Genomic DNA, 55,579 nt, shown 5'->3' on the forward strand with positions numbered 1-55,579 from the left:
CGAGGCAAACTACTATCGGCAACTCGCCAGTCAGAACTCCGCCGTAATGGCCTGACTTAAACCAAACAGCCTCCGCGGAAACCGGGTTGATTCAGGGTGGTTGTTGTCCAGCGCGGTGGCGCCGTTCTCAAGCTCCCTCGTCAGCGCGGTCCAGTGCCCCAGTGACCCTAGACCGGAGCCGAATGCCCGAAAGACTCGTGCTCCGCATGTTTCGATTTCTACAACTTGGATTGCCGATCACTGGCACCGACATGCGAATGAAGAAATCCTGTCGTTCCAAGCGTCACCCACATACTCGGCGTCGCTATTGAAGGTGATTTGCGCACCCTTCTGGTCGCGATGTTCCCAGGCAACGATCTTGCATCCCGGCGAGACCCTGAAAGACGAGATCTTGTCGTTGAACTTGCCGCCGACATAGTTGGCAATCCTCTTTCGCTTCAACGTGTATCGGTCGCCATCAAATCCGCGGTGCTCGTAGGCGTAGCAGGCACCGTCGCGACCAGTGAACTGGCCCGTCTCATGAGGGTCTTGAACAACGTTCCCCTTCTCGTCAACACCGATCCCCACGACGTCATTACAAGCTCCTGGCGGCGTCGATGCGGTGCACTGCGCCGCTGCGCCAACACAAAACGTGCACATCACAACGGACACGCCTGCGAAAAACACCGATTTCAGCCAGCGGCTCAGGCTCAAATTGGAGAAACGTTGATCACTGGATACGTCAGCCACAGAAATCTCCTCAGGTTGCGGTCTGGAAGATCTTCAACTTCGTTCCCCTGATGCTCAACCCTTCGGAGTAGGGGGGGCGGCTCGACCAACTCAATGACAGCTCCGCCCATCAGCTGGGCCAAGAGCGGGGCTCCCCGGACCTTCAGTGATTGCTACTGTGCAGTTCTGACAAGTTCAACGCCATCGACAACCATCTTCCACTTGTCGCCGTCTTGATGGGGCGGCGTGCTGACAACAAAAGTTGTGGCCATCGGGCCAATCCCGACCTCGAAGTTGTCCCCTACAAAGCCTTTCAGTGGCCCCTCAATCGAGGTGGATGCGCCACTCTTCAGTCTCTTGTACCTGACTGAACCGTCCTGGGTGATGAGCAGGTACATGGTCGTTTGCTGCCACTCTCCAACATACGCCGCCTTCTCCGGAGGAACGGGCTTCCCGCATCCGAACAGCGATGCCAGGAGAGTCAATGCAAACAGCAGCTTCAGGAGTTTCATATGAGATCTTCAGTGTGACTTTTTCGTTGTTCGCAAAAACGGCGCCAGCATTGCAGCGCTCATCCAGATGGGCAACTTCTTGACATCATTGATCGTCGGCAGACCCGCGCCTCCCGCTCACGACCCGCAATGCCGCCGATGCAGCGCTACCGTCGGCCCATCCGGATCCGGCTGCCCATACACGCTCAGCTTCACTCCCTCAAAACGAGCCCAGCGCGCCAGCCATGAAGGACCAAACTTGCCGCTGGCGGCCACTGGCCGTTGGTAGGCCTGATCCTTCACAGCTTCGTCCAAGGTAATGAACCGGTAGCCCATGGCCCTCAGCGTGCTCAGCGAGCGATCCAGCGTATCGGCATTCAACCGATTGGCATGAATCAGCAGGATCTGCGGAATCTGCCGCCCAAACAGCTGTGCCGACATCGATTCGAAAACACCGATCGACCGACGCAAATGAGCGTCGTAGTCGTCCTCGACAACTTGTCGATCCGCTGCGGCCTCGGTGCCGTCCAGGTGGTCATAGACGCAGGCGAACCAGTAGTCGTCATGGTCCACGGTGAAAGGCGCCAGGGTGTAGCCATGCGCCTGCAGAAACCGCTCGAAGGCTTCGCGGTCCGCTTCGTTTCGTCCTGTCTGGGTGAAAGGCGGGCGGTAGTAACGCAAGGGGACGCCGCGTTGCGTGGTCAGCCAGCGGGTGATGACCTCGCCCTTGAGTACGGCGGCCTGCACCTGCTCCACGCTGGTGTCCCACAGTCCCACGTGGCCGAAGTTGTGATTGCCCAGTGCCATGCCCGCATCCAGCCACGCTTCCAGGATGGCGGCACCACGATCGATCTGGCCGGCCACCAGCAGCCGGTCCTCATTGACGAAGCCGATGGCGGGCGCCTCATGACGGCGCAACGCTCGAAGCAGCGAATCGTTCAGACGGGACGCTTCCATCACGCTCATCGGCGTGGCGGAGGCAAAGGGCAGGTCGTCGATGGTGATGGCGATGCGCTTGTCTTCTATCGTCGCGCCGACAGCCCGCGGCGGCAACGCTGCTATCGCCATCGTCACCGCCAGCGCGAGCATCGCAGCGCGCCATGGGCGGATCGCGACAGGAGGCCAAGGGCGGCACTGCGCAGGCCCAGGCTCGGGGTTAGGCCCCCGCGCGACCCAGCGACGAAACAAGCTGGCCGCAATCAGCCGGTGACACACAAGCACACTCCACCCGCGCTTCATCCGGTCACCCCGCCGTCAGCGATGTCAACACCACCAGCACCGCCACGCCCACGCTGAGCAGAGGTAGATAGAGCACAGTCAGCAGACCTTCACGCCACACACCGCCCCACCAACTCACGCCGTAGACCTTGCGCAGCGCCATCACGCCATAGACCACGGCCCAGGGCCAGACCAGATAGGACAGCCAGCCCGCCGCCAATGTCACCAGCGCCGCCAGAAACCAGAACGCATGCAGATGCAGCGCGAAGACAAAATGCTCCGCGTACTTCAAATGTCGCCGAAAGAACACGAGCGCCAGTAGCGCGGCAAAGGCCGGCTGCATCAGCAGCAGGGCGTAGGGCGAGTAGCGGTCGATGCGGGACTGCAAGGCGTCTGGCTTCGCGGCCACGAGTCGGTTGCCGACATTGATCAATTGCCGCTCCACCCAGCCGCACTGTGTCTGACCAGCAGCTGTGGGGGCATCGCTCTGGCAGCTGTCATGCTGCACCTTCACCGGCTGCGCGAAATTGATGCGGAACTCGGCGGCGCCCACCAGGTGCATGACGATGAAGAACACGAAGCTCAGACTCAGATACAGCCGCAGCGGCTGCACATAACGGCGTCGCCGTCCGAGGAAGTATTCGCGGGTCAATCGGCCTGGCAGGACCGCCAGCGCACCCAGGGAGCGCCACAGCGGGCCTTCAAGCGCCACATAGTGGCCAATGAACTCATGGATGAATTCCCGCATCGAAGCCGGATGCAGTGGCGTTTCCTGGCCGCAACCAGGGCAGAACCGGGCTGTCCCGGGCAAGGCGACCTGGCAATTGGGACAGCTCGCAGGGTTGGAGTCGTGCGTCATCAAGCGAACGATGAGTTGGCAAGGCGGTCGTCAGGGGGCGTGGTATTGCCGCTAAGGGCCTCGATGCGCGGCATCTGAAGCTGGGCACGATGATAGGAAGCGAGCGCTACGCCGTCCCTGCGGGAAAGCGCGCAGCGCGCCATAACAACACCTGGCCCGGGCCGGCCCGGCGCCCGTCAAATGTCCATGTCCCGGTCGGAGCGAACGCGGGCAGTGGCTGGGTCAGCGCACAGCATCGTGCGAATCGCTTTCGCCGTTCGGGCCGAGACGGCCGCTCAGTTCTGACGCGAAGAACTCCGTCACCTGGCGCACCCGGACCGGAATGAACTTGCGGCTTGGCCAGATCAGGCAGACGTCTCGAGTCTGACCGATGAACGCTTCCAGAACGCGACAGACGTCAGATTCCAAGCGCTCGCCCGCCAATGAGGCACTGTTGAACATGCCGATGCCCACGCCCGCATGAACGGCCGACAGGATGGTCTCCACCGTGTTCGACGCCAGGTTCCCGCTGACGGTCACACTTCGCCGACCTCTCGGGCCATTGAACACCCATTGATTGATGCCGTTGAAGATCAGGCAGTTGTGGTGGACCAGATCCTCCGGCGTCTTGGGAAAGCCATGCAGAGCGAAGTATTGACGCGACGCCACGCAGACCATGGCGGTGGTTGCCACCCGTCGCACCACCGCATCCGGGCTGACGGTCGGGCTGATCCGGATGGCGATATCGATCCCTTCAGCCAGAAGGTCCTGCACGCCGTCCGTCAATTGCAGATCCAGTTTCAGCTTGGGATGCAATGCAAGCAGCTTCGGAACGAGCGGCAAGACGTGCAGTCGTCCGAACGTGGCAGACGCTGCAATGCGCACCAGACCGGACAGTTCCCCGGTGCTGCCCATCAATTCACTGTCGGCATGCGCCACCTCATCAAGCAGCGGCTTCATCCGCTGGAAGTAGGTGCGACCTGCGTCTGTCAGATTCACGACGCGTGTGCTTCGCTGCAGCAGCTGCGCGCCCAGTCGTCGCTCCAGCGCACCCACGGCCTTGCTGACGCCGGACTGTGATTCCCCCAGACGTCTCGCAGCGGCGGAAAAGCCGCCGGTCTCCACGACGGCAATGAAAGCGGTGAGTTCCTGAAATTTGTCCATGGCTCTACGGGGTCGGCCGGATGGTCAGCCCGGGGTGAGGTCGGCGCGCGCTTATTCCTTCTGGGAATTGGTGTGATTCATGTCGCGCAGATTATCAACGGTTGATGATAAATCTAGGATGACTTCCATGCCGCACCCGAGGCACTGTGCCCGGCGATGCCGTTTCACGGCACAGGGATGGCGGCTTCAGCTGGACCGAGCGCCTTGACGGCGCCCGGAGTTCCAGGAATCCACCTTCAAGGAAGTTCACTATGTCTGCATCTACGAGCGATTCGACCCACCAACATTCCGCATCCGCATCCGCATCCGCATCCGCATCCGCATCCGCATCCGCATCCGCATCCGCACCCGCGCCCGCGCCCGCGCTTCCGCTCGATGGCAAGCGCGTCGTGGTGATCGGCGGCAAAACCGGCATCGGGCTGGGTGTTGCTGAGGCCGCTCGCGCGTCCGGTGCATCGGTCATCGTTGCCAGCCGCCGAACCGAAACCGCGGAAACACGGCCCGACCTCGTCCCATTCACTCAGGTCGAGTTGGACCTGCGCGACGAGTCCTCGGTCCGCGCCGCCTTCCAAACCATCGGTGCCTTGGACCACCTCGTTGTGACGGCCTCACCAGACCTGGGCAGTTGGGGAACCTTCATGGACGACGACATGCGAGGCGTACGCGGCTACATGGAGGGCAAGTTCCTCGGCAGCTGGGCCAGTGCTCGCCATGCTGCGCCGTTGCTGCGCGCCGGCGGCTCCATCACCTTCCTGACCGGCGGACTGGCGGTTCGGCCCAAGGCGGGTTTTGCCGCAGCGACGTCAGCCTTTGCAGCCGTTGAGGCCCTGTCTGCCTCGCTGGCGCTGGAGCTGGCGCCGACGCGGGTCAACACCATCCGGCCAGGGTTCATCGACACGGACATGTGGCGTTTCCTGCCGACCGAACAGCGGGAAGGATTGCGCCAGAAGATCGCTGCCGCATTCCCCGTGCGGCGTATCGGGCAGGCGGCAGACATCGGGCATGCGGCCCTGTTCCTCATGACGAATCCGTATGTCACCGGGACAGTGGTCGAGGTATCCGGCGGCGAGACACTGGTCCCAAGCGTGTCCTGAACGGAGACCGTAGCCGCGCGGTCACGTCGCTCGAATCGATGGAACGATCCAGACGATTCGGACCATTCAAGCGAACGATTCAATCGAACGATTGACGCTGGCCGCGCATCCCGGCAGACTCGCCACCTTCAACCCGCCTCACAGGAGAAGACCATGACCCAAGTACATCGTGTCGCCCTTCTCATGTCCGGCCGCGTGAGCGTCCCGCGCTCCTGACCTTGCGACTTTCTCGCGCGACCCCCGTCGCGATCCCCGCAGGTCCATTGATCGCCGCGACTGCCGCGGCCGGCACCCCCGCCTTCAGCCCGTGCGCCCTCGCGCATGGAAACGTCCGCGCCTGCGCGGACGACGACTGACATCAATGGACTTCCATGATTGACATCCATTTCGAGCCGCTGCAGGCGTTCGGCCTGACGCCGTCCATCGCGCAAGCCGCCGCTCAACTCACCACGCCGGAGCCTGCTCTGCGTCTGGCGCGCGTCGTCGAGACCCAACGCGACCGCGTCGTGCTGCATGACGGCGCGCTCGAGCATCAGGCCCGAATCAGCGCAAGGCTCCTCAAACAACTCAATTCCGCTTTCCAGGCGCTCACCATTGGCGACTGGGTCGCGATGCAATTGGACGAGCATCACCAGGCTTGGGTCATGGAGCGGGTGCCGCCCCTCACGCAGATTGCACGTCGCGCCGGGGACGGACGACGTCAGCCCCTCGCGAGCAATGTGGACACCGCCTTGCTCGTGATGGGACTGGACGCGGACTTCAACGCCCGCCGCATGGAACGATACCTTGCGATGGTGCGCGCCTGTGAGGTGCTGCCCGTGGTCGTTCTGACGAAGCGGGACATCGCCCCGGAGGCCGAGGCCCGTATCGCGGAGATGTACGCACGTCTGCCGGCCACCGTCCCGGTGCTGCCGGTCAATGCCTTGTCGCCAGAGACGCGCCAGGACCTTGGCCCCTGGGTGCACGGCGCCACCACCCTGGTGGTGCTGGGATCCTCCGGCGCCGGCAAGTCCACGCTGATCAACACCCTGACCGGCGCCGACCAGGCGACCGGCGGCGTGCGCAGCAGTGACGGCCGTGGCCGCCACACCACCACTGCGCGGTCACTGCATCGCTGCGCCTCGGGCGGTTGCATCATCGATACGCCGGGATTGCGGACCTTCCGCCCGGACGCAGACGCTCGGCGCCTGGCATCTGCCTTTGAGGATGTGCAGTCCCTCGCCCAGCAATGCCGCTTCCGCGATTGCAGCCACTCGGGCGAGCCGGGCTGCGCCGTACGCGAGCACGTCAGTGCGGACCGTCTGGCCAACTATCAGAAGCTGTTGCGGGATGCACAGCGCAGCGAAATGTCGGCGCTGGACCGGATTGCGCTCAGGGGCAAATGGAAGGCGATCCAAAAGGCAGGGAGCCGGAGAGCGCAGGAGAAGCGGTAGCGGCCGACAGCGACAGCGACACCGCTGCCGCCCGCTCCATGGCTCAAGGATTGCCCTTGCCCCCGGAAGCTCCATACACCTGACCGGTGATGTAGCTGGCCTCCGTGGAGGCCAGCAGCACGTACACCGGCGCCAGTTCGGCGGGTTGTCCGGGGCGCTGCATCGGCGTGTCTCCGCCGAACTTCTGCAGCTTCTCCTGGGTCTGTCCGCCGCAGACCTGCAAGGGGGTCCAGAAGGGTCCCGGTGCCACGGCATTCACCCGGATTCCCTGCTTGGTCAGCTGTTTCGCCAGACCTTTGGTGAAGATCATGATGGCGCCCTTGGTGGAGGCGTAATCGAGCAGGTTCTCGCCCGGGTCATACGCATTGACCGACGCTGTATTGATGATGGCGCTGCCCGGCGGCATGTGAGGAATCGCCGCCTTGCACAGCCAGAACGGCGCGTAGATGTTGGTCTTGAACGTCCAGTCAAACTGTTCCGTCGAGATGTCCAGAATCGATTCGTGGCTCTGCTGACGTGCTGCGTTGTTCACCAGGATGTCCAGCCCACCCAGCTGACGCACGGCGTCCGCAATCAGTCGCTGGCAGAAGCGCTCGTCGCGCAGGTCGCCGGGAATGGCCACTGCTTTGCGTCCCGCATCGCGAATGAGCTTCACCACTTCCTGTGCATCCGGCTCTTCATCCGGCAGGTAATTGATGGCGACGTCAGCCCCCTCGCGCGCATAAGCAATGGCGGCAGCGCGTCCGATGCCGCTGTCGCCGCCGGTGATGAGCGCCCGTCGGCCGGTGAGACGTCCGCGTCCCACATAGCTCGATTCACCATGGTCCGGTCTGGGCGTCATCTTGCCGGCCAGGCCCGGCCAGGGTTGCTCCTGCTTCGGGAAAGGGGGCTTCGGGAACAGGTCACCCGGGTGGCGCAGTGGCGCCGCGGGCGGTGTGCCCGCCGAACCCGCAGCCTGACCCGACGATACGCCGGGCATGACCATCGCGGCCGCTGCAACGCCTGACACCACGCCGCTCATTGCATGGCGTCGGGTCAACGCACCGCCGCCGGTGGGGGCGGCGTCATTGGACGGACCGGACGACGGCCGGTCGGACCGACTGGCGGACGGATCAGCGTTCGAATCCTTCGGGCGATTGGGAGAGGTCATGAAGAGAACTCCTTGAGTGAGGGCGGCGGCCCATGGGGTGACGATGTGGGTGCCTGCATCCCCGGCAACTCCGCCTCCCACGACCCTCGCCATACGCGCTCGCACGCCTGCAGACAAAGGTCTCCGCGCCAACTCCTGCAAGCCGTCATCCTCGCTAAGGGACGGGGTCAACCAGAATCGAATCTGGCATCATCAGGGCCGCCATGAAGCACGCTCTCGCCCGCGCGGCCGCTGCCGCCCTGTCCGTGGTCATCACGCCCCCTCTCCTGGCCGCGCCCCAGGGCGTACCCGGTGCCCTGCTGCGTTTAGGCAACTGGAATCAGGATGTCGGCTCGTACGGCGTGCCGCAGGCCTGGGAGAAGCTCCCAGCTCGGCAGTGGCCGATGGATGGCTGGGCCACGCTCCTCTTCAACGACACCGATGCCACGCTGAAGCTGCAGCCGCTGTCCAAGGCGGAAGCCACGCAGGCGCTCAAGCCCATCGTCGATCAGCTGGAAGCGGTGGCCGCCCGTGCGAGCCAGGAACCGGCGGCCCCAGGCGAGGTACCTGAGGGCGACGCCGACGGCCGCTCACCCGCGTACGTCCGCATCCCCGGCGTCATCTGGCAGGTGCGTACCGTGCCGCTTTATCGCTTCAAGAATGGCACCCCGCGATTGACACCGGAACTCGGCTACCGCTATGAGCTGTCGCTGAACGGGCGCCCCTTTGCGTTCACTCTGCAGAACGGATTCCGCACGGCGGACGGCCGTCCCTATGGCGAAGGCACGCAGTTCTACCTGGAGTTGGGCGGCCAGAAGTTCCACTACGACCTGGGGGGCTATGGCTGGGATGTGCGTATCAAAGGCATCGGTGACCTCGATGGTGACGGTCAGCCGGATTTCATCTTCGATGTCGGCGGGAGCAACAGCGGCTATGAAGCGCTGATCCTCTCCAGCCAGGCGCGCCCCGGAACGAATCCGCCGACGGCGTATCTGAGTTCCTGGGGCTGTTGACCTGCTGACCTGCTGACCTGCTGATCGGCGGCAGGTTTTTTGCACCGTGCTCAAAATTGAAGCAGGAGGATCTTTCCCGCTTCAAATCAAAGACTTACGACACTCCTGCTCAGGCAACGAACAGACTTGTCCACAGTGGGCGGGGATAGTCGGGGCAGTCCCCTGCGCCGCGTACCGCCCCGTGTGTCTTCAGTACTTGCCGCCGCCGTAGCCGCCGGTGCCGTAGCCCACGTCCGTACGACGGGTGGCACGGAACTCACCGGGCGCGCCGCGGTTGTCGTCACGCTTTTCGCTGCTGTCACGCGGGCGGGCCAGGCTGACCACGATCGAGCGGCCTTCCACCGACACGCCATGCAAACCGGCGATCGCCGCTTCAGCCATCTCGGCGGACGCCATTTCCACGAAGCCGAAGCCCTTGGAGATGCCGGTGTCGCGGTCCATCATCACCCGCGCGGTGGCCACGCTGCCGAATTCGGAGAAGTTGCTGCGCAGCAGGGCGTCGGTCACGGAGTAGGGCAGGTTGCCCACATACAGTTTGGTCTTCATGCAATTACCTTTCTTGGGAGGGCGGCTTCGAAGCGCTCCTTAGGGGAGCCAGCCGTCCTGGAGTTGCCGCGGGTCGAGCTCATCGCGAATGCGCGCCACGGTGCTCAACTCGGGGCTGACGGGGAGTTCAATGAACAGAGCCCGTCGGGGTGGGGTGTGGCGGCGGCGGAAGATCAGCGTACCGGCTTCCGAGCGATGGGGGCAGATGTAGATCACGTCGAATGACGCGAGGTCTACACCGCGGATGGTGGCAAGATTTGCCTTGACGTACATGTCGCGTCCTCCGGTCAAGCTCCTTGAGGGAGCGATGGGTCGCGAGGAACGACCCGGCGTGCTCGCTGACGCGAAGGTCGGACTACCGAGGGGCGCGAATGTCAGTACCTGATATTGGAGCACGGATCCGCAGTCGGCCGGATTTATCTTTTGATTGGCCCTGCTGCTGTCATATTCCGCCCCTAGGCTGCCCCTATCCGAAAGCCAGGGGTGGGGTGCGATGTACCGCGGAGAACGCCTGAATGCTGCCACGCACCTGGCCGGCCTGCTGCTGGCCGTGCCAGCAACCGGCTGGCTGGTGACGCAGGCCATCGGGACCGGCAGTCTCCGCCGTGTGGCTGCCGCCGCCGTGTTCGGTGCGGCGCTGATCGCCGTATTTACGGCCTCCACGCTCTGCCACTCCACTCGCGGGCGCGCCCAGGACTGGTGGGCCCGCGCCGACCACTGCGCCATCTTCCTGCTGATTGCCGGCACCGCCACACCCTTTGCGCTCCTGACCGGCAGCGGCTGGTGGGGATGGGCCGTGCTGCTGGGGGTGTGGGCCGTGGCCCTCTTCGGGGCTGCTCGCGCGCTGTTCGGTTCGCAGGGACGCCCGATGCTCGGCCTGTACCTGACCACCGGCTGGATGGCCACGCTGGCCTGCGCACCGGCGCTCGCGCAGGTGTCGGGCGGGTCGCTGCGCCTGTTCCTCGCAGGGGCGGCGTTCTACACCGCTGGCACCTATTTCTTTGCCAACCCTTCGGGGCGCCGGCATGCCCACGGCATCTGGCACCTCTTCGTGGTGGCTGGCAGCGGGGTGCACTTCGGCGCCGTCACCCACTGCGTGCTGACGTGAGGACGGATTTCTTCACCGTGCCAAAAATTGAGGCAGAAGAACATTTCCTGAATCCAATCAACCACTTGTGAAAGTGCTGCTCAGGCAACGAACAGAGTTGTCCACAGTGCGCGGGGATAGGTGCTCATGGGGATAACGCCTTGGCGATCTGCCCCAGCGTCTTCAGGGACGCCTCCACCTTGGGATGATCCGGATGTCCAAAGTTCACCCGCAGGTGGTGGCTGAAACGATGGTCGGCGGAAAACAGATGCCCCGGGGCGATGCTGATGTCGTGCGACAGCGCCAGGCGGTGCAGTTCCAGGGCATCGATCTGCGACGGCAGTTCCACCCACACAAAGTAGCCACCTTCGGGCTGCGTCACCCGCGTGCCGGCCGGGAAGTGTCTGGCAATGCCGCGCAGCACCTGCTGCTGATGCTGCGCGAGCGTCTGGCGTAATTGCCGCAGATGGCGGTCATAGCCGCCGCGCTGCAGATATTCGCTGAGCCCCTCCTGGATGGGCACGGGAGTGGCCAGCGTGCTCATGAGCTTGCGCCGTCCCACCTCCTGAGCGAATTTGCCGGCCGCCGCCCAGCCCAATCGGAAGCCCGGCGCCAATGACTTCGAAAACGAGCTGCAATGCAGCACCAGTCCGGAACGGTCCCAGGCTTTGGCCGGACGCGGGCGGCGGCTGAAGTACAGCTCGCCATACACATCGTCTTCAATCAGCGGCACCCGATGGGATTCGAGCAAGGCCACGAGCCGCGCCTTGGCCTCGTCCGGCATCAGGCTTCCAAGGGGATTCTGGAAGTTGGGCATCAGCCAGCAGGCCTTCACTGGGTGCTTCTCCAGCACGCTGGCGAGTGCGTCGACGTCCAGACCCGTCCGCGGATTGGTCGCCACTTCGACGGCCTTGAGGCCGCGTCGCTCCAGGGCCTGTAGCGCGCCATAGAAGGTGGGCGACTCGATGGCGACGAGATCGCCGGGTTGTGTCACCACTTCGAGACAGAGATTCAGCGCTTCCATCGCCCCATTGGTGATGACGACTTCGTCGGCATCGACCCGGCATCCGGAGGTGAGATAACGCAGCGCAAGTTGCCTGCGCAATTCTGGGCTGCCGGGGGACAGGTCTTCAATCGTGCGCCAGGGGTCGAGATGCCGGGTGGCGCGCCCCAGCGCCAGGGCCAGTTTGGGCAGCGGGAACAGGGCAGGGCTCGGGAAGGCAGACCCCAGCGGCGTGAGGGCGCGGTTGCGGGCGAGGCCCAGCACCTGGAACACCAGCTCGGACACCTCCACCTGCCGCTCGCGGGATTCGGGCGAGGACGCCGAAGGTTCCGGCTGCGGCGCTGCGGCATGGCGAACGAAATAGCCGGAGCGCGGACGCGCTTCAATCAATCCGCGCGCTTCCAGCAGGTAATAGGCTTCGAAGACGGTGGAGGGACTGACGCCGCGGTCGCGGCTGGCTTCTCGCACGGAGGGGAGGCGGTCGCCGGGGCGCAGCTGCCCGGCGGCCATCGACTCCGCCAGTGCTTCGGCCAAGGCCTCATATCGCTTCATACCGCTCCATGGTGCTGCTGATCCTGCTTCGGGTCCTGGTGCGGGCCCTGGTGCTGAACCTGGTCCTGCACAGTTGACCCCCTTTTTTCTTGTGCTGGCGGCCGTCTGTCCCTTTCAGAACCGTCCGACATCAACTGTACTGGGCGCACAGGGATTCCAGGAGAATGACCAGGCAGAACCCGCTTCTGCACCGGTATTTCCAGCCCGATCTGCATCTGTACTTTGGTGTGGGACTGTCGCACAGTCGGAAGGGGCGGTCCGGCAGGGCGTGGACGCGGCCAAATCCGGCGATTGCAGGCAAATGGAGTGCGGAGTGACGCAAACATTGAGGAGCAGTTGGACCTATCGGGCGTTGGTCTTGTTGCTTGGCATGGCTGCCGTGCCACTGGCCGCGCAGACCGGGTCGCCGGGCACAGAGCGCATGCGCTCAACCCTAATGGCGCCAAGCACCGGTCCGGGTGATCCAGCCAGCGCCACGGCCTCGGGGCACATTCGCGACACGATGGCTCAGCGCATGCAGCCCTGCGCCATGTGCCATGGCAAGGAAGGGCGTTCCACTCGAGTGGGCTACTTCCCGCGCATTGCCGGCAAGCCTCAGGGCTACCTCTTCAACCAACTGCAGAACTTTCGTGATGGGCGCCGGCGCAATCCCGCCATGAACCATCTGATGCAGTTCATGACCGACGACTACCTGCAGGAGATTGCCGCTTATTTCTCCAGTCTCGAATTGCCTTATCCGCCCGCGCGACCCAACGGACTGACACCGGAGCAGGTGCAGGTGGCAGAAACACTGGTGTTTCGCGGGGCGCCACAGCGGCAGATTCCTGCCTGCGTGGCCTGCCACGGCGCGAAGATGACCGGACGACAGCCCGCCATGCCGGGCCTGCTGACGCTGCCGGCCGATTACCTGATTGGTCAGCTCGGCGCCTGGCAGACCGGTTTGCGCCACGCCAAGGCGCCGGACTGCATGGCCGATGTGGCCAAACGCCTGACGGCGGACGAGGTGAGTGCCTTGGCGAACTGGCTGTCCTCCCAGGCGGTGCCAGCGGATCCTCGACCCGTGCCTGCCGGCAATGAGCCATTGCCGATTCGCTGCGGGAGCGGTGAGCGATGAGCATGACGCGTAAGGTGTGGATCGGCGTGGGCGGCCTGATGGGTGTGCTTGCGTTGATCGCCGCATGGGTTGTCTGGCTGAATGTCAGGGGCGAGGCGCCGCTGTCCGAAGCAATGCCATCGGACGGACGATCGGCCGCGCAAATGGACGCGCGATCGGACGCCCGATCAGACACCCGATCCGGGGCGACATTGGCGAAGCCCTCACAGGCAAGCATCGCCGCGCTGATGGAACGTGGGGCGTATCTGGCGCATGTGGGCAATTGCATGGGCTGCCACACAACGACCGGCGGAGAGCCCTATGCAGGTGGCCGGCGTATCGACACGCCTTTTGGCGTGGTGGTGTCGCCCAACCTGACGTCGGATGCGGCCACCGGCCTGGGTCGATGGACAGCGTCGGAGTTCTGGCGGGCCCTGCACCATGGCCGGTCGAGGGACGGGCGTTTGCTATCGCCAGCCTTCCCGTACCCGAGCTATACGACGGTGACCCGCGAAGACTCGGACGCACTCTGGGCGTATCTGCAATCGGTGCCGGCCGTGGCGCGCGCGAATGAGCCGCATGAGCTGCGCTTTCCCTACAACACGCAGGCGGCGCTTGCGGTGTGGCGGGCGCTGTACTTCCGTGCGGAGGAGTTCCGTGCCGATCCGGCCCAGACGGAGGTGTGGAATCGTGGTCGTTATCTGGTGCAGGGATTGGGGCACTGCGCGTCCTGCCATTCCGCGCGCAATGCGCTGGGCGGCTCCAGCGAAGCTCAGACCTGGGCTGGCGCCGTGATGCCGGATGGCGCCTGGTATGCACCGTCACTGCTGGATCGGCGGGAGGCCGGCGTGCAGCATCTTTCGCGGGAGCAGGTGGTGAAGCTCCTGAACGTGGGCACCACCGATGGCGCCGCTGTCTCCGGGCCGATGGCGGAGGTGGTGTTCATGAGCACGCAGTTCATGAGCGAGTCCGATCTGGCGGCCATGGCGGACTATTTGAAGACGCTGCCCGAGCAGGCGGCCAAAGCGCCGAAGCGGCCGGAGGTGTCACGGGGCAGTGCGGAGTCCGTGCAGCGAGGGGGCAAGCTGTATTCAGAGCATTGCGCCACTTGCCACGGCGCGGCCGGGGAAGGCGTGACGGGTCAATATCCACCCTTGGCGGGCAATCGTGCGGTGACGCTGCCAGTCATCAATAACCTTGTGCAGATGATTCGCCATGGCGGGTTTGCGCCGGCCACGGCGGGGAATCCGCGTCCATTCGGCATGCCGCCCTACGGGCAGACGCTCAGCGATGCGCAGATCGCGGACCTGGCGACCTACCTTCGGCAATCGTGGGGACACGAGGCGACCGCTGTGGCGCCGCTGGATGTGCTGAATGCGGATCCGTCAAGGTGAGCACCGGGAAGGCGTGAGTCGCCTTCCCCCGGACTCAGACGCTGAGCAAGACCCCATCAAAAATGCCGAAGCGCTGATTCAGTATTCGATGCCGTGCCTTACTTCAGCATCTCCACCAGCGCCGGGTCCATCCCCTTGGGCGGCTGGCTGCAATCGGCCTGCACCCACTTGTAGACGGTGGTCTGCTCCACCTTGAGCGGTGCGCCGCCCTGGGCGGTGCCTTCCATCCGCCAGTCCATCGTGGCCATCGTCTTTCCGGTGACCTTGTAGCGACCCTCACCGCTGCCCTTCACATCCCCTGCGCAGCTCATCTTGATGGTGCCGCTGGTCGCGTCCGTGGGCACGGCGGTGAAGGTGCACTGCTCGGTCTGTTGAGGCTTGGGCAGTGTGAAGGTTTCCGACTCCTGGCAGGACAGATTCGGCGATCCAACCGGCAGACCGAGTTGCTGCATGCCAGCCGCCAGCGAACTCTTCTGCTGAGGCGTCAGTGCGCCCTTGATGTCGAAAATCGACGGCAGCTTGTGTCCGTTGACGGTGCCCGCCGTGCTGCTCGCCCACAAGCCTGGCTTGACGCTGACCGACTGCGCCTGCGCAGCGCCGATCAGACCGACCGATGCGGCCATCACGCCAGCGGCCAGCGCGCCGCATTTCATGCTCACCCGAATCATCTGCTTGTACATCTTCTGTCTTCCATCCAGAACGTTGGAGCGCGCAGCATACCGGCGCCTTGCTCCGCACCAAGGCCCCACAACGGGGGACGGGCAGATTCATTCCGACACATCTTGCTCCCGCCGCCGCCACAACCACCAGGCCACGCCGGCGATGCCCACCACCACGGCGGCTTTGCGCACAGCGCCAGCCGGGTTGTGCTTGAGCTCCGCCCGGCCGCCCATTTCGGCATAGATGTTCGGCACATGGCCGTGCGACACATCCGACACCAGACCCTCCACCATGTCCACCCGGTCCGCCATCAGCAGCACCAGCCAGCGGCGCAGGTCGTTCTCGCTGAACCGGAACCCCACCCGGCGCAACATGCCGCTGATGCCCCGGGGCGGCGCCGTCGTCCCGAAGACCGGGGTCATGCCGGATCGTTCAGTGGAGTGCAGGACCTCCACATCGGACACCTGCTGCGGCGGCTGCTTCCAGTGGACGCCATCCAGACGCGGCGGGGTTCGTTCCATCGGCACGGCCGGGCGGTCCTGCTTGACGCGGTCCACGCCCCATCCCTGGATGCTGGCGAAGCGTTCCGGATCCACCGCTGGCCGATGCACATGGCCGCTGGCCATATCCCGCTCGTGTGCGTTGCGGGCCTCGCCGTGCGGGGTGTAGGGATCGTTGCTCATGTCGGGCTCCCGTTGGGCCAGGCGAGGGCGTCTGCGCCCGGCGGAATGAGAACGGCCTTGATGCAGCCGTCCAGCTTGCTGGAGAACAGGTGATAGGCATCCGCGACCTCTTCCAGCGGCAGGCGGTGGGTGATGATGTCCCTCGGCCTCAGATGTCCTGCGCGAATGTGTTCAATCAGCCGCGGCAGGTGCCGCTTCACACTGGCCTGATTCATTCGCAGCGTCAGCCCCTTGTTCAGCGCATTGCCGATGGGAAACGCATTGAAGGTCGGTCCGTACACCCCGACGATGGAAATCCGGCCGCCCTTGCGCACCGAATTCACCGCCCAGTGCAGCACCGTCGCCGCACCGGCCTGGAGCTTCAGCTTCACCCCAGTGAGGGTCTGCAGAAAGTTGCCGGCCGCTTCGGCGCCGACGCAATCAATGCACACGTCCGCGCCCAATCCATCGGTCATCCGCTTGATGCGCTCGGCCATGTCCTTCACTTCCAGGAAATTGATCGTCTCGCATTGCGCGAAGCGACTGGCGAAGTCGAGGCGATACGGGACATGGTCCACCACGATGACGCGACCAGCGCCCATGAACCAGGCACTTTTGGCGGCAAATAGACCAATCGGTCCGGCGCCGAACACCACCACGGTGTCACCCTCACGGATGTCTCCCATCTCCGCCGCCTGATAGCCCGTCGGTACTGCATCCGTCAGCAGCACCGCGTCCTCCATGTGCAGATCATCGGGAATTTTGGTCGGGCCTACATCGGCCATCGGCACGCGAACGTATTGCGCCTGCCCGCCGTCATAGCCGCCCGTCGTATGCGAATAACCGTAGATGCCGCCTGCTGCAGTGGACTCCGGATTCGTCGCGTGGCAATTGCCGTACAGCTCCCGCTGGCAGTAGAAGCAGGTGCCGCAGAAGATGTTGAATGGCACCAGGACGCGGTCTCCCACCTGGAGAGACTTCACTTCGCTGCCGACATCGACGACCTGCCCGATGAACTCGTGGCCAAAGGTCGATCCCACCCGGGTGTCAGGCACCAGGCCGTGATAGAGGTGAAGGTCCGACCCGCAGATGCAGCTGCGCACCACCTGCACGATGGCATCGTGCGGATGTTCGATGGCAGGCGTGGGTTTGTGGACCGTACGGATGCGGTAAGGACCGCGGTACTCCATGGCAAGCATCGATGTCTCCTGGTGAGCGGCACTCGGCGAGCACCACAGAGCATTGGGGGCAATGCCCATGCCATTGCGACATCCAGGCGAATGAAGCGCTGCCATGGAACGCGGCCTGCCGGTAGGAGGAAGGACACTGCGTCGCAGTGGTTCTGGATCTCACTGTTCGCAAAGGAACTTCCATGGATACCACGCATCACACGCATGTTCATACCTCGGGCGGCTTTCGGGCCGTCAGCACCGTGGCACTGGTCCTCTTGATCATCGGTGGACTGAACTGGGGTCTGGTCGGACTGTTCGACTTCGACCTGGTGGCGACGCTTTTCGGACCGATGAGCCCCCTGAGCCGCATCGTCTATGTGCTGGTCGGCGCCTCGGCGGTCGTGAGCATCGCCACGCTGACACGCATCAACAAGCACTGACGCTGCGCGGTGGTGCCCGGCCACGGGCTTTGACCTGTTCAGGCACACCACCGAAGAGCGCACCCGATGCGCTCGCGATCCAAGGGCCTCGCGTCTACCGCGAGGCCCTTTTGTCGTCTGCTGTACGGCATGAGCCGTCATCCGTTCGCTACGCCGCTTAATCGCTTGATCGTCCTGAAAAGCCGTTGAGCGGTGCCCTCATCGGCGCATTCGACGCGCAGGATGTCACGGGGCTCAAGTAACTGCCTGTTTATTTGACCGGATCGGCACCGATGATGGAGGGTCGGGATGCGCCTACGCCGCATCCGAGAACAAAAAACAGAGGTGGCATGCGTTTGCAGAGGACCGGCGCCCCGAAAGTCGCTCGTTGCGGAAAGTCCAGCGTTCGGGGAATGCTGCTGGCATGTTCGATGGCCTGTGGGGCCATCAGCGCACAGGCGCAAGACGGATTACTGAATCAGGCGTCCTCGCTGCTCGCAGCGAAGGACGCTGCGGCTGCGTATGCGTTGCTGTCGCCCATTGAGGGCGAGCATGCAGGCGAGCCGTCATTCGACTATCTGTTCGGCATCGCCGCGCTGGATGCGGGTCATGTGACCCGCGCCATCTTCGCGCTCGAGCGGGCGGTCGCGGTACGACCGGACGACCGGCTGGCGCGCGCAGAACTGGGCCGCGCCTATCTCGCTGCGGGCGACACGCCCCGCGCCCGTGAGCAGTTGACGCTCGCGCGGGCCGGCGACACGCCAGCCGAAGCGGCCGCGGCCATCGACCGGGTGCTGGGCGTCATCGACCAGGTGGTGCCGCAGCGTGGCGCGCGGATGAGCGGCTACCTGGAGCTGGGCGCCGGCTACGACAGCAATGTCAACAGCGCCACCAATCAGGGGGAATTTGCGATTCCGGCGTTTGGCGGCATCCTCTTCCAGACGTCTGAAGACAGCCGTCGGCAGGACGCGCTGGTGGGAACCGCTGCCGCCGGCGCGGTGGCCGAGCTGCCGCTGTCCCCGGACTGGCGCCTGATCGGCGCGGCGAACCTGCGCCGCACGGTCAACCGCGACGTCGCGGAGCTCAACACAAGGTTGCTGGACGCCACGGCGGGATTGCGTCACACCGCGGGGGCCCAGAGCCAGACGGTCGCACTGCAAAGCGGCATCGCATGGGTCGGCGCCGAGCGTTATCGCGACGTGTTCGGCCTGACAGCGCAGTGGCAGACCCAATTCAGCGAGCAGATGCAGGGCAGTGTCTTCGGCCAGTGGTCGCGCCAGAACTTTCCCGGCGAGATCGGTCGGGACAACGATCGCACGGTGCTCGGCCTGGGACTGGCCCGCGGCTTTCAGCGGGGCGTGACATTGGCCTATGGCAGTGCCTATCTGCTGCGCGAGCGGACCAACGCCGGTTTCGACGCTTTGGGCCATCACGGCCATGGGTTGCGGCTGGGCCTGGAACGGCGGCTGCGCGGCAGCCTGGTCCTCTTCGGTGAAGCGCAGTACGAGGCCCGCCGATACGGCGGCGAAGAACCGTTCTTCAATACACAACGCAAGGACCGTCAGACCGACCTGTCGGCGGGCTTGCGGCATTCCATGGGTGAGCGCTGGGAACTGACCGGCCAGCTGCGCTACACGCGCGCCGCGTCGAACGTCGTCCTCTACGACTACGTCCGCAACACCTTCCAGATCACGCTCCGCAGGAATTTCACATGACCCGTCTTGTTCGTCGCCTTTTCGATCGCAGCACTCGCGGCGCGAAGACGACTGCCCCTTCGCTGCGCCATCGACTGGCCCTCGCCGCGCTGTGCCTGATGTCCGGCGCGGTGTGGGCAGGCCCGTCGGCGACGGTGCTCTTCACCACTGGCGAGGCACGTGTCATCTCCGCCAAGGGAGAATCGCGGGAACTCAAGACCGGCGCTCAGATTGATTCGGGCGAGACCGTGCAGACCGGCAAGGGCCGGGTGCAGCTGCGCATGATCGACGGTGCATTGATGGCACTCAGCGAGCAGACCACGCTGCGGCTCGATGACTACCGCGTCGCCACCACCCCAGGCGGTGAGGAGCGGGGCTTCATGAGCCTCGTGCGCGGCACCCTGCGGACCATCAGCGGCAGCATCGGCCATCCCCGTCAGGATGACTATCGGCTGGACACGCCGGCCGGCACCATTGGCATCCGCGGCACGGAATACACCGCGTCGCTCGGTGGCAAGGGCGACCTGGAAGTCGGCGTGATCGGCGGGCGCGTGGCGGTATGCAATGACGGCGGCTGCGTCGACGTGCCCAAGGGCTTTGCGGCGACGACACCCAGCCGGTCGGTCAAACCGGCAGTGGCGGCAAAGCCGCTGGTCCTGCTGACCCCGACCCCGACGAAGGCGACGGCCACCGCCACCGCCCCCACCACCACCACCACCGCAGATGCAGCCTCGACGGAGAAGAGCGGCGGCGAAACAACGGCATCTTCCGCGGTGGCCTCCGCAGGCGCCAACCCATCCCCGCGCACCACACCCAGTGGCGGTGAGCAGGTGTCGCAATACCTGATCGCAGCGCTGACACCGCCCGCGACCGCAGCGCCGGCGCCCGCCACGCCCGGGGACCCGGACGCGCTGCCATCGCTGCCTGGCTCGACGACGGTGACGCCTGCACCTGCCAGCGGATCGGCCGGCAATGGTGCAGCTGAGGCGCCGGTGGTGATCGTTCCCAGGCCCGCAGCGCCCGTCAACGCACCCGGAACCACGCCTGGAACCACGCCGGCCCCCGCACCGGGCACCGGCACGCCGCCCGCGCCTGGCCCCGGCACTGCTCCGTCCCCCGGCCCCGCACCGACGCCGGGTGCAGGCGGCACACCTGGATCGGGCTCCGCACCGGCACCGGCGCCTGGCGCAGGGAGCACGCCCGCGCCTGGCCCCGGCACCCCCCCGGCTCCCGGACCGATCACCAATCCGCCCCCCGGGCCCGTCACGCCGCTGCCCAATGGCAAGGCCACCATCGGCCTCGTCTGGAGTACCGAGGGCGGCAAAGTCGCCAACGGCCTGACCCAAGGCACTGTCCAGTTCAATGCCCAGGGCGGCCTGACCACCCTCGCCAATGCCTCGACTGGCAAGCCCATGCTCGAAAAGGGCACCCCGGTGGACGTTGGCGCCAATGGCGTCATCGGCTGGGGGCGCTGGACGGGTGGCGACAGCAAGGTCGCCGGCACCTCCAACGGCAAGGGCGCCGGCAACGGCCATCTGGCCACGCTGCATTACTTCGCCATCGCAGACCTGCCGACCGGTCCGGTGTCCGGCACCTTCACCTCCTTCGCGTCCACGGCCCCCACGGTGCAGGCGGACGGCAAGCTGGTCGCCATCGGTGCGGTCAACGGTGCCACCGGCAGCTTCAATGCGTCCCTGCAGCTGCAACTGGGCGGCAACGCCAGCTACTCGCTGACCGTCCCCGTCGCCAACCAGACCTTCTCGCTGGTGGGCGTGGCAACTCAGACCTCTGCCTCCGGCTTCTCCGGCGTGTCACTGATCACCAGCACCGGCACCGGCTGTGCCGGCGGCTGCACCGGCAGCCTGGGCAACAACGTGTCGGTGATGGGGCAGCTGGCGGGCTCGACCGGCTCGCAGGCGGGTGTGCTCTATGGCTTCGATACCCGCATCGGCAACGTGTCCGGTGTGATCGTCTTCAAGCGTTGAATCAATGACGTCTTCAGATTTCCGTTCCGTCGCGCGCTCGGTGGATGCGGTCCGGCTCAAGGGCCTGATCGAGACATGCATCATGATGTCCATGAGCCGAGACCGTCATGCCCTGCTGCAGCAGCTGCTGGGCGAAGGCCAGCGCCTGCTGCATTGCGACGGCGCGACGATGTACATGGTGACGGAACAGCAGACCTTGTGCTTTGAGCTGCGCACCCGCAGCGACCCACTGCCGTCGCAGCAGATTCCGCTCTACAACGAGCAGACCGGCCGACCGAATGAAAACTTCGTGTCGGTCTACACGGTGCTGCACAACCGGGCGGTGCTGATCGACGATGTCTATGCCAAGTCGCGCTTCGACCTGACCGGCACCCGCGCCTTCGACGTTGCCACGGGCTACCGCACCGTCTCGATGCTGACGGTGCCGATCGCCCCGCGCGGCGGCGCGCCCATTGGGGTGCTGCAGTTCATGAATGCGCTGGATCCGTCGACCGGCGCCATCGTGCCGTTTGATCCGGAGTCGGTCTCGCTGGTGGAAGCGATGGCGGCCCAGGCCGCGGTCGCGCTGGACAACCTGGCACTGGTCGAATCCCAGAAAGACCTGATGGGCAGCCTGATTCGCGTGCTGGCCAATGCCATCGATGCGAAGAGTCCCTACACCGGCCGCCATTGCGAACGGGTGCCCGAGCTGGCCATGATGCTGGCGCGCGCCGCGAGCGACACGGCCGACGGTCCGCTCCAGCACTTTGCCTTCCGCTCCGAAGAAGAGTGGGAAGAGTTCCGCATCGGTGCCTGGCTGCATGACTGCGGCAAGGTGACGACGCCTGAGTATGTGATCGACAAGGCCACCAAACTCGAGACCATCCACAACCGTATCCATGAAGTGCGCATGCGCTTCGAGGTGATGCGGCGCGATCTGGAGATCACCGCCTTGCAGGCGCGTCTGGACGGCACCTGGAGTGCCGAACGTCAGGCTGCGCATGAGGCCGCCATCGCCCAGCTGGACGATGACTTCGCCTTCGTCGCGAAGTGCAACGTCGGCACCGAGACGATGGACAACGCGGATGTGCAGCGGCTGCATCGCATTGGCGGGCAGACCTGGATGCGGCACTTTGACGACCGCCTCGGCCTCTCCGCCGCCGAACTTGCCAGCCGTGCCGATGAGCCGGCGGTGACGCTGCCGTGCGCCGAGCCGCTGCTGTCGGACCGCCGCCGGGACCTGGTGCGTCGTCCGCCCGAAGACCGGCCGGACCCGTCCTATGGTTTCCGCATGGAGGTGCCGGAGCATCTCTACAACCGCGGTGAGTTGCACAACCTGGGCGTGCGCAGCGGAACGCTGACGCCGGAAGAGCGCTACAAGATCAATGAGCACATGGTGCACACGGTGACGATGCTGGAGCAGATGCCCTTCCCGAAGCATCTGCGCCGCGTGCCCGAATACGCCGGCACCCATCACGAGCGGATGGATGGCAAGGGATATCCGCGCCAGCTCGGACCTGATCGGCTCTCGGTGCCCAGCCGGATCATGGCGGTGGCCGACATCTTCGAAGCCCTGACCGCGTCGGACCGTCCCTACAAGAAGCCGAAGAAACTGTCCGAGGCGCTGGCCGTGTTGCAGCGCATGGCCGGTCCGCATGTGGATGCGGACATCTTCAATCTGTTCCTGTCCTCTGGCGTCTACCTCGACTTTGCGCGCAAGCATCTGCATCCCTCGCAGATTGACGTGCAGGACGCATCAGCGTTTTATGCCACGGGCGGTCAGGGCTGAGCCCGGGCTGCCATCCAGGCGCTTGACGCGCTGGGCCTGGGCGGTTCCGCTCGGCGCGTTGATCGCGGCCCTGACGCTGGTCGTGCTCAGCCCGGTGCCCTTGCGCACGGCGCGCAATGCGGTGTTCGACCAGTTCCAGCGCTGGTATCCGCGGCCCTACCTGGCGCCGGCGGTGCGCATCGTCGATATCGACGAAGAAAGCCTGCGACGGGTGGGCCAGTGGCCATGGTCACGTACGCAGGTGGCGCAGCTGCTGGCGGGCATTCGGGCGCAGCAACCGGCCTCCGTGTCACTGGACATCATGTTCGCGGAGCCGGAGCGCAGGGCGGTGGTCGAGGGCGCGTCGGCAGCCGGCGGCACGACGGGTGCATACCCTACCGGACCGGCCATGGCGCTGAGCGATCCGGACCGGGCACTCGCGGAAGAGATTCGGCGCGGCCGCGTGGTTCTGGGGTTTGCGCTGACAGGGTCTGGATCGCGCAGTGAAGCGCCTGGCGCGCTCCTGACCCGATCGGGCTTCGTCGCCATCGGCGGCGATCCCGTCGCCGCCTTGCCGGGGTTCACCGGCAGCATCACGAACTTGCCCGACCTCCAGACCGCCGCCAGCGGCCAAGGCGCCATGACGTTCATGCCGGACGTGGACGGGCTGGTGCGACATGTGCCGCTGCTCTTCAATCTGCAGGGTCAGCCGGTGCCTTCACTGACGGCGGAAGCTCTGCGAGTCGGCGAGGGCGCCAGCGGCTACGTGGCCCGGACCTCGCCGGGCGAAGGCGGTCTCATCGACGTGCGCATCGGCGCCCGGGTGCTGGATGTCGATCAGTCTGGTGCCTTGTGGGTGCACTATGCGCGCGCCCAGCCGCAGCGCTACATCCCGGCGTGGCGGGTGATGGAAGGGCATCTGGATGCCACCGCCCTGCGCGGTCAGTTGGTGCTCATCGGCACCTCGGCGCAGGGCCTGCTGGACCTTCGCTTCAGCCCACTGGGCGGCATCATTCCCGGCGTGGAGGTCCATGCCCAGGCGATCGAGCAGATCGTCTCCGGTCAGCAGCTGGCCCGGCCCGGCTGGGCGCCGGCGGCGGAATGGCTGCTGGCGTTGGTTGGTGGTCTGCTGGTGGGCATCGTGGCCCTGCGGGCACGGCCGGGTCGGTCCAGTGCGACCTTGCTGGTGCTGGGCGTCGGCGTGGGGGTCGCGGCGTGGAGCGGCTTCCGCTACGAGCGGCTGCTCATCGACCCCAGCGGTCCGTGGCTGGCGATGCTCGCGGTCTTCACGCCCACCACCCTGATGCGCTACCGCTGGGCGGAACGCCGTCAGCGCTGGATGCAGTCCACCTTCTCGCGGTATGTCTCGCCCAACCTGATCGACTACCTGCTGGCGCATCCCCAGGCGCTGGAGCTGGGCGGACGCCGGCAGCGTTGCAGCTTCGTTTTCACTGACCTCGCGGGCTTCACCGCACGCATGGAATCAATGGATCCGGCCGTGGCGGTCACGGTGCTCAACACCTATCTGGACCGGATGATCGCCATTGCCTTCCAGCATGACGGCACGCTGGACCGCATCGTCGGTGATGCGGTGGCCATCATGTTCTCGGCCCCGGTGCCGCAGGCGGATCATGAGGCCCGCGCCCTGCGCTGCGCGCTCGACATGCAGGCGTTTGCCCGTTCCTATGTGGACGAGCTGAAGCGCCAGGGCATTGAGTTCTGCGAGACCCGCATCGGCGTGCACACCGGTGAGGTGACGGTCGGCAACTTCGGCGGCGACACGATGTTTGACTACCGGGCCCTGGGCGATCCGGTGAACACGGCAGCGCGTCTGGAAGGCGCCAACAAGTATCTCGGCACGTCCTTGTGCGTGTCGGAAGAAACGCTGAAGGGCTGCCCTGAGGCGGTCACGCGGGAGATCGGACAGGTCAAGCTCTCTGGGCGGTCCGCTGCATTGCGGCTGTATGAGGCGATCGGGCTGAAGGATCGCGGCAGCGCAGAGGACCTCGACTACCAGTGGGCGTTCGATCAGTTGCGCGCCGGCAGTGATGAGGCATTGGCCGCATTCGAAGCGCTGGCGCTCAGCCGTCCCCGGGACGGCCTGGTGTGCATGCATCGGGACCGGCTGCGAGCAGGCCACCGCCACGACTGGATCGAGCTCGCCACGAAGTGAGGGACACGGCTGCAGGGGCCGACTGCAGCTGCCGAAGCCGAAGCCGAAGCCGAAGCCGAAGCCGAAGCCGCGGCTCCCGGCTCCCGGCTCCCGGCTCCCGCTTCCCCTACAGATCGACCTTCAACTCCGCCGCATAACTCCGCTGCGGATACGGATGGAAGTTCCAGGTCTGCTGGTTGGTCAGGTTGTCGATCCCCACCGCCGCCGTCCATTGCCGGTTCAAGCGCAGCAGCACCCGCGCATCCAGCGTCGTGTAGCGGCTCACGCCCTGATAGGTGTTGCCATTGAGGTCTGCATTGTTGAGCGTACGGTACTGGCGCCCGCTGTAGCGACCTGCCAGCGTCGTCGTCCACCGGTCGTCCCAGCGATAGCTCACGACCGCCGTGGCGCGCCAGCGCGGGATGTTGGGCTGCCACCGGCCCTCGGTATCCCCCGGCGTCACCACGAAGCCTCGATTGCGCTTGATGCGGGAATCGGCATAGCTGAGGCTGCCGGAGAGGTCGAGTCCGCGAAGTCCCCAATCGGTGCTGCTCAGCGTCGTCTCCAGGCCGTGGGTGGCGATATGGTCGATGTTCTGCACCCGGCTGATGTTCTTGTTGGCCGCGGCGTCAAAGGTGGTTTGCGAGTACAGCGAGTCGCGTGTGTCCTCGACAAACAGCGTCACCCGGGTGGACCACAGACCGAACTGGCTGTCGGCGCTCAGCTCGCCGGTCCATGACTTCTCCGGCTTGAGGCCGGGATCGTTCAGGTATTGCGAGTTGGTTGTGGACGTGGCCCCATACAGTTCGGACACCGTTGGCATGCGCACCGCGCGGCCCACCGATGCCTTGAGCACCGTGTCTGGCCGCCACATCCATGAGAGCGCAGCCTTCGGCGAGAGCGCCTGGATGCGCCGCTCCGGATAGGTCTGCGACGACGTGCCGGAAAAATCCGTCCTTCCGTCAAAGGCCGTCCAGCGCTCGGCGCGCAGACCCAGTACGGTGCGCCAACGCTCGCTCAGCGTCCAGGCGTCCTGTGCGTAGATGCTCTGCAACCGGGTGTCGCCCAGGACCTGGCTGGCCAGTGGCCCCGCGGGATCGGCCAGGTAGTTGCCTGCGATGCTGGAGGTGCGATAGCGCAGCTGATAGTGGTCCTGCTGCAGGCCCAGATCGACGGTATGGTCGGCATGAGGCCGCCAGGTGCCCCGCAGACTCAAGGTGGTCCAGCCCGTGCCGCTGCCATCCGCCAGCGTTCCGGGGCCGCCGGCCAGCGCCGCGGGCTGCGGGTTGCCGGCGGCATTCTGGCGTTTGCGGTCCTTGCGGTAGTCGTACTGACTGGCAGAGACGCCCCAGTCCCACTCGCCGCCGGTGTGACTGAGCAGCGAGAGGCCTTGCATCACATGCATCAGATCCTCTCGCGTCACCGCGAAGTCTCCGCCCGTCAGCGCCTGGCTGCCGGTGTATTGCAGGCCATCGATGTTGATCGGGCCGCTGGTGACCGGCTGCCCGTTGGCGTCCTTCAAACCGCTGACCGAGTCGCCGTCCGAGGTGTTCTGCCACACGGCCAGCAAGGCGCTGGCTCGCAGCGTCGGGGTAAGGTCATAGGCCAGCTTGAGCTTTACATGGTCCTGCCGGGTGTCGTACTGCGTCCCCGCCCCCAGCACGTACCAGGGCTGGTTCGCGGTGTTGAAGCCGGTCACCGCGCCGGTCACCGGCGTGCCCCCTGTACCGGGCGTGCCGGCGCTGCGCAGCCGTGTGGCAAAGGTCATCGGCTGGCCCAGGCTGCGGGTGTGATGGGCATTGATCCACCAGGACAGTTCCTCCGAGCGGCTGCCCACCGACGCGCTCGTCTGCCAGGCGTAGTCGTTCTCATCGACACCGTAGAGCTTGAACGGCTGCAGCACCGCGCTGACCTTGGCATGGGCCTCGAACTTCGTCGGCATGCGGGTGATGAAGTCCACCACCGCCCCGACCGAGTTGCCGGCATAGGCGGCGGAAAAAGGGCCATACATCACATCCACCCGCTCGATCTCCTCCGGCGTGACGAGATTCCATCGCGGCGGGAAGGACAGTCCGCCCACCCCGTTGCCGAGATAGTTGGACAGCAGGATGCCATCCGCATAAACCGCGGACCGGGCGCTGTTGCCGGTGCCGGACGCGCGGCTGGAGAGAATGGCGTGGTTGTAGTCGCCGATGTAGCGCTTGCGCACCAGCAGGCTGGGGAAGTACTTCAGCGCGTCTTCGCTGTCCGTGGCGTTGACGGTGCGCTCGATGTCCGCGGCAGTGGCGCTTTCGAGCGTGGTGGGGATGTTGCTCGGCAGGGACGACGGGCGGCTGCCGGTCACGGTGACGATGCCCAGGGTTTTGGCCTGCGCGTCGGTGGAAACGTCCTGTGCCCAGGCGTGGGAGACAGGCGCAAAGGGATAAGCCGTGGCCACGGCGGCCACGATCAGGGTCTTGTTCATGAGGTCGGTCGTGCTGACGCGCGGCGAGCGCCTATTCGGGCTGCACGCGCGCGGATGCAGAAAGGGGGCCGTGACCTTGGCGGTCAGTGGCCCGGCACTTCACAGGCTTCCGGGGGAGCCTTCAGCAGACGGACGGGGGGCCTCGGGGCTGCGCGGTGATCCACGCATGCAGCGTGGTGGGCGCCTGAAGGAAGGCCGGCGGGGTGTGGACCTGGGGCAAGGCAGGCAGCGCAGCCAGAGCGACGGGCGGCATGCCGAGGGTGTCGGCATGCAGGGAGCAGTAAGGGCAGTGGTCCAGCAGGTGGGCGCCGCCACTGGGCAGCGGCGTGTCCGGATCCTGCGCATTGCCATTGGCGTCGGCCTGTATCCAACGCGAGCCGTTGGCGCCGCAGATCTCCTGCCAGGCCTGACCGGCGCCGACCGCCTGCGACACCAGCGGCGCCCACGCCATCATCAGGACGGCCAGCAGGGCCATCCAGAGGGTGAGACGTCGAAGGGCGCGGCGCGCAAACATCGGCGCATTCTATGGGGATGCACCAGGCACGGGTGGGCAGAGGGTTCCGTGAATGCTTAGGGACGTTGCGGAGAGGACATTCCCGACCCCGGCACAAGGGCGCAAATGGAGGTCGCAATCCTGCAAGCGCACCGCTGGGCAGGACAGGGCCGGCGCACTACCGTCAGCGCGGGGTGAGAGGCGCGGCTTTCGCGCCGCCCCGCGTGAAAGGACGCCCCATGCGACCACTCTGTTCCACCACTCTCCAACTCAGCCTGCTCGCTGCGGCGGGCCTGATGGTGTCAATGCCGGCCCTGGCGGGCAAGCTGCTGCTCTCGGGCGGCGCCTATGACGACGCCAATACCGACCTGTTCGTCAATGGCCTGCGCAAGGCCACCGGCAGGGATTCTGCGTTTGTGCCCAACATCAACAGCACCAGCAATTGCGGCACGGATTGGACAACCACCGCGTGCCCCCGCATTGCGGTGGTCACCGCGGCCAAGGACAGCTACGCCACCGGACTGGATGCGTTCAACAATGACATTCCGGCGTCTGGCACCTCGCCGCTCAAGCGGGGCTACTACAACCTCTTCCAGACGCATGGCTTCTCCCCGAAGTTCATCACCGCCCATGTTGACAACTACGGCGTGCATGCCAGTGCTTCCACGCCCGAAGGACAGGCCAACATCGCCCTGCTGCAGCAGGCGGATGCGGTGTGGTTTGCAGGTGGTGATCAGGCCAAGATCATCCGCACGTTCCTGACGGACACTGGCGCGGACTCCGGCCTGGCAGCAGCCTTGCGAGCCCGATGGAGCAACGGCAATGGCAACCTCGTCATGGCGGGTGATTCGGCCGGCAATCATGCGCTGAACGTGACGATGCATGCGTCCGGCGTGAGCTACGGCTATCTCTATTACGGCGCCGATCTGCCCGACAAGTCGGTGACCCAGTGGCAGAGCCTCATGGACACGCGTGACGGCACCACCGCGCTGCGTGCATTGGAAAACGGCGCGACGATGAAAGCGCTCGGTTTCCTGCCGGCGGGCATCCTCAGCGACACCCACTTCGATTCACGATCCGGCCGTTTGGGACGTCTGGCCGCGGCGCTGCGGGACCTCAGCGTGCAGCAGGGATTCGGGGTGGACGAAAACACCGCCGTCCTGGTGGATACCGCGGCGCAGACGGCCACGGTCTATGGCGCCAACACGCTGACGATTGTGGATACCGCCAACGCCAGCGTTCAGACGGGCACGTATTACAAGGTCAATGGGCTGCGGGTGAGCCTGTTGACGCGGGGAGACCGCTACAACTACGCCAGCAAGGCGGTGACGAGCAGCAAATCGGCCATTGGCAGCCCTTACTACAGCAGCTACTTCGATTCGGGCGACATCTTTGCCGCCTTGCAAACGTCCCAATCGCTGACCCATCTGGTGGACCAGACGCCTACGACAAACGTGGGGACGGCACCGGTGCCGTCCTACAGCACAGGCCCGAGCTATCCTTCCGGTGCGCCGACCATCAAGCTGCGTTTCACGCGGGATGCGTCCACCAAAGGGTATTACAGCGGCGGACGCTATACGGTGGAGAAGGCGAAGGTCGATATTTACTGAGTCATACCGGCGAACCCGTCGGCGATTCGGGCGGCGAACCCGCTCGTGAAGGAGAGGCCGATGGACGTGACGACAGGAGGCTGCTTGTGCGGCGATGTTCGGGTGACGGCAACCGGTCAACCGTATCGGGTGGGCCTGTGCCATTGCCTGGACTGCCGCAAGCACCACGGCGCGCTGTTTCATGCGTCGGCGATCTTTCCGGAGACCGCGGTGACGGTGGTCGGGGAGACCCGCGCCTACGCCGGCCGTCACTTTTGCGTGCGATGTGGATCGTCGGTGTTTTCGAAGTCCGGCGATGAGGTGGAGGTGAGCCTGGGCGCCATGGATGCGATTGACCAATTCACTCCAACGTATGAGTTGTGGACCGTGCGTCGGGAGTCCTGGCTGCCCGCGTTTCCACTGGCGCGGCATTACCGGCACGACCGCGAAAACGCCGGGCGGCGGGAGGATGACGACGCTTGATGGAGTGAGGCCGGCAGGCTGGCGATGAACGCGATGATGCGCGATATGTCGACAAACCGCCCCCTGCCTTCAATCAATTGGAAGATGGCGCCGTCCCAGCCCCCGCCAGCGTTGCAGGTGCCGCCGGCCCAACCGATCCAGGGTCCTGCTTCGGTAGACCGCACCATCGCCTGCCCCTACGGCTACACCGTGGGCTCTTTGAATAATCAGCCGGTCTGCGTATCGCCTGGCGGGCGCGTCGTGCCAGCAGGGCCTCAGCGCTGAGGGCGGCGCGAGGCTCAGGCGCGCAATACCTTCCCGAAGTGCTCCGCGAGGCTCGGGCCGACCACGTCCGGCCGGTCCAGGACGCTCATGTGGCTCACGCCGGGCAGTGTGTGCAGCGAAGCATTGGGCAGTTCGGCGGCCAGCAGCCGCGCCATTTCACGCGCGGTGGCGGGTGATTTTTCGCCGGCCACCACCGTCACCGGCTGCGACAGCCGATACGCCTCGAAGGGCTGTGCGTCCATCGAGACGGACTTCACCTCCAGGTGCATCTTCCACCCCACACGCCGCATGGCGGCACGGGCTCGTTCGCCCATCGCCAGCCAGGCCCCGGGGCCGTTCCAGTAATCAATGAATCGCTGCAGCCAGGCTTCGTCGCCACCATTGACATCGTCGTCAAAGAAGCTGTTGTCGCTGTAGAGCTCCCGCACGTCCGACGCGGCAGCCGAGTCGATCTCGTGGGCGCGTTCACGAAGCGCGGCGAACACCACCGGTTCGTAGAGGTAGAGCGATTTCACCCGGTCTGGGGTCAGCCTCGCCAACTCCAATGCAAGCAGGCCGCCATACGAATGGCCCACCAGATGCACACCGCCCTGAATCTCTGACAACGGCTTGGCGAGCGCCGCCACATCTTCCGCCACGCGGACCTGCGCCGGCCGGGCGACTTCATCGCCGGGTCCGTAGCCCCGATTGAACGGCGTCAGCACCTTCGCGTCGCCCGCCAGGCTTTGATAGGGCGTCCACATGAATGGGCCCAGTCCGGTGGAATGCAGAAAGACGACGGTCGATGTCATGGGGCTGCTGGCGAATGAAGGTCAGGCGACTCTACACCGCATGGCACATGGTCGCTTGCAGCTGCGTGACGCTGCGTGAAGCTGCGTGAGTATCGGTGTCCCCGCGTGAGGCTGCGTGGGCCTGAGCGCAGCAAGCGCCCTTCAGCGGATCACTCTGGCGAAGGCGTCCGGTCGGAACTGTTGGCCGCCGGCGGCTGCGGTCGCCAGTTCCTGGCAAAACACGGCCGGCCCGCGCCGGCGCCGACAGCGGCTTTCAGTTGCCGCATGGTTTCACGTGCGGCGAGGTAGGCGCGAAGCTGCGCATCCGTCACCGGTCCATGAAGTGGGAGACGGGAGCCTTCGGGGGAGGAGGTGAATCGGCGCTCGCGTGTCATCGGACGCTCCTGCATCAACGACAAGGGGATCTGACCGGCCAAAATTCTGGGGAAGCCGCCGTCGTATTTCAAGATGCCCCCAGGTGACGCGGGGATATCGGTTGATCCGTGTCGCGCCACTTGAATTCGCAGCGCACGCACCCAAGTACCGATCAACGGCTTGCCGGCCCGGTGCAGGCGAGCCCCGTCATGCAACTTCTGACTTGAGCAGCCCCATGAGTTCTTCCACCGATGCAAGCCCGCGCGTGGTCCGGCTCCCGGCCACGCTGAACAACCTCGCGCACCTGGCCACGATGCTCGAAAAGCTCGAGCGCAGCCCGCGCGCCCCGGATCCGGGCCAGTACCGGCACCTGGTGGACCGCGTCAGTGCGGAGCTGACGCGCCACGCCGGTCACATCGCGCTGCCGCAACTGCTCGAATGCTTCCCCGCCACGGCGGAGCTGTATGAGAACCAGCGGTATGACGTGGCCGGGCTGTGCCTGAGTCCACTGGAGCGTTCGGTACAGACGGAGCAGGCGGCGCGTGATGCGTTGGCGGCCATGCGCCAACGCTGAAAGGCGCTGAGCGTCACCAAGTGGCGCCCGCGCTTTCGTCGCCAACAGCGCCGCTCGCTCGATCGAAGCGTTGAGCGGCGCCGCCATGCGTCAGTTCGCCGCCGCTTCCTGAATCAGCGCCGCCACTTCCTTCGGGTGGGACACCATCAGCGCGTGGGAGCCGTTCTTCACCACAACGGTTTTCTTCGATTGGGCCCGCTCCGCCATGAAGGCCATCGCCTGCGGCGGAATGTTCAAGTCGCCCGTGCCGTAGATCGACCAGCTCGGGATGGTTTTCCAGGCCGGGCTCGGCGCCGCTTCCTTCAGCGCCGCAGCAGCGATCGGACGCTGCGTGGCCGCCATCGCACGCGCCTGCGCCAGCGGCACATCGGCGGCGAACTGCTTGGGGAACTTGTCCTGCTGCACGTACAGGTCTTCGCCGCCATCGGCCAGCTTCACCGGTGCGCCCAGCGTCGGCGGCAGGGTCGAGCCGGGGAACTTGCCGGTCAGGTCCAGGGCGCTCTCGCCCTGGTCGGGCGCAAAAGCCGCCACATACACCAGCGCCTTCACATTGCTCAGGCCATTGGCCGCGGCGGTGATCACCGCGCCGCCATACGAATGGCCCACCAGCACCACCGGACCGTTGATCGACTTGGCCAATGCGGCCACCGCGGCGCCGTCGCCTGACACGCTGCGCAGTGGGTTCGCCGCGGCGATGACGGTGTAGCCCTTCTTGGACAGCTCGGCGTAGACGCCGTTCCAGCTGGACGAGCCGGCGAAGGCGCCGTGCACCAGCACGATGGTGGGCTTGACGTCGGCGGAGCCGGCGGGGGCGGCCATGGCGGCGCCGGCCGCGAGACTGAGGGTGCTGAAGGCCAGAATGCCTTGAATGAACTTGCGCATGGGATGCTTTCGCTGAGGGTTGGGGGTGACGGTTGCAACCGACTCCAGCAGGTTAGCGATCACCGCTTCATTGCGCGTCTCTCGCACGGGGAACGTCAGAGGGGCGGATGGGAGCGCGGCCCATCCCCCGGATGGGAGGCCAGCCCGCCGACCGCTCCCGCCAGGTAATCCACAAACGCCCGCACCCGTGCCGACAGGTGCCGGTTCTGCGGATACAGCACATGGAAGGGCCTGGATCGTCCACCCGCCTGCGGCATCACCTCCACCAGCTGACCGGCACGCACCGCAGGCTCGGCCACGAAGTGGTAGATCTGGAACAGCCCGCCGCCGGCCACCGCCCAGCCCACAGCGGCCAGCACATCCTCATGCACCCGTTGCCGGCTCTTGAAGGTGAAATCGATGTCTTCCCCCGCCTCGTTTCTCAGCAGCCAAGGCATCGGCCGGCCGGTACTGGGCAGGACGAACTGGATCAGGTCATGTGTGGCCAAGCCTTCCAGCGTCTGCGGCGTGCCGCGTCGCGCCAGGTAATCCGGGGAACCGAACACCCCCACCGTCGGCTCTTCCAGCTTGCGTGCCACGAGTCCGGAATCGCGTGGTTCGCCCAGCCGGATGGCGAGGTCATACCCGTCTTCCACGAAATCCACATTCCGGTTGGACACGTTCAGCTCCACCTCCACCTCGGGATAGGCCGCCATGAACCCGGGCAGCAGCGGCACCACCCGGTGGTGCCCATACAGCGTGCCGACGCTCACCCGCACGACGCCCTTGGGCTGTCGCTGCTGACCGGTGATGGCGCGCTCCGCCTCCGCGATCTGCTCCAGGGCCTGCTGGCATTCGGCGTGATAGAGCAGACCGTCGCTGGTCAACCGCACGCTGCGGGTGGTGCGGGTGAAGAGCCGCACCCCCAGACGCGCCTCCAGACGGCTGATCGACCGGCTTACCGAGGCGGGGGTCACGCCCAGCATTTCCGCGGCGCCGGTGAAGCTGCCCAGCTCGGCAGCCTTGCAGAAGAGCTCGATGCTGCCGAGCTGGACGGGGTCGAACTGTCGGGCCATTTATTCAGCGCTGTAAAGAATGAAGTTCCGCCAGTGGAGTTTATCGACGTAGCGAAGATCAATACAGTGCACCCATTGCAACGAAAGGACTTCCCCATGGCTCACCGCATCCTGATGATCGTGACTTCCAACGCCCGCATGGGCGACACCGGCAAGCCCACCGGCCTGTGGGCGGAAGAGCTGGCGGCGCCCTACTACGCGCTGGTGGATGCCGGCGCGGAAGTGACCCTGGCCTCGCCCGCAGGTGGCCCGGCCCCGATCGACCCTGGCAGCGTGAAGCCGGCCGGCCAGAATGACGCCGACACCGAGCGCTTCCTGGCCGACAAGGCGCTGCAGGCGCTGATTGCCAACACGCCCAAAGCGTCGGAATTCGACGGGGCTGATTTCGACGCCGTCTTCTTCCCCGGCGGCCACGGCACCATGTGGGACCTGCCGGGCGATGCCGGCGTGACCCGTGCGGTGGAGCGGGCCTTTGCCGCCAACAAGCTCATCGTCTCCGTCTGCCACGGCGCGGCGGGCCTGGTCACTGCCAAGCGTCCGGATGGCCAGTCGATCGTGAAGGACCTGCGGGTCAATTCCTTCACCGATGCGGAAGAGAAGGAAGTTGGCCTGGAGGCGGTGGTGCCCTTCCTGCTGGAAACCCGTCTGCGCGAACTGGGCGGACGTTTTGAAGGCACCGGCAACTGGCAGCCATTCGCCATCAGCGATGGTCAGCTGATCACCGGTCAGAATCCGCAATCGTCCCACCGCGTGGCGGACGTGCTGCTGCAGACGCTGGCACAGCGCAAGGGCGCCTGATTGCGCCCGTGTGTTCGGGTGATGACGCCCTTGGCGGGCGTCTAATCACCCCGTTCACTTCGCGTTGATGATCACCGGAATGGTCGCCATCGTGCTGCGGCCGGCGCTGTCGGTCACCGAGACCTGGATCCACCAGTTGCCGGTGACCGGCGCGGCCCAGGTGACGGCGGTGCTGGCCATGCCCAGCGACGGAGTGAACTTGATGCCCGCCTGATTCGACGCCAGCGCGAGTCCGGCCAGGCTGGCACCGGCATCGCTGATGAACAGCGTGCCGTTCAGCGGCTTGCCTGCCACGCCGGTGAAGACGGTACTGAACACTGCCGGACCGGTGCTGCTGCCCACCACCAGGTTGATCACGCCACTGCCGACCAGCCCGGTTTTGGTGTCCCGGGCCGAGACGGTCACCGCATAGCTGCCGGTCACCGGCGAGGTCCAGGCCAATACGCCGCTGGCATTGATCGTCAGGCCGGCCGGGGCACCGCTCAGGCTCAGCGTATAGGCATTGGCCGACACCACCGAGACGGGCGTGCTCCATGCCGTGCCGGGATTCAGGGCGATCTGGCCGGACGACACCTGGGGCGCGCCCACCGGGTTCACCACCACCACATAGCTGCCAACCGCCGACAGTCCGGTTTGGGTCGTGTCTGCCCGCAGGCTGAAGCGGAAGGTGCCGGCGACGGGGCTGGGCCAGTTCAGGATGGCGCCATTGGTGCCGGACGCCGCAAGGCTCATGCCGGACGGCGCACCCACCAGGCTGAGCCGGACCGGATAACGGTCGCCGGCCGACACGGCCACGCTCAACGCCTTGCCAACGGTGGCCGTCAGACTGCCGCTGCTCACGATCGGCGGCGGCGGCGGGGCGATGACCAGCGTTGTCACACCGCTGCCAGTCAGACCTGTTTTGCTGTCCCTGGCGGTGATCGTGACCTTGAAGGTGCCGGTGACCGGACTCGGCCAGCTGATGGTGCTGCCTGAGAGCACCATGCCGGCCGGCGCGCCGCTCATCGTCAGAGTGACTGCATTGGAGGATGACACCGAAGGCACGAAGCTGATCGCCATGCCGTAGTTGCCATTCACCGTGCTCGCCGCAACGATCGGAGCGACGGGAGTGGCTGGCGTGGTCGCACTCGCCAGCAGAGACGCCATGGCCATGCCGTTTGGTGTGCCCAGGCCCGTCGGGGCGTCATACCCGGTGCGTGCGGCACAGATGGTGCAACTCCCATTGCTGCCTTGTGCCACATCGAGGAAGGCGCCGGCATAGGTGGTGGCGTTGGTCAGGGACTGATACAGCACCGCATGCGGCGACCCCATCGGACCTTTGCCCGACTGGGCGCGCAAGGCATTGGCCACTGCGGCCAGGCCCGCCCATTGCGGGGACGACATGCTGGTGCCGCCGGTGGTCACCCAGCTTACCTGGCAGAAGGTGCAGGTGGTCTGGTTCGGGATGATCGCCACATATTGGCCGGTGGTCGGATCGGCATTCATCGACACATCTGCGACCGCACGCCGGGTGATGGCGGTGCTGCGCAGCAGGGTCGGGTTCTGGTAGCTGGGCAGGGCCACATAGGCGCTGATGCCGCCGCCGGCCAGCGACCAGGCGGTCTCGGTGCGGCTGCCGGTGCCGCTGTAGCGCAGGCTGGTGCCGCCGACCGCCACGACCGAAGGCGAAGCGGCCGGCCAGTTCACGGCGGTGCCGCTGTCACCGGTCGCGGCGAAGTAGGTCATGCCCGTGCCTTTGAACAGGCTCTCGTAGCTGCTGACGTAGCTGCCTTCCGGCGCGCCGAAGCTCATCGACACCACCCCGGGGCCCATGCGGTTGGCCAGCTGCACCGCGCTGCCCAATGCATTCAGGCTGGCATCGGTGGCTTCGATCAGCACGATGCGCGCCAGCGGCGCAATGGCGTGGGCCCATTGCACATCCAGCGCGATCTCCGTCGCCCACTGGGCGTCATAGCGCGGGTAGTTGGCGGCGATGGTGCCGCCGCTGCTGCTGCTGGCCACCTGAATGAACTCACAGGTGGTGGCGGTGGAGGGGGGCGCTGCCAGCGGCAGGCTGGCCGTCGGCGTCAGGGTCTTCTGGGTGCAGGCGGGCAATCCGAACAGATTGCTGAAGGCCAGCAGTTCACCGAAGGCATAGGTGTCGTGGAAGGCGTCCACGATGTAGATCGTCTGGCCCGCGCCCAATTGCGCTGCCTGCAGTGCCGTCATGCCGGTGAGGTTGCTGGGGACCGGTGGCAGCCCGTAGGCGGCGCGAATCTGGGCGGGGGTGTAGGTGACGCTGGCTGCGGTCGTGGCCTGGGGGCTGGCGGTCGTACCGCTGCTGTTGGCACCCAACGCCTGCGCGCGCCCTGTGCCGTCAGCGACTTCCTGGAAAGTCAGTGCGCGGGTGGAGATCCCTTGGCGTGACGCGGGGATCGTCACCGACCGCGGCAACTGATGGGCACTGCTGGAGCTGCCGTCGCGGTCCACGTCGCTGGGCGCGCCGGGCAGCACCGGCGAGAGGTGATACGACGGCTGCATCTGCAGCGAGGCGGAGGCCGCGGCGGCCGGCGAAGAGACGGCGGGGCCGTCTGCGCTGCCGCCGCCGCAACCGGGCAGGCTCACGATCAGACTCAGCAGGAGGCCGGACACCAGGGCGGTGGTGCGTCGAAGCGCGGGAGAAGACAGATGCTGCATGGCGAGGTCTCGATAGCCAGGCGCGCAGCCACTCACCGGCGCGTCACGACGTGCCTGCGGCGGCCCCGCTGCCGTGGCATGGTGAACATGCGGTAGGCCGGAAGCTTTGCGCCCCAGCCTTTCGACTGGTTTGCCCTTGGGCAGCGGGAAGGGGAAAGTTCCTGCTGCGGTGACGAATTGTTTCCGTGGCGTACACAGGAAGCAAGGGCGTTCATCGCCCGAAATCTCGTTCCGTACGCTGTTTTTCGAACGGGCGTGCGGTCGTGCACGCGAAAGCGCTGTCCGAGCGGCGCAGTGCCGCAGCCTCAGCGGAGCTTCAGCTTGATCGTTGCTGCGTGTCAGCGCAGCCATCTCTCTTTACCTATCTTTGAGGCGGCCTGACGGAGGCTTATCGGTCGCCCACGCATGATCTCGGCCATTGATCTGCGTGCCATGACTTCACTTTTTCTCTCGAACCTGACGAGCCATCAGACCCTGATGGCGGACCTCTCCGTCCTGGACGGCGTCATCACCCGCGCTGGCGAGGCCCTGACCGAGCGCCTCGCCGGCGGGGGCAAGCTGATGTTCTGCGGCAATGGTGGCTCGGCGGCCGACAGCCAGCATCTGGCTGCGGAACTCACCGGTCGCTTCATGAAGGATCGTCGCCCGCTGGCGGGTCTGGCGCTCAGCACCGACAGCTCCGCGCTCACCTGCATCGGCAACGACTACAGCTTCGACGACGTCTTCGTACGGCAGCTGCAGGCCCTGGGCCGCTCAGGGGATGCACTGCTCGCCATCTCCACGTCCGGGCAGTCGGCCAACGTGATCCGTGCGGTGAGGGCGGCGCGGGAACTGGGCATCTACACCGTCGGCCTGCTGGGCCGGGATGGCGGCGCACTCCGTCCGATCTGCGACACCGCCATCGTGGTGCCGAGTCAGGTCACCGCCCGCATTCAGGAAGCGCATCTGCTGATCGGCCACACCCTCTGCGGCCTGATTGAAACCGGCCTCGGTGTGGCATGAGCACAGACTCCCACCTGCCGTCGCTGCCGTCGCTGCCGTCACCGCAGACACTGGCCAGCTGCCGGATCCTGGTGGTGGGCGACGTGATGCTGGACCGCTACTGGCATGGCGTCGTCGATCGCATCTCGCCGGAAGCGCCGGTGCCGGTGGTGCGCATGGAACGGGAAGAGGATCGGCTCGGCGGCGCTGGCAATGTGGCCTTCAATGTGCGGGCCCTCGGTGGGCAGGCCACGCTGCTGACGGTTACCGGTGACGACGCGGCGGCCGACGCGCTGCGCCGCCTGCTGCACAAGAGTGGTGTGACGCCTCTGCTGATCGGCGATGCCGACATGGCCACCATCGTGAAGCTGCGCGTCATCGGACGTGCTCAGCAACTGCTGCGCATCGATGTGGAGCGGCCGCCCACCGCATCGGCCGTGGAGCGTCTGGTCGAGGTCTTCGCGGCGCAGGTGCATCAGCATGATGTGGTGCTCTTCTCCGACTACAACAAAGGCGCGCTGGCGCCCATCGACCGCCTGATCCCCTTGGCCCGTGCAGCAGGCAAGCCGGTGCTGGTCGACCCCAAGGGGCAGGACTATCGGCGTTATGCCGGCGCCAGCCTGCTCACACCCAACCGTGCCGAGCTGGCGCAGGTGGTGGGAAGCTGGCGGGACGAAGAAGACCTGCGTTGCCGTGTGCAGGCGCTGCGCGAGCAGACGGGCGTGGCCGCCGTGCTGCTGACCCGGTCCGAGGAAGGCATGACGCTCTTCGAGGCGGACGGCTGCCTGCATGAGCCGGCCCGGGCCCGGGAAGTCTTCGATGTCACCGGTGCGGGCGACACCGTCATCGCCACGCTGGCCGTGTTGCTGGCCTCCGGTTTGCCCCTGTCTGCAGCGATGCCGCTGGCCAACAAGGCCGGTGGTATGGTCGTTGGCAAGTTTGGCACCGCCGCCGTGAGTTACGAGGAACTGGCTGCATGACGCTTCCCCCGTTGGCATCGAAGATTCTGGATCCGCGCCGCTGGACGGACGAGGCGCTGCAACAGGCGCTGGCGTTGTTGCCCCGGCCGTGGATCTTCACCAACGGCGTGTTTGATGTGCTGCATCGCGGCCATGTCAGTTATCTGCATGCGGCGCGCGCGCTGGGCGCCAGTCTGATCGTGGCTTTGAATTCGGATGCGTCGGCGCGCGGACTCGGCAAAGGCCCGGACCGGCCGCTGAATCGGGAAGAAGATCGGGCCCTGGTGCTGGCCGGACTGGCCGCCGTCGACGCGGTGATGCTGTTTGACGAGCCCAGGCCTTGCGACTTGCTCGCGCGGGTTCGGCCGGCGCTGTATGTGAAAGGCGGCGACTACGACATGGAAACGCTGGCCGAGACCCGTCTGGTGCGCTCCTGGGGCGGCGAGGCCCGGGCGATTCCTTTTGTGGACGGGTTCTCCACCACCTCGCTGGTGCAGCGCATTCGGCAGGGCGGCGCGACGTGACGGAGCGCCGCCTGGGCCGAAGCGCTGCATTCCTCGACCGCGACGGCGTCATCAACCGCGACCACGGTTATGTGCATCGCTGGGAGGACTTTGAATTCCTGCCCGGCGTGGTCGAGGCGCTGCGCCGCCTGCAGGCGGCGGGCCATGCACTGGTCATCGTGACCAACCAATCCGGCATTGCCCGGGGGCTCTACGGTGAGGCGGACGTGGAGCGCTTGCACGAGCGCCTGCGGCAGCACCTGCGGGGCATCGGCATCGAACTGGCGGCGATTGAATACTGTCCCCATCTGCCCGCTAGCACCGTGCCCGCCTATGCGGTGGATTGCGAATGCCGCAAGCCCGCCCCGGGGATGATCCTTCGTGCGGCGCAGGCGCTGGGCATTGACCTCGCACGGTCGATGATGGTGGGTGACAAGTCGTCGGACATCGAAGCGGCACGCCGCGCGGGCGTCGGACACGCCTTCCTGGTGGCCACGGACGGCGAAGGGGAGCCTGATGCCTTGTCACCGGATCTGGCGCACCTCCTGCGGCTGAAGCTGCTGCAGGACGCGGTGGAAGCTTGGCTCCGCCCGGAGCATGTCGATGCCGGGCCTCCCGCCCGCTTGACGGAAGCGACGGGAGCGACGGGAGCGACGGAAGCGAAGGATGCGACAGGTGCAACAGGTGCGACAGGTGCAACACGTGCGGCGGATGCGACGGGTGCGATTGAGCCCTGATGCGATCTGACGAACTTCCGCCTCCTCAGGTCGCGTTGATCGGCCGCGACGGCGTCGTCGCCTCGACCGGCTCGACCGACGATGCCCCTCGCGGCGCGTCCCGCAGCTTCAGCACCTGTTCCAGCACCTGCTCCGCGCGGATGTCTTCCAGCGCTGGCGCCTGCAACAGTGTGATGTGCACCGGGTCATGGTCCAGCGGCGGCCGCGGACCCAGCACGATGTAAGTGGAGGTGCCCACCGCGGCGGCGATGTTGGACATGCCGGTGTCATTGCCGATGCAGGTCTGGGCCAGAGAGAGGACCGCCACGCTGTCCGGCACCGGCAGATCGGTCAGCGCCAGCACCCGGGAACGCAGCACGGCGGGCAGGGCCGTCAGGATCTCCAGCGACAGCCCGGTCTCGGCCGGTCCGCCGAGCAGCACCACGCCATGGCCGCGGGTGGCCAGCAATTGCGTGAGGGCGGTGAAGCGGCGGGTGCCCCATTGCTTGTAGCTCTCCGATGCACCAATGGCCAGCACATGCAGCGGCCAGGGCATTCCCGCCAGGCGCGCTCGCATGCGATGCATTGCCTCCGGTCGCACCGTCAAGCGCGGCACCATCGGCATGTGGCTCCATCCGTTCGCCAGGGCCAGCGCCGTGGCATCGTGATAGAGCCCGACCGCCGTGCCCCGGTACAGCGGCACGCGAGGGCCGTCCGTCAGCAGGCGTCGTTGCAGCCAGGTGCTGCCGAAGCCGATGCGGGTGGGGATACCGGCGCGCAGGCAGGCCACCAGCGCGCGACCGGGGCGATCGGAGAACAGCACCATGCGGTCCAGTTGCCGCGTCGCCAGTTCAGCGCCAAAACGCAGCGGCCCGAAGAGGCCGCTGTGGCGACCGGTGCGGCCTTCGCTACGGCGCGGGCGGCGGTCGTAGTCAAGGACCTCGCGCACCCAGGGCTCATGGCCCAGCAGATCCAGCGCCCGGGCCGAGGGCGGCACCACCACCGTCACTTGTCCGTCGCGGCTGGTGGCGGCCACCAGGCGGAAGTACTCGGCATGCCACACCAGATCGCCCATGCCGTTGTGGCGCATGTGGACGGCCGTCTTGGGGCGCGTGTCAGGCCGGCCGCCGACGCGCGGGCAGGCGTTCATAGCCGAATCGTTGCGGTGCGGTTCGGGCCGGATCGGGCGGCTCACAGCAGCACGGCTTCCCGAGGTACAGCGAGTGTCGCGGTAGGCAGGCTGCCCAGCACCTTGGCAACGACATCGCCCGGCGTGATGTCCTCCAGCCGTTGCGCGACGAGGGCGCGCAGCGTCTGCGGATCGTGTTCCAACGGCGGGCGCGGCCCCAGGATGATCCAGGTCGGCGTGCCCACGGCCGCGGCGATGTTGGCCGCCCCGGTGTCGTTGCCCACACAGACATGGGCGAGAGACATCGCAGCCACGGTCTCCGCGACGCTCCCTTCGGTGACGGCCCGCACTCGGTCGCGCAGCGGGGCGGCGATGCCGTTCATCACGGCCTGCACCAGTGCGCGTTCGGCGGGGCCGGCCAGGATCAGCACGCCGCAGCGGGCATGCACCAGACTGCTGGCCAAGGCAGAGAAGCGCGCCGCGCCCCATTGCTTGTAGGGCTCCGAACTGCCCACCGCCAACGCCACCAGCGGACGCGGCAGGCCCGCCAGGCGTTGCCGCGCCATCGCCAGCGCATCGGCGCGAACCACCAGGCTCGGCACGATCGGCTCGCTGGCCCAGCCGTGGGCGGTGGCGAAGGCGCTCACATCCTTGTAGGCCTTCACCGCCGGGCCGCGATACGGCTCGATCCACGGACCACGACTCAGCAGTCGGCGCTGCAGCCAACTGCTGCCGTAGCCCAGCCGCTCCGGAATGCGGGCCACCGTGGCGACCAGCGAGCGGTTGGTGTGATGCGTCAACAGGACGATGCGTTCAAACCGGCGCGGGCGCAGCTCCCATCCCATACGCAGCAGACCGGCCACGCCGCGATGGCGGCCGACGCGGCCTTCTTCGCGGCGCGGGTGGCGGTCGAAGTCGATGACATCGCGCAGCCAGGGCTCATGCCCCACCAGGTCCCATGCAAAGGTGGTGGGCGAGGCGATCAGGGAAATCTGCCCATCGCGGCTGGTCTCCGCAATGCGGCGCAGGTAGGGGACATGCCAGACCAGATCGCCCATGCCGACCCATTGGTGGAGGACGGCAGTGTGCGGGCGAGGGTCGGCAAAGGACGTGGAGCTCATGGCGCGGGCGGTTGAAATTGGCCCGCATGATGAGTCCCTGATCCGCGAAACGCCATGCGTCGCGGCGACCTTTACCCAAACTTTGAAGAGCCGCCAAGAAACTTGGCAGAAGCGGCCTCAGCGCCCTTGCAGCGCGGGGTTTCATGTCACGGCAGACACAATTCGCCGCGCGCCGGCAACGTCACGGCAGGTCCATGGTGAAGGTCAGGCGATTGCCAAACGGATCCTTCACCGACATCTCCCGCGCTCCCCAGGGCGCGTCCTCCAGATGCGGCCGCGCGTAGCCGTAGTGCTTGCCGATCAGCTCCCGGTGGAACGATTCGATGTCGGTCGTGTCGATGCGCACGGCGGCGCCGGGACAGGCGTCGCCATGGTGTTCGGTCAGATGCAGCACGCAGGCGTCGCGAGACACCTGCAGGTAGAGCGGCAGGCCCGGCTCGAAGCGGTGCTCCCAATCGATCTGGAAGCCGAGGAAGTCCACATAGAACGCTCGCGCTTTGGCTTCATCGAAGATGCGCAGCAAGGGGATGGTGCTACCAAGGCTCATGCCATTCGCTCCGGTCGGGGACGCTGATTGTGGATCAGCGGTACTCATGCCGGAACCCCTGTGCGCCCCCTGGCAAGCGACACACCTTTTGCGGGGCCAACGAAGGGGACAGGGCTGTCGCCCGCAGCAGTGACGCACCCGGACTCCCTGCCGGTATCGCTGCTGAGCCGTCCTGGGCAGCATCGGAGCTTCCACCCCACAAGAGACCGGCCTCCGGTCCACCGAGGAAGACCCATGCACTCAACTGTGATGTCCACTGCCCCGCGCCGCCCCCTGCACAAGCGTCTGCTCAGCAGCCTGCTGATGGGCGCCTCGATGGCGCTGTCCGCCAGCATCGCCCATGGCGAAACGATTCTCTTCGTTGGCAACAGCTTCACCTTCGGGGAAGGCTCGGCGGTGAAGTACTGGAATGCCGGCACCGTCACCGACCTCAACCAGCAGGGCATCGGCGGCATTCCGGCCCTGTTCAAGGCCTTCACCGTGCAGGCAGGGCTGAACTACGACGTCAGCCTGGAAACAGCGCCGGGCCAGGGCCTGGACTATCACTACAACAACAAGCTCTCCGTGCTGGACAAGCCCTGGGACAAGGTCGTGCTGCAGAGCTACAGCACGCTGGATGCGAGCAAACCTGGCAACCCGGCCAAGCTGGTGCAATACGCCGGGCTGCTGGCCGATGCCTTCAAGGCGAAAAACAGCCAGGTGGATGTGCAGCTGATGGCGACCTGGTCCCGCGCCGACCAGACCTATCCGTCCAGCGGCGCCTGGTATGGCAAGGACATCTATCAGATGGCCCTGGATGTGAATGCCGGCTATCAGCTGGCGGATGCCACCTGGGCCAACATCAGCGGCGTCATTCCGGTGGGACTGGCCTGGAACCGGGCGATGTCGCAAGGCTTTGCCGACATCAATCCCTACGATGGGATCGACCCAGGCAAGGTCAAGCTTTGGGCCAATGACAACTACCACGCCAGCATCTACGGCAGTTATCTGGAAGCGCTCACGGTGTTCGGCCACATCACCGGCCTGGACCCGCGCAGCCTGGGGGCCAATGAAACGTCCGCCGCCCAGCTGGGCCTGACGTCGGCGCAGGCGTCGGCGCTTCAGCAGCTGGCCTTCGAGCAGCTCGCCGCGCCGGTGCCGGAACCCTCCACCTACGCGATGCTGCTGACCGGTGCTGGCCTGTTGGTGATGTGGCGCCGCCGGCCCCTCAAGGCCGGACGGGCGCGCTCGGACTGACGCGGCGGGCTCGAACTGCGGCCCGCTCGGCTGGACGCGGACGCTCGCGGATCAGCGGGGCGCGGGCGTGAGTCAGCGGCGTGAGTCCGCGGCGTGAGCCAGAGAGTGGTCCCGCAGCCGCAGCCGCAGCCCCGTCAGCGCTGTGCCGTCAGCCCTGCGCTGCCAGCAACCCGACCACGGTGCCGATCACCAGCAGCGATGGCGGCGCGAGGCCTCGCTCCTTGACGAGTTGCGGCAGGGTGGCCAGAGACGCCGTCCACACCTGCTGCTCGGGCCGCGTCGCATATCGCACCACGGCCACCGGCGTGTCCGCGGGCAGGCCGGCGGCCTGCAGCTCGCGGGTGATCGTCTCCACACCGGTCATGCCCATGTAGATGACGACGGTCTGTCGCGGCTGGGCCAGCGCCGACCAGTTCAACGCCAGCGTGTCGTGCTGCAGGTGGCCGGTCACAAAAATGCAGCTGTGGGCATGGTCGCGGTGCGTGAGCGGGAAGCCCAACGAGGCAGCGGCCCCGACGGCGGCCGTGATGCCCGGCACCACCTGCACCGCGATGCCCGCAGCGACCAGCGCTTCCATCTCCTCGCCGCCGCGGCCGAAGACAAAGGGATCGCCGCCCTTGAGCCGCACTACCCGCAGGCCCGCCCGGGCCTTGTCCACCATCAACGCGCAGATGTCCGACTGGGCCCAGCTGTGGCGGCCGCCGGCCTTGCCCACGCTGATGCGCTCGGTGGTGGGGGGCAGCAGATCCAGCACGTCCGGGCTGACCAGCAGGTCGTGCAGCACCACATCGGCCTGCTGCAGGCAGGCGTAGGCGCGCAGGGTCAGCAGGTCGGCCGCACCGGGGCCCGCGCCCACCAGCGCGACGCTGCCGGGGCTCACCACCACGGCCGACATCACCGGTGCCGTCATGCGGCGCCTCCCGCGCCGGTGCTGTTGCAGCTCGGGGACGTCGCGGCGGCCGCGGAGGTCGGACCGCAGGCAGCTGGCGCATTGCAGGCGCCTTCGTCGTCGTCACTGCACCCGGCCTGGTGGAACACCAAATCTTCCACCGGCCGGCCGCCCCGCAGGTGCTGGTCGATGATGCGGTCCATGTTCTCGGGCGTCACGTTGTAGTACCAGGTGCCGTCCGGCTGCACGCAGACAATCGGGCCGCCTTTGCAGGCCGCAAAGCAGCTGGCGCGGGTCCGCTTGACCCGCAGCGGGCCCGACGTCAGGCCTGCGGCCTTGAACTTGTCGCCCAGGCTGTCGAACAGCGCCTGCGAAGCGCCATCGCCGGTGCAGCGTTCTCCGGTGCACACGAGGATGTGACGGCGGTATTCACCGACCTTGGGTTTGATGACGGGGGTGTCGCTGGAGGTGTCGCTCATGCGGCGTCCTCCTCGGTGGCGACTTCGGTCTCCGGCAGCTCATCGGGTTCATCCAGCACCGACTGGATGTAGTCCTGCGGCAGACGGTGACGTCGCGCCAGTTCCGCCACATCCGCACCCTCCGCATGTTCCAGCTTGACCTGCTGCAGCCAGCCCAGCAGGCCGGTCGAGAGCGAGCGGCCGGCCTTCTCCCCTTCGCGGGTGGTGCCGCCATCGGCCATGTCGTATTTGTTGGCATAGCCGCGTGGCGTCACCATCAGACCGTGGCGGATGAAAGTGTTGCTGTTGCCGATCAGCACAGTGCTGAGCATGCCGATGTCGGCTTCGGCCATCTGGTCGAGCGTGGTGAAGACGATGTTCTGCCGGCGCCGATAACCGCTCTTGACGATGGCCACCGGCGTGTCCGCGCGACGATGCCGCAGGAACAGCCGCTGCGCCTCGACGATCTGCCGTGTGCGGCGGCCGCTCTTGGGGTTGTAGAGGGCCACCACGAAGTCGGCCAGGGCCACTGCATCGAGACGGCGTGCAATCGTGGGCCAGGGCGTGAGCAGGTCGGACAGCGAGATGGCGCAGAAGTCATGCGTCAGCGGTGCACCGACCAGCGCCGCGCAGCTGTTAAGCGCAGACGCGCCGGGGATGATCTCCACCTGCACCGCATCGTCCGGGGTCCAGCCGGCCTGGAACAGCACCTCGTAGGTGGGGCCTGCCATGCCGTAAACGCCAGCATCCCCGGACGAGATCAGTGCCACCTTCTTGCCCTGCCGCGCCGCTTCCAGCGCGCTCACCGCGCGGTCCAGCTCTTCGGTCATCGACTTGCGAATGATCTCCTTGCCTTCGATCAGGTCGGCCACCAGCTTGATGTAGGTGACGTAGCCGATGACCACGTCGGACTCGGCAATCGCGTCGCGGGCCCGCTGGGTCATGTGATCGACGCTGCCGGGGCCGATGCCCACCAGCATGATCTTGCCGGCGGAGGCGTGGGGCGTGGTGGACGTGTGGGACGCGTCGGACGTGACGGAGAGGCTGGACGTGACAAAAGGATCGGTCATGGCGTCTTCCTTGCAATCGATACGGTTGCGTGGCGCTCGTCGCGGCCACGGTGACGAAGTTTTTCCACCACCAGGGCGGTCATCGGGGTGTCCGGGCCGGCGGCCAGCAGGGCGGCGGCTTCGCTGACGGAGGGCGTGCCGGTATGGCGGCGCACCGTCTCGGACGGGTTGGGCACCGGCACTTCGGCGAGCACCTCTGGCGTGAAGAACTGGATCGGCCAGCGGCGGGCGGCGGCGAGGTCCAGCAGCCCCTGTTCATCCGCCTTGATCGTGATGCTGGCCATACCGTCCACCTGGCTGGGCTGGGCGCCGGCCTGATGCAGCGCCGCATCCACCGCTTCCAACAGCGTGGCGAGGGACGTGCCGCGGTCGCAGCCGATGCCAAGGGTCAGCCGGGGCAGGGTCATGGGGCCGCTCCCGGGGACACACGCGCGGGGGAGGCCGCAGTGTCCACCGGCGGGCGGTACACCACCAGGCGCTCGTGCAACTGCGCCCACCGCGCTTCGGGCACCGGTGCGTGCGTGACCCACAGCACGGCGGCAAAGCGGGAAAGGTCGACCGCATCGAACCGGTCGAAGCGATGCACATTGGTCGGCAGCGGCGTGGGGCGGGTCCACCAGTCGGGGCTGCCGGCTTCCTGCACAAAGGCGATCGGCTCACCATTCACCACATGCGCCGACACCCGGGTGATGTTGATCTTGGGTGCTTCCACCCGCCAGCCGAGATGGCGGCCGAGAATGTCCACCGGAATCGTCTTGCCCACGTCCGACGCGGTGGTGAGCACCGGCGTGGCGCCGATCAGGTCGGCCACCCGCTCGCTCCATTCGTTGGCACCGCCGACATGGCCGGACAGCACCGGAATGACGAACTGGCCGGCATCGTCCACGACGATCACACCTGGATCCACGTCCTTGTCGCGCAGATGTGGCGCGATCAGGCGCACGACGGCACCGAGCGAGACGAAGAAAATGAGCTGGTCCTGCTCCGCAAACAACGGGGCGATCTGGTCCCGCAGGGCGCCCTCGTAAGCGTGGATGGTGTTGGGCAGGTCGGCGAAAGCCGGTGCGAACTTGGCAGAGGTGCACACCTGCGCCTGCGGCAGCGCCTCGGCCAGACGTGCGGCCTGCGCGGCGCCGTGTTTGGTGATGGCGACGATACACACGCGGGGTTCCGCGCTGGAGGGGATGGAATCAGTCATGTCGTGGGCAACGGGTCGGGGAGGGGACTGCTCTTCTTGAGACAGCCTTTGATGCGTTCACCGCGGATGCGGTGCGGGTTTTTGACGATCAGCAGCGACAGATAACTGACCTTCTCGTCGCGCAGGGCCAGCAGGTCGTGGCCGGAGATCCTCCGCTCGTCCGGCGCGCCCACACGCTCGATGAAGTGTGCGCCGGCCAGCAAGTCGCGGCGCTCCAGCCAGTCGATCAGCTCGGCGATCAGCGGTTTGATCTTCATCAGCACCAGGGTGTCGAAGTCCGGCAGCAGCCGGTCCACTGCGCTGACGCCGTAAGCGGCCGGCACGATGGCGACGGTGTCGTCCTGCTCGGCGAAGGGCGTGTCCACGCTGGCACAGGCGGCGGTGAAGGCATTCACGCCCGCGATGACCTGCACCGGCACCTCGGGCGCCAGCTGCCGCACCGTGCGGGCCAGATGACCGAAGGTGGCGTAGGTGCTGGCGTCGCCCTCCACGAGGAAGAGCACGTCCTTCCCCTGCTGCAACCAAGGTAGCACCGTGTCCGCCGCCTTGAGCCAGGCCCGGGCGAGCTTTTCGCCGTCATGGGTCATGGGGAACAGCAGCTGGGTGTGGGTGGCCGGCGGGGTCAGGCCGGCCCGCTGGACGATGTCGAAGGCATAACTGGGGGTCTTGCCGCTGCGGGCCGGATAGACCCAGAGGGTGTCCGTGCGCGACAGGGAGGACCAGGCGGCGCGGGTGATCAGGCCCGGATCGCCGGGGCCGAGCGAGACGCCCCACAAGGTGCCGCATGAGGTGCCGCACGAGGTGCCGCACGAGGTGCCCCCGGAGGCTCCCGCCGAGGCGGCAGCCGGGCTGTTCATCAACGGCTCATGCATCGGAAGCCTCCCGCGCCTGATCGGCCTGGCCGCGCCACGCCGACACGATCCACACCGGGTTCTCCGCCACCATACGGTGCATGTGCAAAATGGGTTTGCTGCGCGAAGCCTGGAGCTGCAGCACATCCCACTGCACACCCAGGTCCTGCAGCGATTGAAGGGCCGCGGTGGCCGTGGCCAGGTTTTCCAGCGTCACGAAGTTCATCACCAGCCGTCCCTGCGGTCGGAGACGCTCCAGGATCATGCCGATCAGCGTGGCCAGCTCTCCGCCCGATCCCCCGATGAACACGGCATCCGGCGCCGGCCAGCTGTCGAGGCCCTCAGGCGCCTTGCCGTGCTGCAGGCTGTAGTTGCTGATGCCAAAGGCTTCGTGATTGCGGCCGGCGATGGCCACATCCGCCTCATTCTTTTCGATGGCGAAGACATGTCCGCGCGGGCACAGCCGTGCCGCTTCGAGGCCTACCGAGCCGGAGCCGGCGCCGAGGTCCCACACGATGCTGTCGGCACGCAGTTGCAGACGCGCCAGGCTGACCGCCCGCACCTCCTGCTTGGTGATGAGGCCCTTGTCCGGTTGACGCTGGTGATAGTGGGCATCGGGCAGCCCGAAAGTCACCGGCCGCGGCGCCGGCACCTGTCGCCACAGCAGCACCACATTCAGATCGGCAAACTGCATCTGCGCAGCGTCGGCCGGCGACAGCTGCGCCAGCACCCGTTCCTGTGGCTGTTGCAGCCGCTCGGCCACGGCCATCTGGAAATCGTTGCCCAGCCCTTCCGCCAACAGCAGACGCGCGATGCGGTCAGGGCTGTTGCAGGGGCTGGTCAGCACCAGCAACCGATCGTGCGCGCGTAGCGCCTGGGCCAGCGGATACAGGCCGTGGGCGGGCGTGCTGCCCCGGACCCACTCGCCGGCATCCTTGCCATGCGCCGAGACGATGCGCGCATCCTGCCAGGCCAACCCGATGCGGGCGCAGGCCAGTTGAAGGGTCGAGAGGTTCGGATGAATCTCCAGCGCATCGATGCACAGGTGCTGCGCCAGATACGGCGCAATGCCGTGGCACAGCGGGTCGCCGGTGGCCAGCACCACGCAGCGCTGCAGTTGCTCGCGGGCGGCCCGGACCCAGTCGGGCACGCGGCTGAGCGCTCCGGTCAGGTCGTGATGCACCGCGCCGGGCTTGAACCAGTCGTTGAACAGCGCCAGGGTGCGGCTGCCGCCGATGACCACATCGGCCGATCGGATCAGCGCGCCGGCGGTGGCGCTGAGGCTCGCCATGCCGTCATCCAGGACGCCGATGACGTGGCAGGGGTTGGGATCTTTATCGGACATGTCTTGAGGGACCTCAGAGGTCGGTGCCGGTGTCGGCATCCAGCAGGTGGTCGATGCCGGTGCGGCCTGCGGTGACCGGCCGCTCCCGAAGGCGCGGCGGGCCGGACCGGACATCCGCCACGCATTGGCCGTTGAAATCGCAGACCATCACGCGCAGCGCAAAAGCCTGGTCGTAGCGGTCTGGCGCCAGCAGGGTGTCGATGGCCGCCTGCGCCAACGCATGGTGGAAGGCTTCCCCCAAGCCGCGCTCGACCATTAGCTCCGCCCCGAAGCGGGCGGTCTCGGCTGCGGCAATGGCCTGGCAGTCGTCCTCGCTGGCGCCGATGCGCCGCGCGATCTCGGCCACCAGGTCGGTGTCCACCACATTGCGGTTGGCGTGGGTGATGGTCTCGCCCTGCGCGATCTTGGTCAGCTTGCCCACCATCACCGCCAGCACCACCAGCTCGATGCCCTGGGCCACGACTTCGTCCAGTGCATAACGCAGGAAGTCGCCCATCTGGACGAAGCAGGCCTGGGGCAGCTCAGGCCGCTCAGCCCGCAGTGCGGCAATGGCGAAGCTCTCGGTCCGGCCGCCGGTGGTCAGCGCCACCAGGCCGTGACCGACGGTGGCCGCCACCTGGATGCTCTGCACCACGCTGGCCCGCCAGGCGGCGGTGGAATAGGGGCGCACGATGCCGGTGGTGCCCAGGATGCTGATGCCGCCGAGGATGCCCAGGCGGGCATTGGTCGTCTTGCGGGCCATCTCCTGCCCGCCGGGCACGCTGATGGTCACCGCCACGCCGTGCTCCGCCAGCAGCTGGGGCGCGGCTTCGCGCAGGTTGTCGGCAATGTTGCGGCGGGGCACCGGATTGATGGCCGGCCCACCCACCTCCAGGCCGAGGCCCGGCATGGTGACCATGCCGACGCCGTCGCCCGCATGGAAGGTCACTTCCTGCGCGCGGCCGGGCAGCAGTTGCAGATCCACGGTGAGGCGGGCGCCATCGGTGCAGTCCGGATCGTCTCCGGCAAACTTGATGACCATGGCGTGCGCCGCACCGTCTTCACTACGGCCGTCATGCACATCGAACCAGACCCGGTCGCCATTGGGCAACAGGCTCTCGATGCGCGTGGGCACCGCACCGCCCGCCAGCCCCAGCACCGCTGCACGCGCTGCCGCGGCCGCGCAGGCGCCCGTGGTGAAGCCGGTGCGGGTGCCGCGAGGGGCGGCGGGGTCCTGGTCCTTCATGCACGGGACTCCGCAGCGCCATCCACCGCATCGCGGCTCTCGCGCTGATGTGCTTCCGCCAGCGCCAGCAGTGCATGCAGGGCTGCGACGACGAGAGTCGATCCGCCCTTGCGGCCGCGGATGACGATCCACGGCACCTGCTGCACCTCGGCCATCAGGTCCTTGGACTCCTGCGCGGAGACGAATCCGACCGGCATGCCGACCACCAGGGCCGGGCGGACGCCTTCTTCACGGATCAGACGGACCAGTTCGATCAGGGCGGTGGGCGCATTGCCGATGCCGACGATGGCACCGTCCAGCAGGCCTTGCCGGTGGGCCTTGCGCATGGCCTGCACGGCCCGTGTGGTGTCCTCGGCCTGTGCGGCCTGGATGACATCGTCATCGCTGATGAATTGCCAGGGCTTCATGCCGAAGTGCGTCAGCCGCGGCCGGGACAAGCCGGAGCAGATCATCTCCACGTCCGCCACGATGGGCGTGCCGCCGCGCAGCATGGCGGCGACGCCGGCATGCACCGCTTCCGGATGGAAGTCCGTCAGGCCGTTGAAGTCGAAGTCGGCATTGGCGTGGATCATGCGGCGCACGATGGCCCATTGCGGCGGCGTGTAGGCATGCGGACCGGCTTCGGCATCGATGATGGAGAAGCTGTCATGCTCGATGGCCTGGCCGGCGCGCGTCAGCTGTTCGGTGACGGTGTTGACGGTGCTCATGCGGTCTGGCTCTCGTGCGGGTGCGCGTGGCTGTGGCCGTGGTCATGCGCGTGCCCATGCGCATGGTCGTGATCATGCGAGTGCCCAGGCGCCACTGCGCCTGCACCCGCCGGATGCACCTGAATCGTGTGCGTGTGCTCATGCGAATGACCGTGACCCGCCTCATGCGCGAGTTCCCGATAGGTACAGCCATCACAGGGCAGCCGGCTGTCGGGCACCTTGGCATCCAGGTCCAGGATGCGCTGCGACATCAGCTCGAAGATTTCCGGCTCGAAGCCGAAATGGTCGGTGCAGTGGAAACGCAGCTGCGGATACTGCTGGCGCAGGTGGTCCACCTGGCGATGGATGCGCTGCATCAGCGTGCCGGTGTAGAGGTAGTAGGGCAGCACCACAATCTGCTTCATGCCCAGCAGTGCCTGCCGCTGCACCACCCGCTCCAGCCGCGGCCAGGTGATGCCGGTGAAGGCCAGGTCCACCAATTCATGGTCGCCGGACTCCAGCAGCCAGCGCGCCATCTTGGCCATGTCGCCATTGGCACCACGGTCCGACGAGCCGCGGCCCAGCAGCACCACGCCGGTGGTGGTCGGGTCCGGCATGTCCAGCGCCTGCATCGCCTTGCGCAGGCGGCGGCGCAGGACGGTCAGCACCGGGTCACAGGCGGTGAGGTGCGGCGCCAGCAGGATCTCGGTCTGCGGATACGCCAGCCGCGTCTGCTCGATGGCTTCCGGCACCTCCATCTTGACGTGGCCGGCGGCATTCAGAATGAGCGGCACCACCAGCACCCGGGTGGACTGGCGGGCCGCATCGAGCAGCCCCTGATTCAGGGACGGCGAAGCAAACTCAATGAAGCAGACCTCGATCCGCCAGGTGGGCTGGCGCTGCCGCCACTGATCGGCAAAGGCCAGGATCTCCTGGTTGCCGGAGTCCTCGCGGGAGCCGTGACCCACAATCAGAATGGTGTCGGTGGTGCTGATCATGCGGTGGCCTTTCGGAATCGATGGGTGAAAGTGGGGTCGTAGAGCTTGGAGCGCACCAGCGTCTCCCAGTGACGCGATCCCAGCGTGGGGCTCGCGACGATCATGGCCTGGCTGACCACGCCGGCCTCGCGACAACGCTGCTTGATGTCGGCCAGCGTGCCGCGAAGGATGAGTTCCTCACCCGGCCAACTGGCCTTGTGCACGACCAGCATCGGTGCATCCTCCGGCCAGCCGGCTTCGCGCAGTGCGGCCTCGACCTTGTGGAGCAGGGTGATCGACAGGAAGATGCACATCGTCGTGTGATGCGCGGCGAGGGCGGCGAGGTCCTCACCTTCAGGCATCGGGGTGCGGCCGGCGACGCGGGTGAGGATCACGCTCTGGGTGACTTCCGGCAGCGTCATCGATTCACCGGCCGCGGCCATCGCGGCCATGGCGGACGAGACCCCCGGCACCACGCGCCACGGCACGCCGGCCGCATCCAGCGGACGGGCCATCTCGATCAGCGCGCCGTAGAGCGACGGATCACCGGTCTGCAGCCGCACCACCGTGCCGTGACGAGCTGCGCGGGTCACCAGCCATTCCGTCATCTCCTCCAGCGTCATGTCCTTGGAGTCGCGGATATCGCAGCCCTCGGGCGCGTAAGCGGTGGCGGCGCGGTCCACCAGGGAGCCGGCAAACAGCACGGCGCCGGCTTGTGCCAGCAGCTTCTGGCCTTTGACGGTGATGAGTTCGGGGTCGCCGGGGCCCGCCCCGACAAACCAGACCGTGCCGGGCAGGTCAGTGTTCATGGATCACGCTTTCTGAAGCAGTCACCGGCCGGGGCGCACGCAGCGCCGCCAGCAGGCGTTCGATGGAACGGGGCACCGGCACGGCCGGCAGCACGCCCTGGCGGACCAGTTCGGCATGCAGGGCCATCACCTCCGGCGGCGACTGGCCGACGTCGAGCCAGGCCTGCGGCTGTGTGAGCAGGGCGTCGACCGGGCGGGACAACTGGCAGCGGCCCTGCGCCATCACATGGATCTCGTCTGCCCAGTCGGCGGCGAAGGCCGCATCGTGGGTGGAGACGAGCACCGTCACGCCCTGGGCCACCAGGCCGTCGAGCAGCCGTTGCAGATCCTTTTGCATCGGCAGGTCCAGGCCGGCCATCGGCTCGTCCAGCACCAGCAGTTGCGGTCGCATGGCCAGCACACCGGCCAGACAGACACGCTTCTTCTGGCCGAAGCTGAGGTGATGCACAGGGCTGCGCGCATGGACCGACATGCCCACCGCAGCCAGCGATTCGGCGACCCGCTGCCGCACCTCCGCCTCCGGCAGCCCGAGGTTCAGCGGGCCGAAGGAGACGTCTTCCTCCACATGGGCAGAGAACAGTTGACGGTCGGGGTTCTGGAACACCAGGCCGACCTGCTGGCGCAGGCGGCGCAATCCGTCGCGGCTGTAGCGCACCGGTTGTCCCTGCCAGTGCAGCCCGCCTTGGTCGGGTTGAAGCAGGCCGTTGAGGTGTTGCATCAGGGTGGTCTTGCCAGCGCCGTTGGCGCCGAGCAGTGCATTGCGACTGCCGGCGCGCAGGGCGAGGCTGCAATCGTGCAGACCCTGGCTGCCGTCCGGATAGCAGTAGGAGGCGCTGCGCAGTTCGATGAGGGGCGTCATGCGGCGCCTCCGATTCGGGCCGCCAGCACCAGCGCGATCATCAGCAGCCCGCTGCCGAGTGCGACCGTGACATGACGCGAGCCCTGCGCCCATTGCGGCGTCAGGAAGCGCAGCTCGTCGGTGGCGTTGCGCGCATCGGCGGCTGCCTGCAGCGCACTGGCGCGGGCCCAGACCTGCACGGCCAGACAGCTGATCAGCAGGGCCATCGATCGCAGCGCCTGGCGCCGGCCGCCATAGCCCAGGCGGGACCGCTGTGCGGTGAGCCCGTCGGACCACGCCTCCCCCAGCACCGCCTGCATGCGGTAGGCCAGCACCATCAGGTCGAGCAGCAGCGGCGGCACCC

Annotated in this window: 53 protein-coding genes, 1 pseudogene and 1 riboswitch (1 of these 55 cut by a window edge); of the genes and pseudogenes, 20 read left to right on the forward strand and 34 right to left on the reverse strand. The window is 66.5% G+C overall.

The genetic code is table 11. The annotated features are described in order from the left end of the window. Window positions 1-237 precede the first annotated feature (237 nt). The 5 genes from FHS28_RS14130 to FHS28_RS14150 all read right to left on the reverse strand — a co-directional run bounded on the left by FHS28_RS14130 (window position 238) and on the right by FHS28_RS14150 (window position 4,419). Entirely contained in the window at window positions 238-729 is a 492-nt protein-coding gene (locus FHS28_RS14130; RefSeq protein WP_184294867.1) for a beta/gamma crystallin domain-containing protein, read from the reverse strand. A gap of 152 nt (window positions 730-881) precedes the next feature. After that, on the reverse strand, window positions 882-1,220 hold the full coding sequence (locus tag FHS28_RS14135; protein WP_088451572.1) for a hypothetical protein: 339 nt from the start codon (window positions 1,218-1,220) through the stop codon (window positions 882-884). A gap of 117 nt (window positions 1,221-1,337) precedes the next feature. Next, entirely contained in the window at window positions 1,338-2,288 is a 951-nt protein-coding gene (locus FHS28_RS14140; protein ID WP_184294870.1) for a polysaccharide deacetylase family protein, read from the reverse strand. Between the two features lie 154 nt (window positions 2,289-2,442). Further along, entirely contained in the window at window positions 2,443-3,165 is a 723-nt protein-coding gene (locus FHS28_RS14145; protein ID WP_246410119.1) for a DUF3667 domain-containing protein, read from the reverse strand. 333 nt (window positions 3,166-3,498) lie between these two features. Continuing rightward, a complete protein-coding gene (locus FHS28_RS14150) occupies window positions 3,499-4,419 on the reverse strand; it encodes a LysR family transcriptional regulator (protein WP_088451578.1) in 921 nt (306 codons plus the stop codon). A 389-nt stretch (window positions 4,420-4,808) separates the two neighbouring features. On the opposite strand from FHS28_RS14150, the gene FHS28_RS14155 reads away from it, so the two are divergent. Together FHS28_RS14155 and rsgA are read left to right on the forward strand one after the other, a co-directional pair. After that, window positions 4,809-5,513 (forward strand): SDR family oxidoreductase, encoded by a 705-nt coding sequence (locus tag FHS28_RS14155; protein ID WP_310736792.1) that lies wholly within the window; start codon window positions 4,809-4,811, stop codon window positions 5,511-5,513. A gap of 371 nt (window positions 5,514-5,884) precedes the next feature. Next, a complete protein-coding gene (gene rsgA / locus FHS28_RS14160; RefSeq protein ID WP_088451582.1) occupies window positions 5,885-6,946 on the forward strand; it encodes a ribosome small subunit-dependent GTPase A in 1,062 nt (353 codons plus the stop codon). A 43-nt stretch (window positions 6,947-6,989) separates the two neighbouring features. Here rsgA and FHS28_RS14165 read toward each other — a convergent pair whose 3' ends face one another. Further along, window positions 6,990-7,931: an SDR family oxidoreductase gene (locus FHS28_RS14165; protein WP_246410181.1), complete on the reverse strand. Its 942-nt coding sequence runs from the start codon at window positions 7,929-7,931 to the stop codon at window positions 6,990-6,992. A gap of 368 nt (window positions 7,932-8,299) precedes the next feature. On the opposite strand from FHS28_RS14165, the gene FHS28_RS14170 reads away from it, so the two are divergent. After that, complete coding sequence (locus FHS28_RS14170) at window positions 8,300-9,088, forward strand: hypothetical protein (RefSeq protein ID WP_088451586.1); 789 nt, start codon at window positions 8,300-8,302, stop codon at window positions 9,086-9,088. 189 nt (window positions 9,089-9,277) lie between these two features. Here FHS28_RS14170 and FHS28_RS14175 read toward each other — a convergent pair whose 3' ends face one another. Together FHS28_RS14175 and FHS28_RS14180 are read right to left on the reverse strand one after the other, a co-directional pair. Next, window positions 9,278-9,634, reverse strand: coding sequence for an RNA recognition motif domain-containing protein (locus FHS28_RS14175; protein WP_088451588.1), 357 nt, complete (start codon window positions 9,632-9,634; stop codon window positions 9,278-9,280). 39 nt (window positions 9,635-9,673) lie between these two features. Next, window positions 9,674-9,907 (reverse strand): hypothetical protein, encoded by a 234-nt coding sequence (locus FHS28_RS14180; protein ID WP_088451590.1) that lies wholly within the window; start codon window positions 9,905-9,907, stop codon window positions 9,674-9,676. A 220-nt stretch (window positions 9,908-10,127) separates the two neighbouring features. Between FHS28_RS14180 and trhA the strand changes: the two genes are divergently transcribed. Further along, the gene (gene trhA / locus FHS28_RS14185; protein ID WP_088451592.1) at window positions 10,128-10,742 is read left to right on the forward strand and encodes a PAQR family membrane homeostasis protein TrhA; all 615 of its coding nucleotides are present in this window, start codon (window positions 10,128-10,130) and stop codon (window positions 10,740-10,742) included. Between the two features lie 124 nt (window positions 10,743-10,866). Here the strand turns inward: trhA and FHS28_RS14190 are convergent, their stop codons facing one another. Beyond that, on the reverse strand, window positions 10,867-12,276 hold the full coding sequence (locus FHS28_RS14190) for an aminotransferase-like domain-containing protein (protein ID WP_088451594.1): 1,410 nt from the start codon (window positions 12,274-12,276) through the stop codon (window positions 10,867-10,869). Window positions 12,277-12,646: 370 nt separating this feature from the next. Between FHS28_RS14190 and FHS28_RS14195 the strand changes: the two genes are divergently transcribed. After that, entirely contained in the window at window positions 12,647-13,390 is a 744-nt protein-coding gene (locus FHS28_RS14195; RefSeq protein WP_375140765.1) for a c-type cytochrome, read from the forward strand. 2 nt (window positions 13,391-13,392) lie between these two features. Continuing rightward, the gene (locus FHS28_RS14200) at window positions 13,393-14,763 is read left to right on the forward strand and encodes a c-type cytochrome (RefSeq protein WP_375140766.1); all 1,371 of its coding nucleotides are present in this window, start codon (window positions 13,393-13,395) and stop codon (window positions 14,761-14,763) included. A gap of 98 nt (window positions 14,764-14,861) precedes the next feature. Here FHS28_RS14200 and FHS28_RS14205 read toward each other — a convergent pair whose 3' ends face one another. The 3 genes from FHS28_RS14205 to FHS28_RS14215 form a co-directional block, all read right to left on the reverse strand. After that, window positions 14,862-15,443: a DUF3617 family protein gene (locus FHS28_RS14205; RefSeq protein ID WP_088451600.1), complete on the reverse strand. Its 582-nt coding sequence runs from the start codon at window positions 15,441-15,443 to the stop codon at window positions 14,862-14,864. An 87-nt stretch (window positions 15,444-15,530) separates the two neighbouring features. Then, a complete protein-coding gene (locus FHS28_RS14210; RefSeq protein ID WP_088451602.1) occupies window positions 15,531-16,106 on the reverse strand; it encodes a hypothetical protein in 576 nt (191 codons plus the stop codon). Then, window positions 16,103-17,284: a zinc-dependent alcohol dehydrogenase gene (locus FHS28_RS14215; protein ID WP_088451604.1), complete on the reverse strand. Its 1,182-nt coding sequence runs from the start codon at window positions 17,282-17,284 to the stop codon at window positions 16,103-16,105. Before FHS28_RS14215 ends, FHS28_RS14210 begins: the two co-directional genes overlap by 4 nt. 173 nt (window positions 17,285-17,457) lie before the next feature. Between FHS28_RS14215 and FHS28_RS14220 the strand changes: the two genes are divergently transcribed. The 5 genes from FHS28_RS14220 to FHS28_RS14240 all read left to right on the forward strand — a co-directional run bounded on the left by FHS28_RS14220 (window position 17,458) and on the right by FHS28_RS14240 (window position 25,275). After that, a complete protein-coding gene (locus tag FHS28_RS14220) occupies window positions 17,458-17,697 on the forward strand; it encodes a DUF378 domain-containing protein (protein ID WP_088451606.1) in 240 nt (79 codons plus the stop codon). Between the two features lie 392 nt (window positions 17,698-18,089). Continuing rightward, a complete protein-coding gene (locus FHS28_RS14225) occupies window positions 18,090-19,391 on the forward strand; it encodes a surface lipoprotein assembly modifier (RefSeq protein ID WP_184294873.1) in 1,302 nt (433 codons plus the stop codon). After that, on the forward strand, window positions 19,388-21,355 hold the full coding sequence (locus FHS28_RS14230; protein ID WP_088451610.1) for a FecR family protein: 1,968 nt from the start codon (window positions 19,388-19,390) through the stop codon (window positions 21,353-21,355). Before FHS28_RS14225 ends, FHS28_RS14230 begins: the two co-directional genes overlap by 4 nt. A 91-nt stretch (window positions 21,356-21,446) precedes the next feature. Beyond that, a complete protein-coding gene (locus FHS28_RS14235; protein ID WP_246410125.1) occupies window positions 21,447-23,123 on the forward strand; it encodes an HD domain-containing phosphohydrolase in 1,677 nt (558 codons plus the stop codon). Window positions 23,124-23,145: 22 nt separating this feature from the next. Beyond that, window positions 23,146-25,275: a CHASE2 domain-containing protein gene (locus tag FHS28_RS14240; RefSeq protein ID WP_246410127.1), complete on the forward strand. Its 2,130-nt coding sequence runs from the start codon at window positions 23,146-23,148 to the stop codon at window positions 25,273-25,275. Window positions 25,276-25,381: 106 nt separating this feature from the next. Here the strand turns inward: FHS28_RS14240 and FHS28_RS14245 are convergent, their stop codons facing one another. After that, window positions 25,382-27,718: a TonB-dependent receptor gene (locus FHS28_RS14245; RefSeq protein ID WP_088451616.1), complete on the reverse strand. Its 2,337-nt coding sequence runs from the start codon at window positions 27,716-27,718 to the stop codon at window positions 25,382-25,384. A 121-nt stretch (window positions 27,719-27,839) separates the two neighbouring features. Further along, window positions 27,840-28,232 carry a DUF2946 domain-containing protein gene (locus FHS28_RS14250; RefSeq protein WP_088451618.1) on the reverse strand — a complete coding sequence of 131 codons (393 nt, stop codon included), beginning with the start codon at window positions 28,230-28,232 and terminating at the stop codon, window positions 27,840-27,842. Between the two features lie 218 nt (window positions 28,233-28,450). On the opposite strand from FHS28_RS14250, the gene FHS28_RS14255 reads away from it, so the two are divergent. After that, window positions 28,451-29,821, forward strand: a complete 1,371-nt coding sequence (locus tag FHS28_RS14255; protein WP_184294876.1) for a cyanophycinase — start codon at window positions 28,451-28,453, stop codon at window positions 29,819-29,821. Window positions 29,822-29,881: 60 nt separating this feature from the next. Then, window positions 29,882-30,283 carry a GFA family protein gene (locus FHS28_RS14260; protein ID WP_088451622.1) on the forward strand — a complete coding sequence of 134 codons (402 nt, stop codon included), beginning with the start codon at window positions 29,882-29,884 and terminating at the stop codon, window positions 30,281-30,283. A gap of 278 nt (window positions 30,284-30,561) precedes the next feature. Here FHS28_RS14260 and FHS28_RS14265 read toward each other — a convergent pair whose 3' ends face one another. Next, complete coding sequence (locus FHS28_RS14265; protein WP_088451624.1) at window positions 30,562-31,338, reverse strand: alpha/beta fold hydrolase; 777 nt, start codon at window positions 31,336-31,338, stop codon at window positions 30,562-30,564. Window positions 31,339-31,927: 589 nt separating this feature from the next. Between FHS28_RS14265 and FHS28_RS14270 the strand changes: the two genes are divergently transcribed. Continuing rightward, the gene (locus FHS28_RS14270) at window positions 31,928-32,266 is read left to right on the forward strand and encodes a hypothetical protein (protein ID WP_246410129.1); all 339 of its coding nucleotides are present in this window, start codon (window positions 31,928-31,930) and stop codon (window positions 32,264-32,266) included. Window positions 32,267-32,356: 90 nt separating this feature from the next. On the opposite strand, the gene FHS28_RS14275 is transcribed toward FHS28_RS14270, so the two are convergent. Beyond that, complete coding sequence (locus FHS28_RS14275; protein WP_088451626.1) at window positions 32,357-33,148, reverse strand: alpha/beta fold hydrolase; 792 nt, start codon at window positions 33,146-33,148, stop codon at window positions 32,357-32,359. 95 nt (window positions 33,149-33,243) lie between these two features. Continuing rightward, the gene (locus FHS28_RS14280; RefSeq protein ID WP_088451628.1) at window positions 33,244-34,203 is read right to left on the reverse strand and encodes a LysR family transcriptional regulator; all 960 of its coding nucleotides are present in this window, start codon (window positions 34,201-34,203) and stop codon (window positions 33,244-33,246) included. Window positions 34,204-34,299: 96 nt separating this feature from the next. Here FHS28_RS14280 and FHS28_RS14285 point away from each other — a divergent pair, with 96 nt between their 5' ends. Next, window positions 34,300-35,001: a type 1 glutamine amidotransferase domain-containing protein gene (locus FHS28_RS14285; protein ID WP_088451630.1), complete on the forward strand. Its 702-nt coding sequence runs from the start codon at window positions 34,300-34,302 to the stop codon at window positions 34,999-35,001. A gap of 54 nt (window positions 35,002-35,055) precedes the next feature. Here FHS28_RS14285 and FHS28_RS14290 read toward each other — a convergent pair whose 3' ends face one another. Beyond that, on the reverse strand, window positions 35,056-37,677 hold the full coding sequence (locus FHS28_RS14290) for a S53 family peptidase (protein WP_184294879.1): 2,622 nt from the start codon (window positions 37,675-37,677) through the stop codon (window positions 35,056-35,058). 55 nt (window positions 37,678-37,732) lie between these two features. Next, window positions 37,733-37,822, reverse strand: a riboswitch (cyclic di-GMP riboswitch). Between the two features lie 287 nt (window positions 37,823-38,109). Here FHS28_RS14290 and FHS28_RS14295 point away from each other — a divergent pair. The 4 genes from FHS28_RS14295 to gmhB are packed head-to-tail and all read left to right on the forward strand — an operon-like array spanning window position 38,110 to window position 40,857. After that, on the forward strand, window positions 38,110-38,679 hold the full coding sequence (locus FHS28_RS14295; RefSeq protein WP_088452297.1) for a D-sedoheptulose-7-phosphate isomerase: 570 nt from the start codon (window positions 38,110-38,112) through the stop codon (window positions 38,677-38,679). Continuing rightward, the gene (gene rfaE1 / locus FHS28_RS14300) at window positions 38,676-39,638 is read left to right on the forward strand and encodes a D-glycero-beta-D-manno-heptose-7-phosphate kinase (protein WP_088451632.1); all 963 of its coding nucleotides are present in this window, start codon (window positions 38,676-38,678) and stop codon (window positions 39,636-39,638) included. Before FHS28_RS14295 ends, rfaE1 begins: the two co-directional genes overlap by 4 nt. After that, complete coding sequence (locus FHS28_RS14305; RefSeq protein ID WP_088451634.1) at window positions 39,635-40,141, forward strand: adenylyltransferase/cytidyltransferase family protein; 507 nt, start codon at window positions 39,635-39,637, stop codon at window positions 40,139-40,141. Before rfaE1 ends, FHS28_RS14305 begins: the two co-directional genes overlap by 4 nt. After that, window positions 40,138-40,857 (forward strand): D-glycero-beta-D-manno-heptose 1,7-bisphosphate 7-phosphatase, encoded by a 720-nt coding sequence (gene gmhB, locus FHS28_RS24200; RefSeq protein WP_310736793.1) that lies wholly within the window; start codon window positions 40,138-40,140, stop codon window positions 40,855-40,857. The genes FHS28_RS14305 and gmhB overlap by 4 nt, the downstream gene beginning before the upstream one ends. A 25-nt stretch (window positions 40,858-40,882) precedes the next feature. Here gmhB and FHS28_RS14315 read toward each other — a convergent pair whose 3' ends face one another. From FHS28_RS14315 to FHS28_RS14325, 3 genes are all read right to left on the reverse strand, one after another. After that, window positions 40,883-41,986, reverse strand: coding sequence for a glycosyltransferase family 9 protein (locus FHS28_RS14315; protein WP_088451636.1), 1,104 nt, complete (start codon window positions 41,984-41,986; stop codon window positions 40,883-40,885). A gap of 41 nt (window positions 41,987-42,027) precedes the next feature. Continuing rightward, the gene (locus FHS28_RS14320; protein ID WP_088451638.1) at window positions 42,028-43,086 is read right to left on the reverse strand and encodes a glycosyltransferase family 9 protein; all 1,059 of its coding nucleotides are present in this window, start codon (window positions 43,084-43,086) and stop codon (window positions 42,028-42,030) included. Between the two features lie 181 nt (window positions 43,087-43,267). Continuing rightward, window positions 43,268-43,633, reverse strand: coding sequence for a glyoxalase superfamily protein (locus tag FHS28_RS14325; protein WP_088451640.1), 366 nt, complete (start codon window positions 43,631-43,633; stop codon window positions 43,268-43,270). 234 nt (window positions 43,634-43,867) lie between these two features. Here FHS28_RS14325 and FHS28_RS14330 point away from each other — a divergent pair, with 234 nt between their 5' ends. Next, window positions 43,868-44,869 carry a PEP-CTERM sorting domain-containing protein gene (locus tag FHS28_RS14330; protein ID WP_221193981.1) on the forward strand — a complete coding sequence of 334 codons (1,002 nt, stop codon included), beginning with the start codon at window positions 43,868-43,870 and terminating at the stop codon, window positions 44,867-44,869. Window positions 44,870-45,017: 148 nt separating this feature from the next. On the opposite strand, the gene cobA is transcribed toward FHS28_RS14330, so the two are convergent. The 13 genes and pseudogenes from cobA to FHS28_RS14395 all read right to left on the reverse strand — a co-directional run. Further along, on the reverse strand, window positions 45,018-45,779 hold the full coding sequence (cobA, locus tag FHS28_RS14335) for a uroporphyrinogen-III C-methyltransferase (protein ID WP_221193983.1): 762 nt from the start codon (window positions 45,777-45,779) through the stop codon (window positions 45,018-45,020). Window positions 45,780-45,895: 116 nt separating this feature from the next. After that, window positions 45,896-46,237, reverse strand: a pseudogene (locus FHS28_RS14340) ((2Fe-2S) ferredoxin domain-containing protein); the annotation flags it as partial. Continuing rightward, window positions 46,234-47,196 (reverse strand): precorrin-3B C(17)-methyltransferase, encoded by a 963-nt coding sequence (gene cobJ / locus FHS28_RS14345; RefSeq protein WP_184295026.1) that lies wholly within the window; start codon window positions 47,194-47,196, stop codon window positions 46,234-46,236. The pseudogene FHS28_RS14340 and the gene cobJ, both read right to left, overlap by 4 nt. A gap of 86 nt (window positions 47,197-47,282) precedes the next feature. Further along, entirely contained in the window at window positions 47,283-47,693 is a 411-nt protein-coding gene (locus tag FHS28_RS14350; protein WP_088451645.1) for a cobalamin biosynthesis protein, read from the reverse strand. Continuing rightward, window positions 47,690-48,484, reverse strand: a complete 795-nt coding sequence (locus tag FHS28_RS14355; RefSeq protein WP_184294882.1) for a cobalamin biosynthesis central domain-containing protein — start codon at window positions 48,482-48,484, stop codon at window positions 47,690-47,692. The genes FHS28_RS14350 and FHS28_RS14355 overlap by 4 nt, the downstream gene beginning before the upstream one ends. Continuing rightward, window positions 48,481-49,341, reverse strand: a complete 861-nt coding sequence (gene cobI, locus FHS28_RS14360) for a precorrin-2 C(20)-methyltransferase (protein ID WP_088451647.1) — start codon at window positions 49,339-49,341, stop codon at window positions 48,481-48,483. Before cobI ends, FHS28_RS14355 begins: the two co-directional genes overlap by 4 nt. Window positions 49,342-49,348: 7 nt before the next feature. Then, window positions 49,349-50,680, reverse strand: a complete 1,332-nt coding sequence (cbiE, locus tag FHS28_RS14365) for a precorrin-6y C5,15-methyltransferase (decarboxylating) subunit CbiE (protein WP_088451649.1) — start codon at window positions 50,678-50,680, stop codon at window positions 49,349-49,351. Window positions 50,681-50,693: 13 nt separating this feature from the next. Then, entirely contained in the window at window positions 50,694-51,905 is a 1,212-nt protein-coding gene (locus FHS28_RS14370) for a cobalt-precorrin-5B (C(1))-methyltransferase (protein WP_088451651.1), read from the reverse strand. Then, a complete protein-coding gene (locus FHS28_RS14375; protein WP_088451653.1) occupies window positions 51,902-52,612 on the reverse strand; it encodes a precorrin-8X methylmutase in 711 nt (236 codons plus the stop codon). Before FHS28_RS14375 ends, FHS28_RS14370 begins: the two co-directional genes overlap by 4 nt. After that, complete coding sequence (locus FHS28_RS14380; RefSeq protein WP_088451655.1) at window positions 52,609-53,589, reverse strand: sirohydrochlorin chelatase; 981 nt, start codon at window positions 53,587-53,589, stop codon at window positions 52,609-52,611. The genes FHS28_RS14375 and FHS28_RS14380 overlap by 4 nt, the downstream gene beginning before the upstream one ends. Next, on the reverse strand, window positions 53,586-54,377 hold the full coding sequence (cobM, locus tag FHS28_RS14385; protein WP_088451657.1) for a precorrin-4 C(11)-methyltransferase: 792 nt from the start codon (window positions 54,375-54,377) through the stop codon (window positions 53,586-53,588). The genes FHS28_RS14380 and cobM overlap by 4 nt, the downstream gene beginning before the upstream one ends. Further along, the gene (locus FHS28_RS14390) at window positions 54,367-55,236 is read right to left on the reverse strand and encodes an energy-coupling factor ABC transporter ATP-binding protein (RefSeq protein WP_088451659.1); all 870 of its coding nucleotides are present in this window, start codon (window positions 55,234-55,236) and stop codon (window positions 54,367-54,369) included. The genes cobM and FHS28_RS14390 overlap by 11 nt, the downstream gene beginning before the upstream one ends. Then, window positions 55,233-55,579, reverse strand: partial view of a CbiQ family ECF transporter T component gene (locus FHS28_RS14395; RefSeq protein ID WP_088451661.1) — the 3' portion only. It continues 466 nt past the right edge of the window; 347 of the gene's 813 nt are visible here — the last part of the coding sequence; its start codon lies beyond the right edge, outside the window; the stop codon is at window positions 55,233-55,235. Before FHS28_RS14395 ends, FHS28_RS14390 begins: the two co-directional genes overlap by 4 nt.

It is taken from the genome of Roseateles terrae (assembly GCF_014192155.1).
In the GTDB taxonomy this organism is placed as follows: domain Bacteria; phylum Pseudomonadota; class Gammaproteobacteria; order Burkholderiales; family Burkholderiaceae_C; genus Roseateles; species Roseateles terrae.

Coding starts and splice junctions, on each gene's coding strand:
- FHS28_RS14355 (WP_184294882.1), bottom strand. CDS start 48,484: ATGACTGATTCCATCCCCTCCAGCGCGGAACCCCGCGTGTGTATCGTC.
- FHS28_RS14285 (WP_088451630.1), top strand. CDS start 34,300: ATGGCTCACCGCATCCTGATGATCGTGACTTCCAACGCCCGCATGGGC.
- FHS28_RS14315 (WP_088451636.1), bottom strand. CDS start 41,986: ATGAACGCCTGCCCGCGCGTCGGCGGCCGGCCTGACACGCGCCCCAAG.
- trhA (WP_088451592.1), top strand. CDS start 10,128: ATGTACCGCGGAGAACGCCTGAATGCTGCCACGCACCTGGCCGGCCTG.
- FHS28_RS14260 (WP_088451622.1), top strand. CDS start 29,882: ATGGACGTGACGACAGGAGGCTGCTTGTGCGGCGATGTTCGGGTGACG.
- FHS28_RS14135 (WP_088451572.1), bottom strand. CDS start 1,220: ATGAAACTCCTGAAGCTGCTGTTTGCATTGACTCTCCTGGCATCGCTG.
- FHS28_RS14305 (WP_088451634.1), top strand. CDS start 39,635: ATGACGCTTCCCCCGTTGGCATCGAAGATTCTGGATCCGCGCCGCTGG.
- rsgA (WP_088451582.1), top strand. CDS start 5,885: ATGATTGACATCCATTTCGAGCCGCTGCAGGCGTTCGGCCTGACGCCG.
- FHS28_RS14250 (WP_088451618.1), bottom strand. CDS start 28,232: ATGTTTGCGCGCCGCGCCCTTCGACGTCTCACCCTCTGGATGGCCCTG.
- FHS28_RS14325 (WP_088451640.1), bottom strand. CDS start 43,633: ATGAGCCTTGGTAGCACCATCCCCTTGCTGCGCATCTTCGATGAAGCC.
- FHS28_RS14225 (WP_184294873.1), top strand. CDS start 18,090: ATGCTGCTGGCATGTTCGATGGCCTGTGGGGCCATCAGCGCACAGGCG.
- FHS28_RS14140 (WP_184294870.1), bottom strand. CDS start 2,288: ATGCTCGCGCTGGCGGTGACGATGGCGATAGCAGCGTTGCCGCCGCGG.
- FHS28_RS14295 (WP_088452297.1), top strand. CDS start 38,110: ATGACTTCACTTTTTCTCTCGAACCTGACGAGCCATCAGACCCTGATG.
- FHS28_RS14245 (WP_088451616.1), bottom strand. CDS start 27,718: ATGAACAAGACCCTGATCGTGGCCGCCGTGGCCACGGCTTATCCCTTT.
- FHS28_RS14235 (WP_246410125.1), top strand. CDS start 21,447: ATGAGCCGAGACCGTCATGCCCTGCTGCAGCAGCTGCTGGGCGAAGGC.
- FHS28_RS14280 (WP_088451628.1), bottom strand. CDS start 34,203: ATGGCCCGACAGTTCGACCCCGTCCAGCTCGGCAGCATCGAGCTCTTC.
- cobA (WP_221193983.1), bottom strand. CDS start 45,779: ATGACGGCACCGGTGATGTCGGCCGTGGTGGTGAGCCCCGGCAGCGTC.
- FHS28_RS14290 (WP_184294879.1), bottom strand. CDS start 37,677: ATGCAGCATCTGTCTTCTCCCGCGCTTCGACGCACCACCGCCCTGGTG.
- FHS28_RS14265 (WP_088451624.1), bottom strand. CDS start 31,338: ATGACATCGACCGTCGTCTTTCTGCATTCCACCGGACTGGGCCCATTC.
- cobI (WP_088451647.1), bottom strand. CDS start 49,341: ATGAACAGCCCGGCTGCCGCCTCGGCGGGAGCCTCCGGGGGCACCTCG.
- FHS28_RS14220 (WP_088451606.1), top strand. CDS start 17,458: ATGGATACCACGCATCACACGCATGTTCATACCTCGGGCGGCTTTCGG.
- FHS28_RS14390 (WP_088451659.1), bottom strand. CDS start 55,236: ATGACGCCCCTCATCGAACTGCGCAGCGCCTCCTACTGCTATCCGGAC.
- FHS28_RS14330 (WP_221193981.1), top strand. CDS start 43,868: ATGCACTCAACTGTGATGTCCACTGCCCCGCGCCGCCCCCTGCACAAG.
- FHS28_RS14195 (WP_375140765.1), top strand. CDS start 12,647: ATGGCTGCCGTGCCACTGGCCGCGCAGACCGGGTCGCCGGGCACAGAG.
- cobJ (WP_184295026.1), bottom strand. CDS start 47,196: ATGCTGGTGGGCATCGGCCCCGGCAGCGTCGATCACATGACCCAGCGG.
- FHS28_RS14150 (WP_088451578.1), bottom strand. CDS start 4,419: ATGGACAAATTTCAGGAACTCACCGCTTTCATTGCCGTCGTGGAGACC.
- FHS28_RS14170 (WP_088451586.1), top strand. CDS start 8,300: ATGAAGCACGCTCTCGCCCGCGCGGCCGCTGCCGCCCTGTCCGTGGTC.
- FHS28_RS14350 (WP_088451645.1), bottom strand. CDS start 47,693: ATGACCCTGCCCCGGCTGACCCTTGGCATCGGCTGCGACCGCGGCACG.
- FHS28_RS14145 (WP_246410119.1), bottom strand. CDS start 3,165: ATGCGGGAATTCATCCATGAGTTCATTGGCCACTATGTGGCGCTTGAA.
- rfaE1 (WP_088451632.1), top strand. CDS start 38,676: ATGAGCACAGACTCCCACCTGCCGTCGCTGCCGTCGCTGCCGTCACCG.
- FHS28_RS14255 (WP_184294876.1), top strand. CDS start 28,451: ATGCGACCACTCTGTTCCACCACTCTCCAACTCAGCCTGCTCGCTGCG.
- FHS28_RS14375 (WP_088451653.1), bottom strand. CDS start 52,612: ATGAGCACCGTCAACACCGTCACCGAACAGCTGACGCGCGCCGGCCAG.
- FHS28_RS14205 (WP_088451600.1), bottom strand. CDS start 15,443: ATGTACAAGCAGATGATTCGGGTGAGCATGAAATGCGGCGCGCTGGCC.
- FHS28_RS14370 (WP_088451651.1), bottom strand. CDS start 51,905: ATGAAGGACCAGGACCCCGCCGCCCCTCGCGGCACCCGCACCGGCTTC.
- FHS28_RS14380 (WP_088451655.1), bottom strand. CDS start 53,589: ATGATCAGCACCACCGACACCATTCTGATTGTGGGTCACGGCTCCCGC.
- FHS28_RS14165 (WP_246410181.1), bottom strand. CDS start 7,931: ATGGTCATGCCCGGCGTATCGTCGGGTCAGGCTGCGGGTTCGGCGGGC.
- cbiE (WP_088451649.1), bottom strand. CDS start 50,680: ATGTCCGATAAAGATCCCAACCCCTGCCACGTCATCGGCGTCCTGGAT.
- FHS28_RS14270 (WP_246410129.1), top strand. CDS start 31,928: ATGAGTTCTTCCACCGATGCAAGCCCGCGCGTGGTCCGGCTCCCGGCC.
- FHS28_RS14210 (WP_088451602.1), bottom strand. CDS start 16,106: ATGAGCAACGATCCCTACACCCCGCACGGCGAGGCCCGCAACGCACAC.
- FHS28_RS14320 (WP_088451638.1), bottom strand. CDS start 43,086: ATGAGCTCCACGTCCTTTGCCGACCCTCGCCCGCACACTGCCGTCCTC.
- FHS28_RS14230 (WP_088451610.1), top strand. CDS start 19,388: ATGACCCGTCTTGTTCGTCGCCTTTTCGATCGCAGCACTCGCGGCGCG.
- FHS28_RS14275 (WP_088451626.1), bottom strand. CDS start 33,148: ATGCGCAAGTTCATTCAAGGCATTCTGGCCTTCAGCACCCTCAGTCTC.
- FHS28_RS14200 (WP_375140766.1), top strand. CDS start 13,393: ATGACGCGTAAGGTGTGGATCGGCGTGGGCGGCCTGATGGGTGTGCTT.
- FHS28_RS14215 (WP_088451604.1), bottom strand. CDS start 17,284: ATGCTTGCCATGGAGTACCGCGGTCCTTACCGCATCCGTACGGTCCAC.
- FHS28_RS14175 (WP_088451588.1), bottom strand. CDS start 9,634: ATGAAGACCAAACTGTATGTGGGCAACCTGCCCTACTCCGTGACCGAC.
- FHS28_RS14180 (WP_088451590.1), bottom strand. CDS start 9,907: ATGTACGTCAAGGCAAATCTTGCCACCATCCGCGGTGTAGACCTCGCG.
- FHS28_RS14190 (WP_088451594.1), bottom strand. CDS start 12,276: ATGAAGCGATATGAGGCCTTGGCCGAAGCACTGGCGGAGTCGATGGCC.
- cobM (WP_088451657.1), bottom strand. CDS start 54,377: ATGAACACTGACCTGCCCGGCACGGTCTGGTTTGTCGGGGCGGGCCCC.